35 protein-coding genes and 1 tRNA gene are annotated in these 44,036 nt (G+C 33.1%); 23 read left to right on the plus strand and 13 right to left on the minus strand.

Annotation, left to right across the window (positions count from 1 at the left end):
- From BUB47_RS08370 to BUB47_RS08395, 6 genes are all read right to left on the minus strand, one after another.
- Positions 1–205: transposase family protein (locus BUB47_RS08370; RefSeq protein WP_143270630.1), on the minus strand; the 205-nt coding region annotated here is incomplete at its 3' end.
- 113 nt (positions 206–318) lie between these two features.
- Positions 319–1,473 (minus strand): MFS transporter, encoded by a 1,155-nt coding sequence (locus BUB47_RS08375; protein WP_073185361.1) that lies wholly within the window; start codon positions 1,471–1,473, stop codon positions 319–321.
- A gap of 41 nt (positions 1,474–1,514) precedes the next feature.
- Complete coding sequence (gene allD / locus BUB47_RS08380; RefSeq protein ID WP_200779511.1) at positions 1,515–2,561, minus strand: ureidoglycolate dehydrogenase; 1,047 nt, start codon at positions 2,559–2,561, stop codon at positions 1,515–1,517.
- 15 nt (positions 2,562–2,576) lie between these two features.
- Positions 2,577–3,368: a (S)-ureidoglycine aminohydrolase gene (allE, locus tag BUB47_RS08385; protein WP_073185363.1), complete on the minus strand. Its 792-nt coding sequence runs from the start codon at positions 3,366–3,368 to the stop codon at positions 2,577–2,579.
- Positions 3,369–3,958: 590 nt separating this feature from the next.
- Positions 3,959–6,178 carry a heavy metal translocating P-type ATPase gene (locus tag BUB47_RS08390; RefSeq protein ID WP_456059109.1) on the minus strand — a complete coding sequence of 740 codons (2,220 nt, stop codon included), beginning with the start codon at positions 6,176–6,178 and terminating at the stop codon, positions 3,959–3,961.
- A gap of 219 nt (positions 6,179–6,397) precedes the next feature.
- Positions 6,398–6,486, minus strand: a tRNA-Ser gene (locus tag BUB47_RS08395).
- Between the two features lie 308 nt (positions 6,487–6,794).
- Here BUB47_RS08395 and BUB47_RS08400 point away from each other — a divergent pair.
- The 14 genes from BUB47_RS08400 to BUB47_RS08465 all read left to right on the plus strand — a co-directional run bounded on the left by BUB47_RS08400 (position 6,795) and on the right by BUB47_RS08465 (position 27,991).
- Positions 6,795–7,118, plus strand: coding sequence for an ATP synthase subunit B family protein (locus BUB47_RS08400; protein WP_073185365.1), 324 nt, complete (start codon positions 6,795–6,797; stop codon positions 7,116–7,118).
- The gene (locus tag BUB47_RS08405; RefSeq protein WP_073185367.1) at positions 7,105–9,048 is read left to right on the plus strand and encodes a V-type ATP synthase subunit I; all 1,944 of its coding nucleotides are present in this window, start codon (positions 7,105–7,107) and stop codon (positions 9,046–9,048) included. The genes BUB47_RS08400 and BUB47_RS08405 overlap by 14 nt, the downstream gene beginning before the upstream one ends.
- A gap of 3 nt (positions 9,049–9,051) precedes the next feature.
- Complete coding sequence (locus BUB47_RS08410) at positions 9,052–9,519, plus strand: V-type ATP synthase subunit K (RefSeq protein WP_073185369.1); 468 nt, start codon at positions 9,052–9,054, stop codon at positions 9,517–9,519.
- Between the two features lie 16 nt (positions 9,520–9,535).
- Positions 9,536–10,090: a V-type ATP synthase subunit E gene (locus BUB47_RS08415; protein ID WP_073185371.1), complete on the plus strand. Its 555-nt coding sequence runs from the start codon at positions 9,536–9,538 to the stop codon at positions 10,088–10,090.
- 9 nt (positions 10,091–10,099) lie between these two features.
- Positions 10,100–11,101, plus strand: coding sequence for a V-type ATP synthase subunit C (locus tag BUB47_RS08420; RefSeq protein WP_073185373.1), 1,002 nt, complete (start codon positions 10,100–10,102; stop codon positions 11,099–11,101).
- Entirely contained in the window at positions 11,094–11,402 is a 309-nt protein-coding gene (locus tag BUB47_RS08425; protein WP_073185418.1) for a V-type ATP synthase subunit F, read from the plus strand. Before BUB47_RS08420 ends, BUB47_RS08425 begins: the two co-directional genes overlap by 8 nt.
- Positions 11,403–11,416: 14 nt before the next feature.
- The gene (locus BUB47_RS08430; RefSeq protein WP_073185375.1) at positions 11,417–13,189 is read left to right on the plus strand and encodes a V-type ATP synthase subunit A; all 1,773 of its coding nucleotides are present in this window, start codon (positions 11,417–11,419) and stop codon (positions 13,187–13,189) included.
- Complete coding sequence (locus BUB47_RS08435; RefSeq protein ID WP_073185376.1) at positions 13,182–14,558, plus strand: V-type ATP synthase subunit B; 1,377 nt, start codon at positions 13,182–13,184, stop codon at positions 14,556–14,558. Before BUB47_RS08430 ends, BUB47_RS08435 begins: the two co-directional genes overlap by 8 nt.
- 11 nt (positions 14,559–14,569) lie before the next feature.
- Positions 14,570–15,211 carry a V-type ATP synthase subunit D gene (locus BUB47_RS08440; protein ID WP_073185378.1) on the plus strand — a complete coding sequence of 214 codons (642 nt, stop codon included), beginning with the start codon at positions 14,570–14,572 and terminating at the stop codon, positions 15,209–15,211.
- Positions 15,212–15,501: 290 nt separating this feature from the next.
- Positions 15,502–17,571, plus strand: a complete 2,070-nt coding sequence (locus tag BUB47_RS09835) for an LPXTG cell wall anchor domain-containing protein (RefSeq protein WP_083529179.1) — start codon at positions 15,502–15,504, stop codon at positions 17,569–17,571.
- Positions 17,572–18,330: 759 nt separating this feature from the next.
- A complete protein-coding gene (locus tag BUB47_RS08450) occupies positions 18,331–21,435 on the plus strand; it encodes a Cna B-type domain-containing protein (RefSeq protein WP_073185380.1) in 3,105 nt (1,034 codons plus the stop codon).
- Positions 21,436–22,221: 786 nt separating this feature from the next.
- Entirely contained in the window at positions 22,222–26,235 is a 4,014-nt protein-coding gene (locus BUB47_RS08455) for a Cna B-type domain-containing protein (protein ID WP_073185382.1), read from the plus strand.
- Positions 26,236–26,326: 91 nt separating this feature from the next.
- Positions 26,327–27,010 carry a class A sortase gene (locus tag BUB47_RS08460; protein ID WP_073185384.1) on the plus strand — a complete coding sequence of 228 codons (684 nt, stop codon included), beginning with the start codon at positions 26,327–26,329 and terminating at the stop codon, positions 27,008–27,010.
- 108 nt (positions 27,011–27,118) lie between these two features.
- Complete coding sequence (locus tag BUB47_RS08465) at positions 27,119–27,991, plus strand: D-alanyl-D-alanine carboxypeptidase family protein (RefSeq protein ID WP_073185386.1); 873 nt, start codon at positions 27,119–27,121, stop codon at positions 27,989–27,991.
- A 36-nt stretch (positions 27,992–28,027) separates the two neighbouring features.
- Here the strand turns inward: BUB47_RS08465 and BUB47_RS08470 are convergent, their stop codons facing one another.
- The 7 genes from BUB47_RS08470 to BUB47_RS08500 form a co-directional block, all read right to left on the minus strand.
- Positions 28,028–28,234, minus strand: coding sequence for a DUF1858 domain-containing protein (locus tag BUB47_RS08470; protein WP_073185387.1), 207 nt, complete (start codon positions 28,232–28,234; stop codon positions 28,028–28,030).
- A gap of 33 nt (positions 28,235–28,267) precedes the next feature.
- On the minus strand, positions 28,268–29,185 hold the full coding sequence (locus BUB47_RS08475) for a hypothetical protein (protein WP_073185389.1): 918 nt from the start codon (positions 29,183–29,185) through the stop codon (positions 28,268–28,270).
- A 51-nt stretch (positions 29,186–29,236) separates the two neighbouring features.
- Entirely contained in the window at positions 29,237–30,682 is a 1,446-nt protein-coding gene (locus BUB47_RS08480; protein ID WP_073185391.1) for a bifunctional metallophosphatase/5'-nucleotidase, read from the minus strand.
- A gap of 9 nt (positions 30,683–30,691) precedes the next feature.
- A complete protein-coding gene (gene phnE / locus BUB47_RS08485) occupies positions 30,692–31,504 on the minus strand; it encodes a phosphonate ABC transporter, permease protein PhnE (protein WP_073185392.1) in 813 nt (270 codons plus the stop codon).
- Positions 31,505–31,512: 8 nt separating this feature from the next.
- Complete coding sequence (gene phnE, locus BUB47_RS08490; protein ID WP_073185394.1) at positions 31,513–32,334, minus strand: phosphonate ABC transporter, permease protein PhnE; 822 nt, start codon at positions 32,332–32,334, stop codon at positions 31,513–31,515.
- Positions 32,335–32,336: 2 nt separating this feature from the next.
- Positions 32,337–33,104 carry a phosphonate ABC transporter ATP-binding protein gene (phnC, locus tag BUB47_RS08495; protein ID WP_073185396.1) on the minus strand — a complete coding sequence of 256 codons (768 nt, stop codon included), beginning with the start codon at positions 33,102–33,104 and terminating at the stop codon, positions 32,337–32,339.
- A gap of 61 nt (positions 33,105–33,165) precedes the next feature.
- Positions 33,166–34,209, minus strand: a complete 1,044-nt coding sequence (locus BUB47_RS08500; RefSeq protein WP_073185399.1) for a PhnD/SsuA/transferrin family substrate-binding protein — start codon at positions 34,207–34,209, stop codon at positions 33,166–33,168.
- 345 nt (positions 34,210–34,554) lie between these two features.
- On the opposite strand from BUB47_RS08500, the gene BUB47_RS08505 reads away from it, so the two are divergent.
- The 9 genes from BUB47_RS08505 (at position 34,555) to BUB47_RS08545 (ending at position 43,812) form a co-directional block, all read left to right on the plus strand.
- Positions 34,555–34,860 (plus strand): OadG family protein, encoded by a 306-nt coding sequence (locus BUB47_RS08505; protein WP_234945655.1) that lies wholly within the window; start codon positions 34,555–34,557, stop codon positions 34,858–34,860.
- A gap of 30 nt (positions 34,861–34,890) precedes the next feature.
- Complete coding sequence (locus BUB47_RS08510; RefSeq protein WP_073185400.1) at positions 34,891–35,295, plus strand: biotin/lipoyl-containing protein; 405 nt, start codon at positions 34,891–34,893, stop codon at positions 35,293–35,295.
- A gap of 61 nt (positions 35,296–35,356) precedes the next feature.
- The gene (locus BUB47_RS08515; protein WP_073185402.1) at positions 35,357–36,496 is read left to right on the plus strand and encodes a sodium ion-translocating decarboxylase subunit beta; all 1,140 of its coding nucleotides are present in this window, start codon (positions 35,357–35,359) and stop codon (positions 36,494–36,496) included.
- Between the two features lie 91 nt (positions 36,497–36,587).
- A complete protein-coding gene (gene gctA / locus BUB47_RS08520) occupies positions 36,588–37,550 on the plus strand; it encodes a glutaconate CoA-transferase subunit A (protein ID WP_073185404.1) in 963 nt (320 codons plus the stop codon).
- Positions 37,550–38,344: a glutaconate CoA-transferase subunit B gene (gene gctB, locus BUB47_RS08525; RefSeq protein ID WP_073185405.1), complete on the plus strand. Its 795-nt coding sequence runs from the start codon at positions 37,550–37,552 to the stop codon at positions 38,342–38,344. Before gctA ends, gctB begins: the two co-directional genes overlap by 1 nt.
- 13 nt (positions 38,345–38,357) lie before the next feature.
- Entirely contained in the window at positions 38,358–40,118 is a 1,761-nt protein-coding gene (locus tag BUB47_RS08530) for an acyl-CoA carboxylase subunit beta (RefSeq protein WP_073185407.1), read from the plus strand.
- Between the two features lie 360 nt (positions 40,119–40,478).
- Positions 40,479–41,294, plus strand: a complete 816-nt coding sequence (locus BUB47_RS08535) for an acyl-CoA dehydratase activase (RefSeq protein ID WP_073185409.1) — start codon at positions 40,479–40,481, stop codon at positions 41,292–41,294.
- 30 nt (positions 41,295–41,324) lie between these two features.
- On the plus strand, positions 41,325–42,653 hold the full coding sequence (locus tag BUB47_RS08540; protein WP_073185410.1) for a 2-hydroxyacyl-CoA dehydratase subunit D: 1,329 nt from the start codon (positions 41,325–41,327) through the stop codon (positions 42,651–42,653).
- 10 nt (positions 42,654–42,663) lie between these two features.
- A complete protein-coding gene (locus tag BUB47_RS08545; protein WP_073185412.1) occupies positions 42,664–43,812 on the plus strand; it encodes a 2-hydroxyacyl-CoA dehydratase subunit D in 1,149 nt (382 codons plus the stop codon).
- Positions 43,813–44,036: the final 224 nt, after the last annotated feature.

The following is a 44,036-nucleotide window of genomic DNA, read 5'->3' on the forward strand; positions in this document are numbered from 1 at the left end:
ATACTTGTCTTAATCCGATGTTACTGTGTCTTACACGTTGGAGTCTATAGTCATGAATTCTTGTAGTAGGCTGTTTACAACAAGGACAAATACCTGTATTATTAGTAGACTTAATAGAAACTTCTATGGTTTCACTATTTTCTGTTATATTTGTTACAATAATATCTTTAATATTGAGAAGTTTTTGTATATAATTATCTTGCACGTATTTCACCCTTTCTATTTGGTTTAGTCACTTTATATGGTAAAGGATTTTTGGGATACGTGCATTCTTTTTTTGCAAAAAAATAAATGTTGGAGTACTCACCCCAACATTTATTATAGAACCTTTTTTATATGTCTACTACTTAGTAGATAAATTATAATTATTGCAACAAACCACAAGCTAAGTATTCCAAACATTGAGCTGTATCCAACTCTAGCAGAAATTGAGCCGGCAATTATTGAACCAAAGCCCATTCCCGCATCAAATCCCGTAAAAAATGTTGCATTGGCAGCGCCAGTTCTATTAGGCTCCACAGAAATTACAGACAGGGTTTGAAAACAAGTGTGAAGTGCTCCGTAGCCAATTCCGTAGAGAGTTCCTGACATTAAAAATGCTACATAAGTATTTGCATTAGACAAAATTAAAAGTGCTACAATAGACAATACTGCAGAGGGAACTATAACTACTCCAAATCCTCTTTTGTCAATTATACTTCCCAAGAAAGGTCTTACAACTAGCATTCCAACTGCATAAAGGGTAAAGAACAACCCTATATTTGCGATTCCCTTTTCAGCTGCAAGTAGAGCAACAAAAGTTACAATTGCACCATAGGTTGTAGTCACTAAAAACATTAAAAATGCCGGTAAAATAGATTTTTTTTCATAGGGTGATACTTTTTTAGAACTTTTTTCAGTATTTAAAACTTGTTTTGGATAGTCTATTGCAAAGTTCATTAAAAATGCCACTAATACAAATGCTGAGGCAGTTAAGAACATAGTCTTTGTATTAATTGAAAGAGCTATTGCAGGTGCAACTCCAGATGCAAGACTTACTGAAAGACTGAAGTAGGCCATGCCTTTAGGCATATTGTCTTTTTTTATATTGTCAGTTGCAATTGTGTTACTTGCCGTACTTGCAACTCCCCAAGCTATTCCGTGAATAAACCTTATTGCAAATATAATTCCTATGAAAGGTGAGAAGTAAAAGGCAAGGGAAGAAATTATAAGTAAAATTAAACCAAAGTTAAAAATACCCCTTCTGCCAAATTTATCCATTATACTTCCGGAGAAAGGTCTTATAACTAAAGTTGCAATAGTTGCCACTCCGTTTAGCCAACCCAGTATATTATCTGCTCCACCTAGGGAGCTTACATAGGGTGGAAGTGAAGGAGGAAACATCTGCCAGCAACAATAGATTAAAAAATTTATTATTGAAATTAATATAAAGTTCTTAGTCCAAATACTTTGAGATTTTTTAGAATTATCCATAAAATCATCTCCTTATTAGGATTATTTCAAGTAAAAAGTAATTAGTCATATTTATTAAAGTGAATATCACTGCTTATTAAGTAATTATAAATATCTTGTACTATGGGTATACCCTCTTTTGAATACAACTTATAGATATTTTCACTATTTTCTCCAGGGTAGGAAATTTTATCGTGCCCTTCTACAACTTCCATGCTGTGTATTTCTTCAACCATTTGGTCTATGGAATTTTTAAATACTTCACTTCCAACGAAAAATTCAGGATTTAAAACTATGTATAAAAGTCCAAGTTCTCTACCTTTAGATAGGTCTGAATACATTGAAGAAACGTGTTTTCCAAAAGGTTGACCAAGCAGTACTCCGGCTAAAATATCTACCATCATCATAAGTCCGGAGCCCTTATAGTCAGCAATTGGAAGTAGGGAAACAGCTTCATTTGGATTGGTAGTTACATTTCCATCTTTATCAATTGCAGAATTATTGGGAATGGAAGTTCCCTTAGAGCGTGCATCTAAAACTTTTCCCCATGCTATTACTGTAGTTGCCATATCAAAAATAATGGGACTGCCATTTTTTCTGGGAGCGCAGAATCCTATTGGATTTGTCCCAAAGTAGGGTTCAACACCTCCATACATTACAACCATTGGGTCAGATTGAGCCATTGCAATAGTAATATATCCCTCTTCAGCAGATTTTCTAAGGTAGTAGGAAAGAGCTCCACAGTGCCCTAAATTTTTCATTCCAACTACACCAACGCCTGATTTTTTTGAAAGTGCAATAGCCTTTTTTAGACCTAAGTTTGCAATAAAGTGTCCAACAGCATTGTCGCCATCTAGTATTCCAATGCTGTCACTTTTAAGTTCATAGCTTATATTTGGATTTATGTTGCTTCCACCTTTGGAAATTCTCTCAGCGTAGTATTCCACTCGAACAGCACCATGAGAGTGAATTCCATGAGCATCTGCATATGCCAAGTGATCAGAAACTGCCTCGGCATGTTCTGTAGGAAGTCCGGCAGACATAAGTTTATTTTTAATAAGTTCCTTTAATTCTTCAAAGGACAGTCTTACAACATTTTCTTCTATCATAAAATTCTCCTTTAACTATATAATTACATCACGATTGCAGTCTTTAGAATAGACGTAGCTAAATGGAAGATTGTTTCCTATGGCATAGGCACCTTGTAAAGTATAAGCTCCCATAAATATGTAGTCATCTTTTTTAACTGGAATCCAATTTCCGCCTAAGTTGTACATTCCCTCTCCAGATAGTATGTAGGCACCGTGTTCTTGAATGTGTGTTTCAATGTAGCCATGAGAAGCACTTTGTTCAAAAGACAAAATGTGAAAGTTCATGTCAAAACTCAAATTTTCATTTGCGGGTAGTAAGTTGTAAAATTTTAAATTATCCATACCTTCATAGTAAACAGGCTCCAAGTTTGAAATATTATTATGCACAATTGGAGGTATTTCAAGGTTTGGTGCAGGTATATAGCGCCTCTTGTATAAAAAGCTTTTTGTGATTTCTGAAGAAGTATTTTCAACACTTAAAGTGCTATTGGCAGGGCAGTAGATATAGCTGCCACTTTCTAAAGAAAAATTTTCATCTTGAATAGTTGCTTTTGCACTTCCCTCAATAATAAATAAAAATGACTCAACCCCATATCCACCAAAGTTTTCAAATTTTCCACAAGGTAGAAAATCAACTAAGTAGTCTACAAAACTGGCACCAAGTTTTGGTGAGGAAAGTATAGTTGTATTGCAGTTTGTAAAATTTGGAATAATATTATTTACCATTCCATCAGGGGTTATTAGCGCGTATTCACCTTTTTTAATTATACTTCTTGAATTTAAAAGGTTATTTGGATATCCTACGTTGTTATTTCTAAAGCCCATTTAATCATCTCCTAACAGATTTATTAATACTATTATATCAAATGATAGAGTTAAATTAGTTTAATGTGGAAATAAAGAAAAAGACTTCAATTAAATTGAGGCCTTAGACTGTTGACAAAGTATAAATAAACATAACATTATCTATGTTTTCCATTTGATTTCAAATTTATTTTTTAAATTTTTGGGAGGGCGAAGGAGATTGCGATTTCTCCTCATGCCCTCCCAAATCCTTCCATTACACCTCTGAAACGCTTTTGGGTTGTTTAATAAGTTTAGTTGTTTTTTAATTTGAAAGTTTATTAAAATTCCAAAGTTAATTATTTTTATAGGAAAGATACAATAAAAATAATTTGCAGTATTTATCTTCACTCTTAGGCTTCAATTAAATTATATTTTAACTAAACTAAATTTAAAATTTGCAGTAAATTCTACCCACTCGCTAATGCTCGTGGAGAATTCTTGCATAAAATCTATGACGAAATCGTAGATTTCTATAGATTGTTAGGTTAGGTCTCTGTCGTAGTTTTCAACCAAGCCTTCCAGTCTTGGGAAAACCTGACATAGGACCTACCAGTAATTTACTTCGTAAATTAGGTTAGGTCTCTAATTTTGAGAGTAAGTGCATTTATAGCTACAATTACTGTAGATAAGCTCATTAAAATTGCACCAACTGCAGGGCTAAGGGTAATTCCTATAGGAGATAGTACTCCGGCTGCCAGTGGAATTGCCACTATATTATATCCTGCACCCCACCAAAGATTTTGTACCATTTTTCTAGTGGTATCTCGTCCAAGAGATAAGAAGTGAATTATATCTGAGGGGTCGCTTTTTACCAATACTACATCTGCAGAATCTATGGCAACGTCAGTTCCGGCTCCAATGGCCACACCTATGTCAGCTTGAGCAAGGCTTGGTGCATCATTTACTCCGTCTCCAACCATCATTACTACTTTACCTGAGTTTTGATATTCTTCTACTACTTTTTCTTTGTCCTCTGGAAGCAGTGAGGATTTAAAAACGTCTATTCCCAAGAAATTTGCTGTTTTTTCAGCTGCAGCAGAATTGTCGCCAGTTAACATTATTGGAGTAATATTCCAGCTTTTCAACTGTGAAATAAATGATTTTGCCTGAGGTTTTATCTCATCTCCCTGTGCTACAACGCCTACAACACTACCTTCTAAGAGAAGGAAACTTATTGAATAGCCCTTTTTAGATAAATCATCATACTCTTTAAAATCATGGGAAATATTATTTTTATTTAAATAGTTTGCAGTGACAATTCTTGCATCTTTATTATTTAACTTACCTTCAATTCCAACTCCGGGTAAACTTTGAATTTCATTTGCGCTTAAAATTTCCAATTTACGGCTGGTTGCTTCACTTACAATTCCAACTGCAAGAGGGTGGGAAGAACCTACTTCAAGAGACGCCATCATTGAAAGTATACTTTCCTCTGAGTAGTTGTTATTAAGAGAAATTACTTCTGTGACTTTAAAATTTCCCTCTGTAAGTGTTCCTGTCTTATCCATCATTACAACATTTACCTTAGGTGCAGTTTCAAGAGCTTGTCGCTTTCTGACCAATAGACCATTTTGTGCACCTAGAGATGTGGAGCGAGCAGTGACAAGTGGAATTGCAAGGCCAAGTGCATGAGGACACGCAATAACAAGAACAGTCACCATTCTAGTTACGGCTACGTCAAGTTTTTTCGTTACTGCAAACCAAACTACTAAAGTAATAATACCTGTAGCAGTTGCAATGTAAAAGAGCCAGCGAGCTACTTTATCGGACATAGTTTCAGCTCTGGACTTTGCCTGTTGAGCATCACTTACAAGTTGCATAACTTGTGCAAGATAACCTGAATCGCCAGTGCCTGTAACTTTTACTAAAACACTTCCCGATCCATTTTGAGAACCACCTATTACAGTATCTCCCTTATTTTTTGAAACTTTGCTTGCTTCTCCGGTTAACATGGATTCGTTAATATCAGTGCTACCCTCCAGTATAATTCCGTCGGCAGGTACTTTTTCTCCTGCTTTGACCATTATAACTTGATCAGTTGCAAGACTTGAAAGAGGGGTTTGCTTAAAACTTCCGTCAGGTTGTTGAACACTTGCCTCTGAAGGAAGAAGTTTTGCAAGGGATTGAAGTGCATCTCCTGCTCCTGCAACTGCTCTCATTTCAATCCAGTGGCCCAACAACATAATTACTATTAAAGTTGCCAGTTCCCAGAAAAAATCCATAACGTGTCCATTTGGATTGATAAAGGTATTTGATATAAATGCGTATAGACTATATAAATAAGAAGTTGTAATTCCAAGGGAAATTAAAGTCATCATGGCAGGGCTCTTGTCCTTTAATTCTTGACGAGCTCCACTTAGAAAAGGCATGCCGCCATAAAAAAATAAAATTGTAGATAAAATCAGTACAATCCACTGACTTCCAGGAAATGTAAATTGGAAAGGTAATTTGATACCCATCATAGGTGAAAGGATTAAAATTGGAATAGATATTACCAGAGAGACGAAAAACTTTTGCTTTAAGTTTCCCATGTGACCCATATGTCCCATACTGCTGTGGTCCATGTCACCGTGATTTGTATGGTCCATGTTATCGTGACTCATATCACTCATGTTGCTATGGTCCATATGCATATGTTCATCACTACTAGAGTGTTCACTGTGCATTTGTATATTTTCGCCCTTAACCTGTTCTTTGTTATCTTGGTCTTTAAAATACTTAGTTTCATCTAAATTTTCTTCGTGGTGCTTAGAGTGGTTATGATTTTGATTGCCTTTTATATTTTTCAAAAAAACACTCCTTTGTCTACACTGAGTTTCAATACAAAAATATTTAAACTCCAGTAAGCCTAACTTCAGTGCAAAACAGTATTAGTTGTGCACTGTGGATTAAAATTCTCTATTAAATTTTATTACAATAGTAAATTAATTGTCAAGTTTGTAAAATAATTAGGATATGTAAATAAAGAGGTATTAGCAAAGTTTTAAATATGTAAAGGAGAATATCAGTGGCGGAAGCGGTGGGATTCGAACCCACGTGCCCAAATAGGCTACTGCATTTCGAGTGCAGCTCGTTATGACCTCTTCGATACACTTCCTAAAAAACCACATTTTAATTATATTATACTCTGTAAAATTTGACTACTTTAATTGTAAAAAATAGGACATGTGAAAAAGGAACTTGTATTGGAAGAGAAAAAGACTATAATATTCACAAGCCGTAAGAAAAAAGCTATATAAATAATAGAAAATAGTATATAGTGAAAGTATCGTAAACAAATTTTTACATTAGTTATTTAAGAGGAGCTTACAAGGGTATATTTAATATAAATGCACTTCACTTATATTAAATATATTTTTTACATAAATAAATTTAACTAGGTGAAATTACATTGGAGGTGAGGTTATGTCCGGTACAATTGAAAAAATAAAAGACATTGAATTAAAATCTAAAGAGAGGTTGGACAATGCAAAAGTAGAAGCAAGTACTATCCTATTAAATGCGAAAAAAGAAGGTCAATTAAAATATGAAGACATTGTAAATAAAGCACAAGCTGAGGGTAAAGTTTTAATAGATGAGGCAACAAAAAGGGGAAATGATAGAGCAAAGCCCATTTTAGACAAGGCAAAACATGAATCTGACAAAATACTTGCATTAAATGAAAAGGACTTATCAAAATTTGTAGATTTAATAGTAAAAAAGGTAGTGATGGTTAATGGCAATAGTTAAAATGAGTAAATTTAACTTATTTTCCTTTGATTCAGACAGAAAAAATTTACTTAAATCACTTCAGAAATTTAATGATGTGCACTTTAATCGCCTTGAAAGTGAAGAAGATAACTACTTAACTGAAATAAATGTTTCAGATGCACTAATGGAATTGGACAACGAGATAACAAAGGCAAAGTGGAGCATTGATTTATTGAGTAAGTTTTCCGAAAAGAAGAAAGGCTTAGATGCTTTAAAAGAGGGAAATAAAAATTTAACATTAGAAGAGCTTATAAAAAGAGCGAAGAGTTTTGATTTTAATACAAACTATGAAAAGCTTCATAATTTGGCAGATGAAAAAAGTACTATGGAGCAGAGAATTTTAAGTTTGGAGTCCAATATATCTACACTGAGTCCATGGCAAAGTATTGGCGTTCCCATAGAGGAATTAAAGAGCTTTGGAAATGTAGTAGTTAGAATAGGAACTATTTCTGCAAAATATGAAGAAAAATTAATAAGTGAAATAAAGAGTTTTGAGTTTACATCTGTAGAAAAAGTGAGTAGCGATAAAAATTTTCTGTACTTAGTTATATACAATGATATTTCTGAAGATGAAGAAATTTATGAATTTCTTAAAGAAAGTGGATTTACATCTGTGGAAATTAAAACAAAGGGAATTTTAAGTGAAAATATAAAATCAATGGAAGGTGAAATATCAGAACTTAAAGTTAAAATAATAGAAATTGAAGAAGAAATAAAAAGCTATAGAGAACTATTGGAAGACTTTCAAGTATATTATGAATATTTGAGAAACAGTAAAGTTAGAATAGAGTCCAGTGAGAATTTTATAAAGACTAAGAGTGTGGATATTATTGAAGGATACGTTCCCACTTCTGATAGTGATGAGCTAATTAAATTACTGGACAGTGTTTTAAAAGATAATTATTACATTCAAATTGAAGATGCAGATAAAGATGATCCAAAAGTTCCAATAAAGCTTAAGAACAATAAATTTGTAACAGCTTTTGAATCTATAACGGCTATGTATGCTATGCCTAAGTACAATGAAATAGATCCTACACCGCTATTTGCACCCTTTTATTTTGTATTTGCAGGAATAATGGTAGGAGACATAGGATTTGGGCTGTTGATGGTATTAGGCGCCTCTATTGCGTTAAAGTTTTTCAATTTAAACAAGGCAATGAAGGGTATGGTTACATTTTTTAGATACTTGGGAGTTTCCACAGTAATGTGGGGTTTTGTATTTGGTTCCTTTTTTGGAGATTTATTGCCACTTAAAGCTATAATTGACCCGGCAGTAGATTACATGGAAATGATTATGATGTCCTTAATATTTGGAGGAATTCACATATTCTTTTCTCTGGGAATAAAAGGCTATATGGATATAAGAGATAAAAAGCCCTTTGATGCACTATTTGATGTGGGATTTTGGTATATGGCACTAGTTGGAGTAATTGTGGCATTAATAAGTTACTTAATGAACATTAATCCGATGATTTTTAAAATGGCAATAATAGTAATGGCACTTGGAATGATTGGAATTGTTTTAACTGGTGGAAGACATGAGAAGTCAATAGCGGCAAAAATAGGATGGGGAATTTATTCCCTATATGGAATAACATCTTACTTAAGTGACTTTGTATCTTATTTAAGACTTATGGCACTTGCACTTGCAGGAAGTTTTATTTCTGTAGCTATTAATATTATAGTTAGAATGCTAGTTGGAAAGGGCATATTTGGAATTGTAGCAGGAGTTTTAATATTTGTTGGATTCCAATTATTTAATATGTTTTTATCATTTTTGTCAGCATATGTTCACACTGCAAGGTTGACCTATGTGGAGATGTTTAATAAATTTTACGAAGGTGGAGGAATACCTTTTAAAAATATGATTGCAAAATCAAAGTACTTTAATATTGAGGAGGAATAAGTAATGCAAGGTTTTTTTATTGAAAATGGTGGAATAATGTTGGGAGTTTTAGGAATTGCTATAGCCACATTATTTGCAGGAATAGGTTCAGCAAAGGGAGTAGGTATAGCAGGAGAGGCAGCAGCAGGAGTAGTTATTGAAGAACCGGAAAAATTTGGTAAAGCTTTAATACTACAGTTGTTGCCGGGAACTCAAGGACTATATGGATTTGTAATTGGAATGTTAATATTATCTAAACTATCACCTACAATGAGTGTAGTAGACGGATTTACACTATTGGGAGCATCACTACCAGTAGGACTTGTTGGATGTTTTTCTGCAATAGCTCAAGGAAAGGTTTCAGTAGCGGGAATTAATATACTTGCAAAAAATGAAGAACAACAAACAAAGGGTATGATTTTAGCTGTAATGGTTGAATTATATGCAATTCTTGCGTTAGCTATGTCATTCTTAGTTTGGGCAAGAGTTTAATCTAGGAGTTGATAAAGTGTCAAGTGTAGATAATCTTACGAATAAAATAGAAGAAGATGCAACGAGAGAAGTTCGGAAAATAATGGTAACTACTGAAAATGAAGCATATGCAATTGTAACATCCAAGGAAGAAGAGGCAAGGGCAGATGCAAAGAGGCTAATGGACAGAAAAAAACTAGAGGCAGTGGAAACAGAAGAGAAAATAGTTTCTTCAGCAACACTTGAAGCTAGAGATTTAATAATCAAATCTAAGGAAGAAGTTGTAGATAGAGTTTTTAAATCTGCACTGTCTAAGTTGGAAAATCTTTCAGAAGAAGAGTATGTGGAGTTTTTAAAAAAATCCTTAGAAACAATAGGGCCAAGTGAAGATTGCATACTAATGGTTCCAGAAAAATATATAGAAGCTGTAAAGAGAGAAAACTTAAAAGTTCAGTTGTCAGATGAATTTGTAAGTGATGGATTTTCGCTAATTAATGGAACTGTATTGTATAACAATAAATTTTCAAGCTTAATAGATGATATTAAAGTTAATATGGAAAGTGAAATATTTGATAAAATATTTCAAAATTAGGAGGTATGTATGGATAGAAGTGCATTTATCCAATTATCTGCATCAACTAGAGTTTTAGAGAAAAAACTTTTAAACACACGTGCCTTTGACAGACTCATAGAGTCAAACAATTTAAGTGATGCACTTAGAAATTTAAGTGATTCTGTGTATCAGCAGTTCATATCTAAATTAGAAGATCCTAAAGACTATGAAGAAGCTTTAAGAGCAGAAGAGCTGAGAACTTATGCTGAGTACTATAAGCTGTGTCCCGATGAGAAAGTAGTGGACTTATTGACCTTAAAGTACTGCTATCACAATTTAAAAGTGCTAGCTAAGGAAAAAATACTTGGAGAAGATTTTAGCAATTTAATTATAGATATAGAAAGGTTTAACATTGAAAAACTCAGAGAGGAAATTGAATCTTCAAGAAAAAAATTTACAGACAATGAGTACTTAGATGCTTTAAATAAAGCGGAAGATATTTATGAGAAGACAAAAAACCCTCAATATATAGATATAATTTTAGACAAGTTATACTTTGAAAAGTTAAAAGAAACAGCTCTTGAATTGGAAGTAGATTTTTTCAAAAAGTATGTAGAAGATTTAATAGATTTTTCTAATATAAATATATTGTTAAGGTGTCAAAGACAGGGAAGAGATATCAGTTTTTTAAAAAATGTTTTAATAGATGGCGGAAATATTGAGAAGTATCAAATAGAACAATTTTTTTCTAAAAAAATAGATGAAGAAAGCCCGTTATTTAAAAATAGTAATATTTACAAACCTGTAAAAAGAGGAATTGAAGAGTACAATCGCTCCGGTTCGCTTTTCATATTTGAAAGGGAAAAGGACAATTACTTTACTGAACAAATGAAAGACACAAGGACAATATCCTATGGTCCGGAGGTTATTTTTGCATATCTCTTGGCAAAAGACAGTGAAATAAAAAATTTGCGATTTGTCTTAATTTCCAAACAAAATGGTTTAGATACATCTTTTATTAAAGAGAGGTTGCGTGATACTTATGTATAAAATAGCAGTAATTGGAGATAAGGATTCAGTTTCTATTTTTAAAGTACTGGGAATAGACGTAGTTATATCTTATGAAGCAGATGATGCGAGAAATAAAATAGATAAACTTGCAAAAGATGATTATGGAGTAATTTTCATAACAGAAGAATTGGCAAGTAAAGTTGAAGAGACAATTGAAAGATATAATAGACAAGTAATACCTGCAATAATACTAATCCCTTCTAATCAAGGGACTTTAAATATGGCAATGGACAAGATCAACGAAAATGTAGAAAAAGCAGTTGGATCTAATATTTTATAAGGGGGGAACTTTTTTTGAAATCAGGGAAAATAATAAAAGTTTCTGGACCGCTTGTTGTGGCAAGTGGAATGGAGGATGCCAACGTATATGACGTAGTAGAGGTATCTGAGAATAAACTAATCGGAGAAATCATAGAGATGAGAGGCGATAGGGCTTCAATTCAAGTTTATGAGGAGACAACAGGTATAGGGCCTGGAGATATAGTGAGTACAACAGGAGAACCTCTTGTAGTTGAACTTGGTCCGGGACTTATAGAGCAGATGTTTGATGGAATACAGAGACCTTTGGAGATATTAAGAGCTCAATCGGGAGACTTTCTCTTAAAGGGCAGATCAGTAAAGAGTTTAAATAGAGAAAAGAAGTGGAAGTTTAAGCCTACAATAAGTGTGGGAGATGAAGTTGTTGAAGGAGATATTATAGGGACAGTTGACGAAACTCCTGTAGTAGTTCACAAAATAATGGTGCCTGTGGGGATTTCCGGAAAAGTAGTGGAAATATTTTCAGGAGACTACACAATAGATGAAACAGTGTGTATTTTAGAGACAGACAAAGGCAAAAAAGAACTTACAATGATGCAAAAATGGCCTGTGCGTAAGGGAAGAAGATATAAGAAAAAAATAGATCCAAATACTCCCCTAATAACAGGACAAAGAGTAATAGACACTTTTTTTCCAATAACTAAAGGTGGAACAGCAGCAATACCGGGACCCTTTGGAAGTGGAAAGACTGTAGTTCAACATCAGCTTGCAAAGTGGGCAGATGCTGAGATCGTGGTGTATGTAGGCTGTGGAGAACGTGGCAATGAAATGACAGACGTACTTATGGAGTTTCCACAACTAATAGATGCGAAAACCGGACAGTCAATTATGAAGCGTACAGTTTTAATTGCAAACACTTCAAATATGCCGGTGGCAGCTCGTGAGGCTTCTATTTATACGGGAATTACAATTTCTGAATACTATAGAGATATGGGTTATTCTGTGGCAATGATGGCAGACTCCACATCTCGTTGGGCAGAGGCTCTTCGTGAGATGAGTGGACGTTTAGAAGAAATGCCGGGAGACGAGGGATATCCTGCTTACTTGGCATCTAGAATAGCTGACTTCTATGAGAGAACAGGACGTGTAAAGTGCTACGGAAGTGACGATAGAGAAGGTGCACTATCTGTAATAGGAGCAGTTTCTCCACCTGGAGGAGATATATCTGAGCCTGTAAGCCAATCAACTCTTCGTATAGTAAAAGTCTTTTGGAAATTGGACTATGACCTTTCCTATGCAAGACACTTTCCTGCAATAAACTGGATAGATTCCTATTCTCTATATCAAGATAAAATGGATTCATATTTTGATGAAAATGTAGATGTGGATTTTTCCAAAAATAGAAAGAGGGCAATAGCTCTCTTGCAAGAAGAGACAGGCCTTCAAGAAATAGTAAGACTTGTTGGAATGGACTCTCTATCAGAAAAAGATCAACTTAAACTGGTAGTTACAAAGTCAATTCGTGAAGACTTTTTGCAACAAAATGCCTTTAATGATATTGATACCTACTGCTCATTGGAAAAGCAAAGTAAGATGATGAAAGTAATACTTAAATTTTATGATTCTTCAATAAGTGCTATAGACAGTGGAGTTTATCTTTCTGAAATAGAGGAAATGCCAATAAGAGAGAGAATTACCAGAACGAAAAATATATCTGAAGAGTCGTTATTTGAATTAGATGAACTAATAGAAGATATAGAGATGGAAATGAAAAAATTAGAAGAAAAAAGGGGGACTATAAATGCTTAAAGAATACAAATCAGTAGCTGAAGTTGTAGGACCTCTTATGATAGTAGAAGGAGTAGAGGGAGTAACTTACGAAGAACTTGTGGACATTGAACTTCAAACAGGTGAGAGAAGACGTGGACAAGTTATTGAAATAGAAGAAGACAAGGCAATGGTTCAAATATTTGAGGGCTCCAGTGGAATAAACTTAAAAGACACATCTGTGAGATTTTTGGGAAGACCCTTGGAACTTGGAGTTAGTCCGGACATGATAGGTAGAGTATTTGACGGCTTGGGAAATCCTATAGATGATGGGCCTAGAATAATTGCAAAGGAAAAAGTCGACATAAACGGCTCGCCAATAAACCCTGCAAGTAGAGACTACCCTTCAGAATTTATTCAAACGGGAATTTCTACAATTGACGGATTAAATACACTGGTAAGAGGTCAAAAGTTGCCTATATTCTCAGGAGCAGGACTTCCTCACAACAACGTAGCAGCTCAAATTGCCAGACAGGCAAAAGTTATAGGCTCTGGAGAAAAATTTGCAGTAGTATTTGCAGCAATGGGAATAACTTTTGAAGAAGCACAGTTTTTTATAGATGACTTTAACAAAACAGGTGCGATAGACAGGGCAGTACTATTTATGAACCTTGCAGACAACCCTGCAATAGAAAGACTTGCAACTCCAAAAGTTGCACTTACCTGTGCTGAATACTTGGCCTTTGAACTTGGAATGCAAGTGCTTGTAATTATGACTGATATGACAAACTATGCAGAAGCTCTTAGAGAAATTTCAGCAGCTCGTAAAGAAGTTCCGGGACGTCGTGGATATCCTGGATATTTATACACCGACCTTGCGGGAATTTATGAAAGAGCCGGCAGAATAAAGGGGAGAGAGGGTTCTATAACTCAAATACCGATATTGACAATGCCCGAAGATGATATTACCCATCCCATTCCCGATTTGACGGGATATATAACAGAAGGGCAAATTATACTTTCAAGAGATCTATACAAACAGGGAATTGAACCGCCAATAAACGTAATTCCATCTCTTTCCCGTCTTAAAGACAAAGGAATTGGAGAGGGCAAGACCAGAGAAGACCACGCTGACACTATGAACCAAATATATGCAGGATATACATCAGGAAAAAACGCAAAAGAACTATCTGTAATACTTGGAGAGTCGGCACTTTCACCGGCAGATAAGGCGTTTGCCAAATTTGCAGATGAATTTGAAGGAAAATATGTAAATCAAGGATACTATACTAATAGAACCATAGAAGAGACATTGGACTTAGGGTGGGATTTACTAAGCATAATACCTAGAACAGAACTAAAGAGAATTAGAGATGAATACCTTGATAAATACCTTGTAAATAGAGAATAGGGAGTGATATTATGGCTAAGCTAAATGTCAGTCCAACGCGAATGAACTTAACAACACTTAAAAAACGTCTTGAGACCTCTACTAGAGGACATAAACTTTTAAAAGACAAGCAAGATGAGTTGATGAGAAGATTTATAAGTATAATAAAGGAAAATAAAAGACTTAGAGAAGAAGTTGAAGAAGAACTTTCCGGCTCATTTAAAGATTTTTTATTGGCATCAGCTTTTACAAGCCCTGAAATACTTGAAGAGGCAATAATGTTTCCAACTCAAAAAATTAACTTGGAAATAAAGACAAAAAATGTAATGAGTGTAGAAATACCTGAAATGGAATTTAAAGTTGAAAAAACTTCTGAAGAGGGTTCAATATACCCCTATGGATATGCTCAAACTACAGCAGATGTAGATGATGCAATAGACAAGTTAAATAAAATAATGCAAAAATTATTGGAACTTGCACAAATTGAAAAATCAGTTCAACTAATGGCAAGTGAAATAGAAAGCACGAGACGTAGAGTAAATGCTCTGGAATATAAAACCATACCGGATTTACAAGATACCATTAGATATATTGTAAGTAAACTGGATGAAAATGAGAGAGCAAATATAACAAGACTAATGAAAGTAAAAGATATAATAACAGCAAAAGAATAGTATAGAATATAAAAAGCTAATAATAGAGAAAATATCTCTTTTATTAGCTTTTTTAATTTTCATTGATTTAAATAAATAATTTGATATAATTGTACTACATTATAAACAAAAATTGAGTGGGAGGTATAATAGAAAAGAAGAAACACTATTAAATATAGTAATTATAGTAGAATTTATATATTAAATTTTTTGTAATTATGAAAATTATATTAATAGTTGAAGGTTTAATGAACATAAATATTTCAGGCAAATATTGTAAATTTAATAATAGAGTAAGTAGGAGGAAGACAGTGAAATTAAAAAATAGAATATGTAGTATTCTACTAGCAGTTTCAATAATATTTTCATCGTTAGGAGTTCAAAATATTGTTTATGCTGAATCAGTAGAAGACTCAAGTACTGATACTGTAGTATCAACGAGTGCAGAAAAGATATCAGAATCAGAAGGAAAAGAAATATTTAATGAAGTAGAAAACGCAGACAAAGAAACAAGTGACACAGAAAAAGAAACAAACGACACAGAAAAAGGAACAAACGACACAGAAAAAGAAACAAACGACACAGAAAAAGAAACAAACGACACAGAAAAAGAAACAAACGACACAGATAAAGAAACAAGTGATACAGAGAAAGAAACAAAGGATACAGAGAAAGAAACAAAGGATACAGAGAAAGAAACAGAAGACACAGAAAAAGAAACAGAAGACACAGAAAAAGAAACAGAAGACACAGATAAAGAAACAAGTGACACAGACAAAGAAACTGTTGAAAATTATATTTTAGCAGATGAAGAAAATCAAAATTCTGAAATAGAAGAAGATAAAGAAATTGAAAAATTTGAAGAAGAGAAAACAATTGTAATAGATTCTAATGGTAAGCCAAAAAGAGAAATTAAAGATGGAGATTTTTTAATACAAATTGAAGAAGCTATAAAGGATGCTGCTGGAAACATTGTTGGTTGGATAGACGGTGTTCTTAATGGAGAGAATGCTAAAGCTGATATAGTAGATGGCAAACCTGTAAAACGTCCTGATTTGGATATTGAAGAGAAATATATAGATTTTGAAGAGGGCGAAGATGGATATGGTAAAGGATCGGTTACCATAATTCCGGATGCTGAAGGTACAACTTACTATAAAGTTACAGAAGTACAAAAATATCAAAAGAAGGAAATATTAGGTGAAGTATTAAATGATGATGGTACAGTTTCTTATATAGAAGGAGATCTTCTATATCTTGATGGAGATGGAAATGAAACGAAGGAGCCTACAAGATGGGTATTGGATGACCCTGATGACGAAGATAGTGAATTAATAGAAGTAGAAAATAAACCGTATTTAAGTGAAGAAAAACTTCCAGGAGTAACTTATGATGAAAGAATATACTATTTGAAATTTGAAGGGACAAAATTAGTAGAAGTAAGAATGGTTATGCCTGGTGATGATGATCCTTTTAAAGATTTAATAGCTTATTCTAAAGATGACATAAAAAAAATAACAGATGTTGATATGGGTTTCCAAGATGATCCTATGCAAAAATTTATTGATTCATTAATTGAAGTTACCGGAGTTCACGAAAGTAAATTTGCTGATGCAGGGGAAAAATATAATGATACATCATTAGAGTTCTGGAATAAATTTGATGAACTACCAACAGGAGAAGCTGGTTTAGGAGGAAACAAGGAAGTAATAGGAAGACCGGGGCAAAAACCAAAAGATAAAGAATTTGAATTTGTACTTACAGATGAAGAAGGAAATGTTTTATTTGATAAAGATGGTAATGAAATAAAAGTAACGAATGATGCTAATGGGGATTTTGTATTTAAGATACCAGTAGATCATGAAGGTGAATTTGAATTTTATTTAAAAGAAGTAAAAGGAAATAATCCTGATATAATATATGATGGAACTATTTATAAGGCAGTTGTAAAAGTTAGATTTGATAGACTTACAAATACGTTAATATCAGAAGTGGTATATATGGATGCAGCTGGAAATAAATTAGACCCAGATAAAATTCAGTTTAGTAATGAATATAAACCACCGACACCAATAATACCTCCAATAGTAACTCCACCAACTACAACTAATCCAGGTCCAGATCCAGAAAAGCCACCGACACCAATAATACCTCCAGCTGAAGAAATAATAGAAGAACCTAAAATAGTGGAGGAAGTAGAAGAAGTAGAAATAATAGAGAAAGTAGAAATAACGGAAGAACCTGAAGCAGTGGAGGAAGTAGTAGAAGAGTCAATAATTCCAATGCTACCAAAAACAGGAATAGCTGATATAAGCTTGTTTATTGGCGGTGGAATATCCTCTCTTGCTATAGGAGCTTATTTACTGAGGAAAAAGGATTAACAAATAAAAATTTAATAGAGCATATTAAGTAAAAAGTAGAGATTAATCAGAGTAGAAAAACACTTCTACTCTGATTTTATTTAAAATTTTATTAAAAAATAAATAGATTATAATTATATTCAATTAAAAACGTAGATTTAGAAAAGTTAATATTTACATATATTAAAAAGCATTGAAAAATAGAAGAAATTAAAGAGTTGTGAAATTAAAAAAGACACTTAAAAGATAGACAATGAAGTGTAATAAAGTCACTTAACATGTAATATATGCAATAATTTCCATTGATTTAAATAAGCAATTTGATATAATTGTACTATATTATAAACAAAAATTGAGAGGGAGGTATAATATAAAATAAGAGATACTATTAAATATAGTAATTGTAATAGAATTTGGATGTTTAATTTTTTCGTAATTGTGAAGATTATATTAATAGTTGAAAATTTAGTGAACCTAAATATTCGGTTTAATATTTTAGGAAAAGTATGGCGATTAAGAAAATATGGATGATAGAAATAAGTTAAATGCAAATAAATTTAAGTGAAGAGACAGTATATAAGTAAAGGATTAATGTAAAATGAGTTTAATAAGGCAATTATTTTAATTTAATGACTTGCGTTAAAGATAAATTATATAAGAAAGTATTATTTCATCAGATGAAGATACTAAAAATTAAATAATTTAAATTATCATTACATTTATTTATATTTACATTTATTTATATTTGGTTGAAAAAATTAGAAAAGGTGATAGATAGGTATGAGTAAAAAAAGACAGATAAGTTGGCTATTAATAATAGCTATGCTATTAGATTTAATAGTAGCAACAGGAATGACATTTGCAGAAGAAACAGGGATAGATATAGGGGGACATGCAATAATAAATGCTGAAGAAACAAGTGTTATAAAATCAGGAACTTCAGAAAAGTTACGTATATTTGATGATTCAGGAATACAAGTGCAAGAAATTAATGTGGGAGATTCTTTATTTCTTCGATATACATTTAAGATAGATGATTCTTATGCTCCCAATGTAAAAGCTGGAGATTATTTTAAAATTAAGGCACCTGCAACTAAGTATTTTGATACAAAACATTTTAAGGGGTCTTTATTAGATGGCGATATTAAAGTAGGAGAATATGAACTTATTAATTCTAACCCAGATCAATATTATATTAAAATTACCTTTAATGAAAATGCAGAAGGAAAGACTACAATAGATAATGGGTTCTTCGAATTTAAGGCATCAGTCTATTCTACAGGAGATGATCTTGTAATTGGAGAAGATGCTGAGGGAGAGGTTAAAGTAGATGTTACTGTTGATTCAAATGAACCGGGAGTTGATCCAGGTGAACCAGAAGTTGATCCAGAGAATCCAAGCCTTGGAGGAATTGATGAGAAACCTATAATTGATAAAACGGGAAGCCAACATGGCAATGCTAATGAAATAGCATGGGGATTAAAGATAAATTATGACCAAATTTATAATTTAGTAACTTATAACCCGCAAATGGCAATAGAACAAAGAAAGAATATGCTATTAATAGATGAACTTCCGGAAAATGTATTAGTTGATAGGAATAGGAAACTTGAAGATCAGATTGATATAAAAATACCGGTATATGCACCTACTCCTACTGGAGAGATGAGTGGATACAGTCTTGTTTCGCTAAAAGTAATACCAACGCTTAAAATGCCAGAAGAAGGACAATCTTATGAAGATTATAAGAAAACAATGAGAAACTCTGCTGAACCAACTGTAGGATGGTATTTTAATGAAAAGACCAATAGAGAAACAGTAATATTAGCTTTTGGTGATTTACCTGGAAATGGACAAACATATCATAATTTTGCTGGCGGTAAAACTGGCTTTGAAGCATTAATAGATGCAGACAAAAATTTAAATGATGAACAAAAATCACAAACAAAGATAATATATGGTGAAACTGGTCCTACGCAAGGTCAAGTTATAGGATATGATTTATCAATAGTAACAATGGTAGTTGGACCAGATGGACCATATAAGAATACAGCTAGATTAGAATGGAATGAAGGAGTCGGAGAAGAAGCTGGTGGAGAAGTAGAATTTATAGGAGTAGATGGTGGAATTAATACTAGTAATAAAGTTCTAATCAGAGCAGAAAAATTATGGGAAGATGAAGATAATGCTGGAAATACCAGACCTAATAGTATTCAAGTACAATTAAAAGCAGATGAAGAAAACATAAAAGATACTGAAGAATTAAAAGGCTTGGTAACTTTGGATAAAGAAAATAATTGGGAAACTTCTTGGGAAGAACTACCAAAATATAAAATTACAAAAGAAGGAGCATCTGCAATAGATTATACTTTAGAAGAGGTTAATAAACCAGAAGGTTATACTTCTGTGATAGATAAGATAGAGGGAAAAAAAGGCGATAAGTTTACCATAGATTTCAAAGTGACAAATACCTATACTCCAGGAGAACAGCCGGCTCCTGAAACAACAAAAGTTGAGGGAGAAAAAACTTGGGATCATGGAAATAATCCAGAAGAAAATAGGCCTAAAGAGATAGTAGTTGAACTATGGAAGACAGTAGGTGGAGAATTCACACAAGTTACGGATAAAACAATTACAGTAACTCCAGATGAAAATGGTGACTGGAAATATAGTTTTGAAAATCTTCCTAAATACGAAAATGGAGAAGAAGTAATATATTCAGTAAAAGAACAGCCAGTGCCGGATTACACAAATGAAATAAAGGGATATGATATTGAAAATACTTACAATCCTTTAAAAACAACTGTACATGTTACAAAGAGTTGGGACGATAAAAACAATCAAGATGGAATACGTCCAAAGAGTATAAAAGTTCAACTCTATGCAGATGGCGAAAAGCATGGTGAAGAAGTAGAATTAAATGAATCCAATAATTGGAGTCATTCATGGACTAACCTAGATAAAAAAGCTAAAGGGGCAGAAATAAAGTACACAGTAAAAGAAGTATCTGTTCCAAATGACTATGATGTAACAATAAATGACAGCAATTTAGGTGTTATAGTGATTGTAAATAAGCATACTCCAACAACACCGCCAACAATACCTCCAACGAATCCTACACCTGAAATAGACATAGATGGGGAAAAAACTTGGGAGGATTACAACAATGAAGGTAAGCGACCAAGTAGTATAGTGGTAAATTTATTAGCAGACAATGTAATAGTTAGAACAAAAACAGTTACACCTGATAGCAATGGAAACTGGAAATACAGTTTTACAAATCTTCCAAAGTATAAAAATGACAAATTAATAAAATACACAGTTGAAGAAGTAGTGCCTGAAAACTATGAGGCAAGTTATAGTGGATACAACATAAAAAATAGATACACAGAAGAAGATAGAAACATTACAGTAAAAAAAGTGTGGAATGATGAAAACAATAAAGACAATCTTCGTACAGACAGTATAAAAGTGCAACTCTATGGCAATGGTGAAAAGTATGGAGAAGTAATAGAACTAAATGAAAGCAACAACTGGAGTCATAATTGGACAGGACTTAAAAAAGTTGTAGATGGAAGAGAAGTAACCTATACAGTAAGAGAAGTTGAAGTTCCAAGTGGATATGAAGTAAATTATGACGAAAGTGTAAGAGGAAGTGTTACAATAACCAACACTTATAAACCAATAACTACAACAGAGAAATCAAACGAGGAACCAACTGAAGAATCAAAAGCAAAAGAAGAATCAAAACCGGAAGAAGCAGTAAAGGCTTTAAAACTTTCAAATATACTTCCAAAAACTGGAGTAGGAGCAATGACATCATTGGCAACTTCGGGAATATCACTTTTGGCAGTGGGAATGTATTTGTTAAAGAAAAAGAAATAAAAATAAGTAAAAATTGCGCTAAGAATTAAAGTTTTTTATAAGAGTAGAAATATATTTCTACTCTTATTTTTTTAATATATCTTAAAAAGACATGTTTTTAGTATTGTATAAATATACATAAAAATATACATAAGAGTCCTATACTAAAGTAGAACAGTACTTAAATGAGGAATTGAAATAATTAAAGTTAAAATTTACATATAATGTACCAAAAGACAGTACACTTAAAGTAAATATTAAAGTGGTTACACATTAGTAAAATAGAGATTCGCATTGATTATAATACTATTAGTGTTTATAATGGATATATGAATTAAACAATACAAGTGGAATTTTTACAATTATATTGTAGAAAAATATAAAAATAGTTTTATAGTCTTAGTATAATATTTAACGGCAGTGATTTTAAAGGGATTAGTCAAAATCTAAATAGTATATAAACTGACTTCGTTAGAAATGTATTGTAGATTTTTAAGAATTTAAAGTCAAAAATTAGTAAAATAGTGCTATAAGATTAAATTGAGTAAAGCATTTATTAAAAGTATTTATAATAAAAAGAGAAGGAACATGAAGGGACTGGTAGTGCAAAAACAGTTATTAAGTGTGAAACATAGATATATTTTATAAGATTTATAAATGAAGTAAGTGTAATAATAAATATTTATGTGGCCGATAAAAACAGAAATAATCTATATTAAAAAATAGGTATGGATTGTAGTTAAATATTTGATATTAAAACAATAGAAATATTTAACTAATTATAATTAATAAAAGGAAGGACAAAAAATGAAAAAATTTAAAAGACAGATAACAATTGTTTTACTGCTAGCTATGGTTTTTTCGAACATTCAACCATTAATTTCTTATGCAAATTCAAATGCAAATTCAAATAATTTTGAAGCGGGCAGCTTAATAGGTAGTGAAGTTGGAAATGTAGAGAGCCAAAAAAATGTAGAGTCTAAAAATTCACTAGAATCAGAAAGGGATGTAATTTTAGAAGAAAGTAAGTTTTCATATGATGAAAATAAAAATGAAGACGAAGAAGTAAAAGACATAGAGGAAAGTGAAATAGATCCGGAAATAAATCCAGAGGAAACGAATCCTGAAACAGAAAATCCGGAAGAAAATATGGATAAACCACAAAGTGGAGAAACTGTAGACTTTTTAGTTACGAAAGAATGGGAAGAAGGTCTATTTCAAAATAAACCACTTTTTATAGCAGTGAATTTACTTGCTGATGGGAAAAAAATAGATGAAGTACGTATTTCTGAAGAAGACAATTGGAAATATACATTTGAAAATCTTCCTAAGTATAAAAATGGCGAACTAATAAAATACACAGTTGAAGAAGAACCGATACCTTATTATAAAAGTAGTATAGACTATGTAAGTGATGCTAATGCAGTTATTACAAATACATACATGTTAGGTTTATTTAATGATGAAGTGAGCTCAAAAAGAGAAGCTAAAAATATAGGAGTAAAGCTTAAGGGAAAAGATGGGAATGAAGCAGTAGACCAAATTTCTGTTATATTTGCTAAGTTTAATGAAAATCATGAGTGGGAAATAATTGAACCAGGAGAAGATGGAAAAATTCCGGATATATCATTAAAAGTAGGAGAAAGTTTGGAATTTACAATTAATTGGGAAATTACTGATATTTTAAAAAAAGGTCTAGTAACTGGAGATTGGTTTGAATTCGATTTACCAAGTGATTATTTTAAATTTAATGAAACAACAAAACCTGTTGATATAAAAGCGGAAAATGAAGTCACTGGTGTAGAGGAAGTTATCGGAACCTATGAAATAGTAGCAGCAGAAGGAGAAAATCTGGCTAAATTTAAAATTGTATTAAATAAAAATGCTACGGGAAAAAGCGCTATAACAGGTGGATATCTTAAGGTTACAGGAGAAGCAAAAGAAATAACAAAGGAAGATACAATAATACATGTTGGAGAACAGGCTTTTCCGGGAATTGACATTGGTGAAAAACCTATGGAAGAATTAGGAGATACTAAACCAATTAAAAAAAATGGTTGGCAAAATAGAGATAAAGAAACAGTAACATGGGAAATACTTGTAAACTATGAAGATTATAGAAAAATATATAATAATGAAGAGCAAAACATTGGCACAAAAGAAAATCTTATAGTAATAGATGAATTACCGGCTGGAGTAGAATTTAGAAAAGACATTAGTGATATAGATTTAGCTATGCCAATTTACGCTGCTATGCCTGAAGGTAGTACAGATAAAGATGGAAACAATATTGAAGGAAATGTGTCATCTACTATTGTAGAAGGTGGTTGGAATAACTACGGTGTGCTAGGAAATGACTCTTTCCCGAAAATGGACCAAAAGGAAGGAGAAATATGGGACGATTTTAAAATAAGATTTGAAAAAGATTCATCACCAATATCTTATGGAATTTTTATAGATAAGGATGATTATAATAGAAATAAGGTTATATTTAATTTTGGAAATTTGCCAGGAGATTTAAAAAGTCCGAAAAAACTAGAAGGTCTTGAAGGAATAAATTCTCTTATAGAGGGTGATAATAAGTTAACCGCTACTCAAAAAACTAAGACTAAAGAAGCCTATAAGAGAATATTTGATGCAACAAAAACAGCAGAATCACCTGAAGGAACTGGTGTAATTGGTTTTAGATTGGTATTTAAAGACCTATGTGTGCTAGAAAGTGTTCCAAGTGGAGAGAAGCTTGAGAATTCAGCTACTATAAAATGGACTGGCGAAGACCTTACAGATGATGCGGAACCTGTTACCTATAAGAAACTAGAAGCAGGAGGTGGTTTTAAAGATGCACAGTCTGTAACTATTAAAAAATTAGAAGACGGTACTGAAAAAACACTGGCAGGAGCTAAATTTAAACTAGAGAAAAAAAATGATAAATCTGGAGACTGGACAGAGTATACGCCAGATGATGGCGGAGAACCTGAAAGAATCACTGATGAAAAAGGGGAAGTTATATTTAGAGACTTGTCGAATGGTGAATATAAGGTAGTAGAAGTAACGCCACCATTTGGATATACTGATGAAATTGTATTTTTAGATGGTAAGGACACATTTACTATAGATGGTACAGAAACGGAAACTATACTTATTACGGCTTATAATGAACCGGAATATATAGACGTTGAAGGTGAAAAGACTTGGGATGATGGAGATGACAAAGATGGTATTCGTCCAAATGAAATAATAGTTAAACTATTACAGAATGGTACAGAAATAGACCATATGAATGTAAATGAATTAGATAATTGGAAATACATTTTTTATAACTTGAGAAAATATGATGAAAATGGAAATAAATATCAGTATTCTATTGAAGAAGTAAAAGTTCCAGGATATGAAACTATAATTGATGGATATAATATAACAAATAAATTAAATGTTGTTTCTTTAGAAGGACAAAAGACTTGGGTTGATGGAAATAACCAAGATGGAAATAGACCTGAAAGCATAGTTGTAGAACTATATAAAACAGTAGCTGGAAAAACTGACAAAGTAAAAGATATTACAGTAACTTCAGATGGAAATGGTGACTGGAAATATAGCTTTGATAATCTTCCTAAATATGAAAATGGAGAAGAGATAACATACTCAGTAAAAGAAAAACTTGTGCCAGGATATACAAGTGAAGAAACAACTGGATATGGTATTAAAAACAGCTATACACCTGGTAAGACGCAAGTTGAAGTAACGAAAAGCTGGGATGATGCTAATGATAAAGATGGTATTCGTCCAATAAGTATTGAAGTAAAACTATATAAAACTGCAGATGGAATAAAGACCCTTGTAGATACACAGACACTAAATAAAGAGAACAACTGGAGTTACAAGTGGACTAACTTACCTGAAAAAGAAAACGGGAAAGATATAGTCTATACTGTTGAAGAAAGTGGAGTTCCATCAGGCTATGTAAGTAGTCAAAAAGAAAGCTCAAAGGGCAATATAGTAATAACTAATACACATACCCCAGAAAAACCACCAATAACACCTCCAACGAATCCAACACCTGAGATAGATATAGATGGAGAAAAAACTTGGGATGATTATAACAATGAAGGTAAACGACCAAGTAGTATAGTGGTAAACTTATTGGCAGACAATGTAATAGTTAGAACGAAAACAGTAACACCTGATAGCAATGGAAATTGGAAATACAGTTTTACAGACCTTCCAAAGTATAAAAATGACAAACTAATAAAATACACAGTAGAAGAAGTAGTGCCTGAAAACTATGAGGCAAGTTACAGTGGATACAACATAAAAAATAGATACACAGAAGAAGATAGAAATATTACAGTAAAAAAAGTGTGGGACGATGAAAACAACAAAGACAATCTTCGCCCAGACAGTATAAAAGTACAACTCTATTGCAATGGTGAAAAATATGGAGAAGTAATAGAACTAAACGAAACCAACAACTGGAGTCATAATTGGACAGGACTTAAAAAAATTGTAGATGGAAGAGAAGTAACCTATACAGTAAGAGAAGTTGAAGTTCCAAGTGGATATGAAGTAAATTATGATGAAAGTGTAAGGGGTAGTGTTACAATAACCAACACTTATAAAAGGATAACTACAACAGAGAAATCAAACGAGGAACCAACCGAAGAACTAAAAGCAAAAGAAGAATCAAAGCAGGAAGAAGCAGTAAAATCTTCAACACTTTCAAAGATACTTCCAAAAACTGGAGTAGGAGCAATGACATCACTTACAGTTTCAGGAATATCACTTTTGGCAGTGGGAATGTATTTGTTAAAGAAAAAGAAATAAAAATAAGTAATAGGTTAAATAGCTGAGGTAATTTACTCAGCTATTTTTAATGGTATAATAGAAAAGATAAAAATTAATTGTAGGAGATAATATGAACAAGAAAAAAATACTGGGAGTAGTTTTATTAATAGCGGGAGTATTGTTAATAAGCATGCCCTATTTAACTATAAGAAGTTTAAACAGCAATTCGCAGCAAGGCGTAGATTATTTTAACAAGTTAAATGCAGAAGATATTTTAAAGAACAACAGAGAAGTAGTTGAAGATGAAAACTTTAATTTTGAAAGTGTAGAGGAAATTTCTCCGATGAGAGTTTTATTAGACCCCAGTAAAATTAATCCAAAGTTAATTGTAGGTCAAATTACAATTAAAAGTATAGATTTAGATTTAACTGTATTTAAGGGAGTTAGTGAAACTAATTTACTTGCCGGTGCGGGAACTATGAAGCCAAGTCAAATTATGGGTGAGGGAAATTATGCAGTAGCCGGTCACAACTCCAGAAAAGGTGCACTTTTTTATAAGTTAGACCAAGCTAAAATAAATGATATTATAAAAATTACAGATAAAGAAAATATCTATGAATATAAAATTTACGACAGAAAAATTGTTTCACCAACGGCTCTTTACATGATTGAAAATGCAGAGGCAGATAAAAGAGGTGGTCCAATAATATCTCTTATGAACTGTTACTACGAAAATGGGAAAAACACAGGCAATAGATATTTTGTACTGGGAGATTTAGTAAATATCTATGATTATGATGAAAGTAAAATGTAGTGGAAATGTGGAAATATTAATTTAACTAATATTTAATAGTTTTATCATAAATTCTTATGTTTTTTAAGTTAATATAACTATAAGAATAAAATGTAAAGGACAAATTATATGAAAAAAGTATTTAAAATAATTATAGCTTTAGTTTTAATATTAGCTGTGGCAGTAGTTGGAATTAAAGTGATAGGTGGCAACAATTTAAAAAAACTGGACTACCACTCAAAAAACATTTACGTATATGACAGAACCAATGAAAAGGAACTACTTTCTATAAAGGCAGATGAAAGAGTATATCCTGCATCTCTAGTGAAAATTATGACGACCTTAGTTGCAGTTGAGAATATAAGTGATCTTTCTGAAATAGCGCCTGTAGATGTGGAAACTTATAAGAGAATGAACAGCAGTAACGCATCAATGGCGGGATTTTATGGAAGAGAGAGGGTAACTTATAGAGATTTGTTATATGGGACAATGCTGGCCTCTGGTGGAGAGGCGGCTAACTCTTTGGCAATAAATATTTCAGGCTCTGTAGATAAATATGTAGAGATGATGAATGATAAGGCTAAGGAATTAGAGTTAAAAAATACTGCCTATAAAAATCCGGAGGGCCTTGATGTAGAGGGGCAATATTCTTCTGCAAAAGACATTGCAATGATTGTAAATTCAGCTTTAAATAATAATGACTTTAGAGCAGTATTTACTAAGAAGTCCTACACAACTACGAAGACACTAGACCATCCAAGTGGAATTGTTTTAAAGTCCACTGTTTTAAGTAAGCTAGATGAATATGAGCAAGATGGATTTGAAGTTTTAGGTGGAAAGTCAGGAACTACGCTTGAAGCGGGAGAGTGCTGGGCAACGCTATCTAAAAAAGGTGAGAATGAATATATTATAGTTGTCATGGGTTCGGAACTTGATAATATAAAAGACCTACACTACTACCAAGTTGAAGATACATTAAATATTTTAAACAATATAAAATAAAAATAACCTAGTTGAAATTTCAACTAGGTTATTTTTTTAAGCTTCTTCTGTAACTTCTGACTTGTTAAGTGAATCTACAAGTAAGTTAACATCTAATCCATGAACCATTGATGCTTCTTCAAGAGTTTCCATTTGGCTTGCAGGACACATTACACATCCCATTCCAAAACTCATAAGAGTTCCAATAGATTCCGGTTTATTAGCAAGGATTTCTCCTATAATTGTATCTTTAGTTACTTTCATATACATCCCTCCAAGTATATTATACCACTATTTTCAGTTTTTAAATTCTAAAATTGAAAAACTTCTGAAGTTTTCAGGACTTTCATCTCCAACATAATATCCTAATACAATTTTATGTTCTTTAGAAGGGTCAATCTTAGATGTAAGTGAACTTAAATTTAAGTTGCTCTGTGCACTTTCAAAGTGTGTCTCTTCGCCTTGTTCTACTTTTATAACAGGTGTAAAGTTAAGTGAACCCTTGATTTTAAAAAGTAGAGGAACTATTTTCACACTGTTGCTGGACTCATCATATTCTACTTTTGCAGAAAATTGTCTTTCGTCTGTAGAAAGTAATACTACAGATTTTATATTTGATGTGAAGTCATCCATTGAAATGCTTTTTTTCTCGCCGATTTTAAATTCTTGCATATTAGTTAAAGTGTCAACAGCAAAACTTTTAAAGCTAACATCTTCTCTTTCAATTAAGTCGGTTGCATCAACTTTTTCAGATTTAATTACTATTGTCTTAGTATCTTCTTTATAGTCTACATAAAATCCAATTGTCTTACCTAAGTCTCTAAGTTTGTAGTAGTTATTTCCGTTGATAAAATAGGCGCTGTAGTTTACTACTTCTCCATCAATATAGACTTTTTGAGAAGATTTTTTAGATTCTATTTCGCTATTTTGGGATATAGTTAAGTCTGTTGGAAGTTTAGTGTAGCTTTTATTTCTAGTGATTTCAATAGAGTTTTTACTGTCGTTGTAATCAACGCCAAATGCCACATCTGTTCCACTTAATATTGCAGCAATATCTCTTAGTTTAAAGTAGTTGTTGCCATCAATGCTATATCCTTCAAGTTCAATTTTTTGACCGTCAAGAGTTACATCTTGGTCTGTTGGTACTACTTTTGCACTAACTGTAGTTCCCAGTAAGAGTACAAATAATAGTGATAATAATAGTGTTTTTTTCATTTGCATACCTCCAATTTGATTATATATAATATACAGATTTAAGTAAAGGAGTTACTTCAGGTTTGACAGGTAGTTAATTAAAAGTTCAGAAACTTCAATGTTTACTTCTTTAACTTTTTTTAAGTTTTTGTACATTGTAAAGTTCCCGGCACCAGTAGACCTGTAGTTATTCATTACCAGTTTAAAAGTATCTGTATCAGAAATAAGTTTTTTATTATAGTAAATATCTCCTATTTTATTGTAGTTTTCATTTTTTAAGTTAAGTTCAAATTCTATTCCATAAAAGAAGTCAAAGTTATAGTGTTCTACTTTAGGTAGTAGAAATTTTTTAGCAATTTCAAATTTTCCATTAACATATTCAATGTAAGTGTAATTTTGTTCCAGAGCAGCTCTTAAATTTTTGCCGTCAATTTCTAAAACTACAAGAGTATTTGGAAATCTATAGGTTAAGAGTACGTCTCGAATAGTTACATTTTTATTAAATCCCTTTATTTCATTGGCAAAGGAGGTAATTGAAATGTCTGCATCTGCAATTTCAATTTGTGCTCTATTAATAAAATCGGCAAGATCTGAACCCTTCATAGCCATAGTTAACTTATCTTCAGGTAGATAATCTCTATCTAAAGTGGTAAGTGGACTGTCTAAGAAGTCTTGAGTTTTAAGGTCCAGTTCTCTAAATTTATTGTAAATATTTTTATCAGGTTTAGAAGTTGGCGCTTTTGATGTGGAGTTAACTGTGTTGTCTTCTAAATTTATACCAATTTCAATATATTTTTCTCCATTTGCAGGGCACTGAACAAGGTGAGTGTTCTCAATTTTAAGTGAGGGAACATCCATATGCTGATGAGCAGTTAAAATTAAATCAAAGTTTAATTCTCTGGCCATTTTTGCAGCTATATTCTCGTCAGTGTCAGACAACTTTTCAAAGGTGTGTATATCTTCTTCTATGCCGCCGTGGTAGATACAAATTTTAAAATCTGCGTCTTTAATTTCTTCAAGGACTTTTTTGGCAGTTTCAAATGTATTTGAAATTTTAAAGTTTTTTAAATACTCAGGTTTTTCCCAAAGTGAAACCCAATCAGTTACAAGCCCTGTAATGGCAACTTTTTTACCTTCAATGTTTAAAATTACATAGGGCTTAATTTTAATATTTCCAAGAGTATCTTCAACATTGGCACAAATACACTGAGCATTAAAATTATTAGTGTAGTTTAAAAGGTACTCATATCCATAGTTAAAGTCATGGTTTCCAAGTGTGTAGAAGTCGTATTTTACTTCTGACATAATATTTCCAATTGACTTGGAATTATTTTTAGTTTTCATATAGTAGTCAAAGGCAGAGCCCTGAAGAGTATCTCCGCCGTCGATTACAATAGTATTTTCATCTCTTGCAAATGAATTTGCCTCACAGAGTAGTCCTGTGTTTTTATAGTTTCTATCAAGATAGTCAGTTGGGAAAAAATATCCGTGAATATCTGATGTAAAGTAAATTTTCATAGTTACTCCTTAATGACCTTTTACAAGTTTAGATCTTACTCTAGTGGAAAACAGTTCAATGACTAACACTAGAATAATAAGTCCCAGCAGTATTGCTCCAACTTGGTTCCACTTATATGCGTTCATTGCAAATATTAATGGTGCTCCGATTCCTCCGGCGCCAACAAGTCCAAGAACTGTTGCATCTCTTAAATTTATATCAAATCTATAGATAGTTGTAGATATAAAGTTGGCACTTAGCTGTGGGAATACACCGTATCTAATTTGTTCAAAGGTGTTACAGCCAAGGGCTAGTAGAGATTCTAAAATTGACTTATCTAAGTCTAAAATTGTATCGGAAAATAATTTTGTAAGCATTCCAACGGATATAAAACTCATAGTTAAAAGTCCTGCAAATGCTCCGGGACCTGTAACTCTTATAAACATAAGTCCGTATATTAGTGATGGAATAGTTCTAACCATCATTATAAAAAAACGTGTAATAGCACTTACAGGTTTGGGAACTATATTTGAAGAAGATAAAAATGCCAGGGGAATTGAAATAATTGCCCCTATAATAGTTCCTAAAAAAGCTATACATATAGTTTCAAGGAGCATATATAATACACCTTGCTTTGTAAAGTTAAAGAGCAAGTTAAAGTCAGGATGTAGTATTCCTGAAAATATATTTTTAGCTATACTCATTCCTGAGCCGGAAGATAAGTCGTAGCCTCCTGCAGCTCCCAGCGACCAAATAAAAAGTCCTAGAACAATTAATGTAATTGTAATTATTCTTCCTTTTCTATTGGGTTCTTCTTTTAATTTTAAATTTATATTATCCATATTGTACCTCAATTTAATTTGTTTCTAAAATAAGAGCTGATGTTTTCAATTACAAATACAGTGACAAGTAGACAAAGTAGTATTGTACCTGTGCTGTTGTAATCTCTCCAACCTATATTTTCATTTAGAAGAAGTCCCAGTCCACCTGCTCCAACGTATCCAAGTATGGCGGCATATCTTACATTTCCCTCAAAGTTATATAGGGAAGTTGAAATGTATATTGGAAGAATTTGTGGAACTACTCCCTTTATAAATGCCATTACTTTAGTAAATCCCATTGAAATCATGGCCTCGAAAGCTCCCATGTCCACAGTTTCTATTTGCTCATAGGTGAGTTTACCCACATATGAAAATGAAAATATAAATATTGCAATAGTGCCGGCTAGAGTTCCAAGTCCAAATATATAAGTTGCAATAAGTGCATTTACCAGTGTTGGAATTGTTCTAAGCACAGAGAATAAAAGTCTTATAATCCAATTTACAACCTTATTATCTACCATATTAGTAGAGGCTAAAAATGCGAAGGGCATTGCCACAATTGCTCCTAAAAAAGAACCTAGAAAACTCATTTTAATAGTATCTTTTAAGGGGTTTATCACTTGGGGCAAATAATCTAAATTGGGTTTAAATATTTGAGCCAGTATTACAAAAAACTGATTTGCATTTGTAAATAAAGTATTTAAGTTAAAACCTGTTATTTTAATTGCAAGTATGGAAAACAAAATAAATATTGGAAGTATTACAATGAGGTGTGAACGATTTTCGTATACAGTAGCTCCTGATTTAAGAGTTAGTTTTTTAGGGGGAAGTACTTTATTAAAGAGTTTCATATTTATTCCTCCTCATTAAAGTGTAGTTCACCGGCATCTTCGCCGTAAATTGTCTTTAAGACAGATTCATTAACTCCCTCAGATGGGCCGTCATATACAATTTTTCCCTCGCTTATTCCAACGACTCTTGTGGCGTATTCCAAAGCCAAGTCAACGTGGTGAATATTTATTAGGATTGCAATATTTTTTTTAGTATTTATTTTTTTAAAGTAGTCCATTACTTGCTTTGCATTAATTGGGTCTAAGCTGGCAACAGGTTCATCAGCAAGAATTATCTTGGGATTTTGTGCAAGAGTTCTGGCTAGTGCAACTCTTTGCTTTTGACCACCTGACAGTTGGTCGGCTCTTGCATAGGCCTTGTCCAATATATCTACCTGTTCTAAAGCATCTAGCGCTTTTAACTTATATTCTTTGGGAAATATTCCAAAAAATGAGCGAAGAGGATTTAAATCGGGAACAAAGGCAGTCAATACATTTTTAATTACTGTAGTTCTCTCTACAAGGTTAAAAGATTGAAATATCATACCAATGCTACGCCTAAACTTTCTAAGTTCTCTGCCCTTTAAGGTAGAGACATTTAAGCCATCTACTGTAAGTTCTCCACTTTGAATATCGTGCATTTTATTTATAGTTCTAATAAGTGTGCTCTTTCCTGCACCGGAACGACCTATAATAGCTACAAATTCGCCATCGTCAATAGTTAAATTAATATTGTCAAGGGCTTTAAATCCGCCTGGATAAATTTTATCTACATTTTTAAATTTAATCATATTAAACCTTTCTAAAATAAAATAAGGACCGAGAAACTAGAATTTCTCAGTCCTTAAAAGATTAATTGCTCTTAAGACTTTTTAAGAGTTCCTGTGCTTCTCTTTCAGAATCATAGTTTTTGGAATCTGCTTTTTCATATCCTGTGTGACTGTATATAGATATGATTTCTTTTCCCTCTTCAGTATTTCCTATTTCAATAAAAGCTTTTATTAGAGCTTCTTTAAATTCGTCAGTCATAATCTTTGAATTCTTTGATACAGAAATAGTGTCATTATATATTTTATCAGTAACTCCAATTACATTTGTCTCATCCCAAATTGTACTTGCTCTATTCCAATCACTTTGCCAGTTTTCAGCGTAGTCGTTTCTAACGTCTGCAAAGCCCACTAACACATCAACTTGACCTGAAGCAAGTCTGGCCATAGCTGAGCCGTAAGAATCAGACTGAACAGTAGTTGTAAGGTCTGTGATTGACTTCTCGTAGTTGTCTTGAAGCCAAAGAGTAGGATATATATATCCTGCAGGAGATGAAGAACTCATTACAGACCACTTAGCAGAGTTTAGATCATCCCAAGTGAGCTTTTCGCCATTGTTAATTTTAGCTGACAGCTCTTGTCCCTTTTCAGAAGGGCCTGCTAAAATAAGTGCTCTATAAAAAGTAACTTGATTGTTTTCATCTAAAGTAGTCGGCTTATTTTTATTCCACTCTATGGGCTCATCAGAATCAACTGAAAGTCCATCACGAGTTGCAGTTAAAATTACTTCTGCTGCATCGTCATATAGCACATAAGTGCCACCTGGAATAAATCCAATATCTACAGAGCCTGCACTTAGTGCTTCGCCAGTAGCTTCGTAGTTTGTGCCAACTGAAATATCTATATTTTGAACAGTATATCCCTCATCAGCTAATTTTTTAGTTAAAATTTCCTTTAATGGTTCAGTTTGAGTTACTATGTCGTCAGGATTTCTAGATGGGACAAATTGAATAGATAGAGTTTCAATAGTTTTTGAATCGCCAGTAGATTGTTCTGCATTTTTACCAGAACATCCAGTAAGTACAGAGAACATTAAAATTAAACTCAGTAGTGTTGCAGTTTTTTTCATAGATAATACCTCCGTTATTTTTTAAAATTTGTAAAATTAAAACTAAAATAATTATATCAGATTGCAATATAAATTTGTGAAGTGAATTAATATAATCTATTATTAAAGGTGAAGTAAATATATTATGTATAGGAAGGAAAAAATAATGTAATTTTAATAGTTGAAAAATGAGAAAAAGCAAGCTGGTGAACATATGAAAAAAACAGTTGTAAATTTCTAAATAGCTTATTAAAAGAAATAAAACTTCCCAAAGTATTGTTGATATTAAAAGTTTATTTTGCTATAATGAGTTTAAAGATGAAATTAGTTTTACAATATGGAATTACATATGAGGAGGTGTAAATTTTGAGTGGTGCAATAATGACAATTGGAACAGTAGGAGATGCTTTAAAAATTTCTGCGTCAGGTCTTACTATAGTATTTTTAACATTAGTAGCGTTGGGAATTTTTGTTACTATTATTTCTAAAGTAGTAGGTTCAATTGATAAATCAGCAAAAAAGGACACTAAAGAAGCGACACAACCATCAAAAGCAGTGGTGGAAGATAAACAGGATGGAGCATTAATAGCTGCAATTATAGGAGCTGTAAGTGCTGAAACAAAATTATCTGTAGATAAATTCACTATAACTTCAATAGAAGAAAAAAAATAAAATTAAAAAATTAGAGAGGATGTTAAAAAAATGAAATATCAAGTAAAAGTAGATGGAAGAGTGTATGAAGTAGAAGTGGAGAAAGTGACTGGAGGATCTAAGTCTTTAACAATGGCAGACTTTGGAGCACCTCAGGCAGCACCAGCACCACAAGCGGCACCACAAGTAGCTCCTCAAGCAGCACCGGCACCAGCTCAAGAAGCTCCTAAAGCAGCATCAACAGGTGGAGAACAAGTTCTTTCACCAATGCCAGGAAATATATGGAAACTTGTTGCAACTGAAGGTTCACAAGTACAAGCTGGAGATGTAATTCTTATCTTAGAAGCAATGAAGATGGAAAATGAAATCGTAGCACCAGTTGCAGGAACAATTTCATTGAAGGTAACTCAAGGAGAAACTGTAGACACTGACCAACTTCTAGCTGAAATTAAATAATTTATATAAGTTATTTAATTTTTAAAAGAGAAGAATACAAAATGTGAAAAGGGAGTAAAAAATGAGTTTTTTTAGTATATTATCTGAGATATTGTCTCAGTCAGGCTTTGCACATCTGGAATGGAGAAACTGTGTAATGTTTCTAATAGCTTTTATACTTATATATTTAGCTATTAGAAAGGGATTTGAACCATTACTACTTCTTCCGATTGCTTTCGGTATGCTACTTGCAAATTTACCTGAAGCTGGACTTATGACAGAAGCAGAACCTTGGTATGATTCAGGTGTTCTGAGAATTATATATAGTGGGGTAAAGTCAAATTTATTCCCATGTTTAATATTTATGGGTGTAGGAGCAATGACTGACTTTGGTCCGTTAATTGCAAATCCAATATCACTACTATTGGGATCAGCAGCACAATTTGGTATTTATACTGCGTTTATTATTGCAGTGGCTTCAGGACTGTTTACAATGGAAGAAGCTGCTTCAATTGCAATAATCGGTGGAGCTGATGGACCTACAGCTATTTACACAACAAATACACTTGCACCACACTTACTTGCACCTATTGCCGTAGCGGCATATTCCTACATGGCTTTAATTCCGCTAATTCAACCGCCAATCATGAAAGCACTTACCACTAAAAAAGAACGTGAAACAAAAATGGTTGAACTTAGAAAGGTTTCTAAGACAGAAAAGATTGTATTCCCAGTGGTTGTAGTACTATTTACAGCACTATTATTACCATCTGTAGCACCACTACTAGGATTACTAATGTTAGGAAACTTATTTAAAGAGTCAGGAGTAGTTGACAGATTGTCAGACACAGCTCAAAATGCTCTTATGAATATAGTTACAATTATGCTTGGACTTACTGTTGGAGCAACTGCAAATGGAGAAATTTTCTTAAGTGTACAAACAATAGCAATTATTGCACTAGGACTATTTGCCTTCGCATGTTCAACAGCAGGTGGAGTTCTATTTGGAAAAGTACTATACTATGCAACTGGTGGAAAGATAAATCCACTTATAGGAGCAGCAGGAGTTTCTGCAGTACCTATGGCAGCACGTGTAGCTCAAGTTGAGGGAAGAAAATACAACCCTACTAACTTCTTGTTGATGCACGCAATGGGACCAAACGTTGCAGGAGTTATAGGCTCTGCTGTAGCAGCAGGGGTATTTCTAATAATGTTTGGCTAATAAAAATACGATTGAGAATCTAAGGGTTCTCAATTGTTCCATGTTTAGATATAATAAAGGAAGTTATGAAAAAATATGAGGAGGAATTACTTTGAGTAAAATTTATAGTTTAAAAGATGCTATAAGTAAATTCGTAGAAGATGGAGACGTAATGTCTTTTGGTGGATTTACAACTAACAGAAAACCTTATGCAGCAGTTTATGAAATTCTTAGACAAGGTAAAAAAGATTTCATAGGTGAAGCAGGCCCAGCAGGTGGAGATTGGGATATGTTAATTGGAGAAGGAAGAGTTAAGGCTTATATAAACTGCTATACTGCAAACTCCGGATACACTAACGTATCAAGAAGATTTAGAGCAGCTGTTGAAAAGGGAGAACTTCTTATGGAAGACTACTCTCAAGACGTTGAAATGTTAAGACTTCACGCAGCATCACTTGGACTTCCATACCTACCAGTAAAACTTATGATGGGTACTGACGTTGCAGAAAAATGGGGTATTTCAAAAGAGCAAAGAGAAACTGTTGAAAAATTACCTAAAGATAAATTCTTTTATGTAGATAATCCTTTTGTTGAAGGAGATAAAGTTATAGCGGTTCCAGTTCCAAAGATTGACACTGCAGTTATTCACGTTCAAATGGCTTCTCCAGACGGAACATGTAGAATTCTTGGAGATGAGTTCCATGATGTTGACATTGCAGTTGCTGCAAGAAAGACAATTGTAACTTGTGAAGAACTGGTAAGTAATGAAGAAATTAGAAAAGAACCTAATTTAAACAGTATTCCAGGATTCTGTGTTGATGCTATAGTTCATACACCTTACGGTGCACATCCTTCACAATGTTATGACTACTATGACTACGATGCTGACTTCTACAAGATGTACAACGTTGTAAGTAAGACAGATGAAGATTTCGCTGCTTACATGAAAGAATGGGTTTATGACATAGAAGATCACAGAGATTATTTAAATAAATTAGGAGCAAATAGAATTATTGATTTACACATTGTTCCAGGCTTTGGATATGCTACAAATGTTCTAAAGGAGGAAAAATAATGGCAAGATACGATAATTATACAAATAAAGAAATGCAAGCGGTTACTATTGGAAGACAAATTCAAGAAGGTCAAATAGTAATAGTTGGAACAGGACTTCCTCTAATTGGAGCGGCACTTGCTAAGAGAGTTTTTGCACCAAGCTGTACACTAATTGTGGAAAGTGGACTAATGGACTGTGCACCAATTGAAGTTCCAAGATCAGTTGGAGACAACAGACTAATGGCTCACTGTGCAGTTCAATGGCCAAACGTAAGATTTATTGGATTTGAAGCTTGTGAGTGGCAACATGATAAACAAAGAATGGTGGCATTTATCGGTGGAGCTCAAATTGACCCTTACGGAAATGTAAACTCAACAGTTATTGGAGATTACAACAATCCTAAAACTAGATTTACAGGATCAGGTGGAGCTAATGGGATTGCAACATATACTAACACTATAATAATGATGCAACATGAAAAAAGAAGATTTATGGAAAAAATAGATTACATCACATCTCCAGGTTGGATGGACGGTCCTGGAGGACGTACAAAAGCTGGTATTCCAGAAAATGTTGGTCCACAAATGGTAGTAACAGACAGAGGAATTATGAAGTTTGATGAAAAGACTAAAAAGATGTATCTTGCTGGATACTATCCAACATCAAGCCCTGAAGATATAATTGAAAATACAGGATTTGATATAGATGTTTCAAAGGCTGTTTTACTTGAAGAACCTGAAGAGAGTGTAATAAAACTTATCCGTGAAGAAATAGACCCAGGACAAGCTTTCATTCAAGTTCCAAGAGACTAATAAGGAGGATATAATGGGACAATATTCAATGAACTCTTATTTTAAAAATATGAGTACGATTGGTGCACCACTAAAGGCTAATGATGAAGAAAATATAGAACTAGTTAGAAAAGTTGAACAAGAAATTTATGAGCACATCGTTACAGCTCAAAAAGCTGGTAAATCTGATGAAGCTCTTAATGAATCAGGACAGTGGACAGCATTACAGCGTGTTGCTGAACTAATAGATGAGGGAACTTGGTGTCCACTAAACTCATTATTTAACCCAGAAGAAAATGACAATGGCTCAACAGGAATTGTAAAGGGTCTTGGCAGAATCAACGGAAAATGGGCAGTAATAGTTGCTTCAGATAATAAAAAACTTGCAGGAGCATGGGTTCCAGGACAAGCTGAAAATTTAATCAGAGCTAGTGATACAGCTAAGCGCTTGAGAATTCCTCTAGTGTATATACTAAACTGTTCTGGCGTTAAATTTGACGTTCAAGAAAAAGTTTATCCAAATAGACGTGGTGGAGGAACTCCATTCTACAGAAACTCTGAATTAAACCAATTGGGAATTCCAGTTATTGTTGGAATTTATGGAACAAACCCAGCAGGTGGTGGATATCACTCAATTTCACCTACAATATTAATTGCTCACAAAGATGCTAACATGGCAGTTGGAGGAGCAGGAATACTTGGCGGAATGAACCCTAAGGGATATATTGACGAAGAAGGAGCTAACCAGATAGCAGATGCAACAATGAATGCTAAAAAGACAACTCCTCCAGGATCAGTAAGTGTACACTTTGCTCAAACTGGATTCTTTAGAGAAGTATACGTAGAAGAAGAGGGAATGCTTGAAGGTATTAGAAAATATATAGATATGATTCCATCATATGACTTAGATTTCTTTAGAGTAGATGATCCGAAAACTCCGGCATATAACCCAACTGACTTATATTCTCTAGTTCCTATGAACCCTAAAAAAACTTATAATATCTATGAAGTAATGTCTAGATTATTTGACGGTTCTGAATTTATGGAATACAAAAAGGGATATGGCCCTGAAATGGTAACAGGACTTGCAAAAGTTGGCGGACTTCTAGTAGGAGTTGTAGCTAACACTCAAGGACTATTAGTAAACTATCCTGAATACATTGAAAAAGGTGTAGGTATAGGTGGAAAACTCTATAGACAAGGTCTAATAAAGATGAATGAATTTGTTACTCTTTGTGCTAGAGATAAACTTCCTATAGTTTGGATTCAAGATACATCTGGAATAGATGTTGGTGATGATGCAGAGAGAGCTGAATTACTTGGACTTGGACAATCACTAATCTATTCAATCCAACAATCAGACCTTCCTCAACTAGAAATTACACTTAGAAAAGGTACAGCTGCAGCACACTATGTACTAGGTGGACCTCAAGGAAATGATACAAATGCATTTAGTTTAGGTACAGCTGCTACAGAAATAAACGTAATGAATGGTGAAACAGCTGCAACTGCAATGTATTCAAGAAGACTTGCAAAAGACAAAAAAGCTGGAAAAGACTTACAACCAACTATTGATAAAATGAACAAATTAATTCAAGAGTATGTTGAAAAATCTAAACCGCTATATTGTGCAGAAGCAGGACTTGTTGATGAAGTTGTAAATATGAACTTATTGAGAAACTATATAGTTGCATTTACAGAAAGTGCATATCAAAATCCAGAATCAATCTGTCCAGTACACCAAATGTTACTACCAAGAATAATAAGAGATTTTGACAATTTATATTCAAAATAAATTGGAAAGAGACTTTAAATAGCTGAATTTATAAAAAATAGGTCTTAGTTTTTAAAACTAGGACCTGTTGTTTTTAAAAGTTATATTTAAACTAATAAAAAGAAAAGGTTTTTAAAAGTATAACAAAAATATTGAATATTTAAAATTCCCATTTTAAAATTGTTGTTATCTTGACTATAGATTAAATAAAAGAAAAAAGTGGAGTACATATTTTGTAATAGAGTAAAATAGCACATTACACAAGGAAACCTGCAAACGTTCTATTTGACAAAGATGTAAATAAATAGTACAATATAATCGCCAAAATATTGGAAGATTATTGTAATTTTTATTAATTATGTATAGTTGAGAGGGGATTAAATGGTAGATAATATTTACACAATGGGCGTTGACATTGGTTCAACAGCTTCAAAGGGTGTAATACTAGAAGATGGTAAAAAGGTTATAGCAACTGCTGTAGTTGATGTAGGTGCGGGAACTTCAGGTCCATCAAGAGTTATTAAAATGGTTTTAGAAAATGCAAACCTTAAAATAGAAGACATAAAATTTATAATGGCTACAGGCTATGGAAGAAATTCTTTAGAAGAAGCCGATTTTCAAATGTCTGAACTTTCATGCCATGCTAAGGGAGCTTATTTCCTATTTCCCAATGTTCACACAATTATTGATATTGGTGGACAAGATGCCAAGGCTCTTAAAATTGGAGATGGGGGAATACTTGAAAATTTCGTAATGAATGACAAGTGTGCTGCCGGAACAGGAAGGTTTTTAGACGTTATTGCACGTGTTTTAGAAGTTGGAGTTGGAGACTTAGAAGCACTAGATGCCAAGGCTACAAAAGATGTAACTATTAGTTCGACTTGTACAGTTTTTGCTGAGTCAGAAGTTATTTCTCAGTTGGCAAAGGGAACTAAGATAGAAGATATAGTAAAGGGAATTCACTACTCTATTGCAAGTAGAGTTGGGAGTTTAGCAAAGAGAGTTGGATTAAAAGACGATGTAGTTTTCACTGGGGGAGTAGCTCTAAACAAGGGAATGGTTAGAGCACTGGAAGCAAACTTGGGCTACAAAGTTCACACTAGTCCAATGTGCCAATTAAATGGAGCGCTAGGCGCTGCTTTATTTGGATATCAAAAATATAAAACTGCACTTAGAAAAGAAAAAGTAGCAAATTAATTGTATAACTTTTATATTTAGGAGGAAAATATGAATAAGAAAGTATTAGAAAAGATACCTGGTATAAAACCAAGACCAGTAGAAGGCCGTAAACCTGCTGCAGCTATGTTAAGAGATGTAGTAGATATGGTATATGGCAATGCATGGGATGCTAAAGAAAGAGGAGAACTAGTTGGATGGAGTTCTTCAAAATTCCCAATTGAACTGGCAAAAGCTTTTGACTTAAACGTAGTTTATCCTGAAAACTGGGCAGCTACAACTGCTGCAAAAAAAGATGGACTTAGAATGTGTCAAGCTGCAGAAGATATGGGATATGACAATGATATCTGTGGGTATGCTAGAATTAACTTGGCATATGCTGCGGGAGAGCCTACAGACTCAAGAAAGATGCCTATGCCGGACTTTGTTCTATGTTGTAACAACATCTGTAACATGATGACTAAATGGTATGAAAACCTTGCTAGAATGCATAATATACCAATGATTATGATAGATATTCCATTTTCAAACACAGTGGAAGTTCCAGAAGAAAAAGTAGACTACATGGTTGGACAGTTTGAACATGCAATAAAACAACTAGAAGAATTAACAGGCAAAAAATTTGACGAGAAAAAATTTGAAGATGCTTGTGCTGTTGCAAACAGAACTGCGTCTGCATGGTTAAAAGCTTGTTCTTATATGCAATATAAACCATCACCACTAAGTGGATTTGACTTATTTAACCACATGGCAGACATTGTAGCTGCTAGATGTGAAGTTAAAGCAGCTGAGGGATTTGAACTTTTAGCAGAAGAGTTTGAACAATCAGTTAGAGAGGGAACTTCAACTTGGGAATATCCAGAAGAACACAGAATATTATTTGAGGGAATTCCTTGCTGGCCAGGACTTAGAGCTCTATATGAACCATTAAAAAATAGCGGAGTTAACGTAACAGCAGTAGTATATGCTCCGGCATTTGGATTTAGATATGACGGAATTAGAGAAATGGCTGCAGCTTACAGTAAAGCACCATGTTCAGTATGTATTGAAACTGGAGTTGAATGGCGTGAAACTATGGCTAAGGAAAATGGAATAAGTGGAGCACTAGTTAACTACAACCGTAGTTGTAAACCATGGAGTGGTGCTATGCCTGAAATCGAAAGAAGATGGAAGGAAGACTTAGATATTCCAGTAGTGCATTTTGATGGAGATCAAGCCGATGAGAGAAACTTCTCTACTGAGCAGTACAACACTAGAGTTCAAGGACTAGTAGAGATAATGGACGAGAGAAAAGCTGAAAGAGAAGCTAGAGGCGAAGATGTTTATACAAACTTTGACAATACAAAAGAAACTGATTGGTCAAAATCAACTATAGATTAAGGAGTTAGCCATGAGTGAGATAAAAAATTTATTAGAACAATTTGAATTTTATGCAAAAAATCCAAGAAAACAACTTGACAAATATCTTGGTGAAGGCAAAAAAGCAGTAGGTGTATTTCCATACTACGCTCCTGAAGAAATAATATATGCAGGCGGAATGGTGCCAATGGGAGTTTGGGGTGGAACAGGTCCAATTGAAAAGGCAAAGGAATACTTTCCAACATTTTACTATTCAATGGCTTTGAGATGTTTAGAGATGGCATTAGATGGAACACTTGATGGACTATCTGCAGCTATGCTTACAACATTAGATGACACATTAAGACCACTATCTCAAAACTACAAAGTAAGTGCCGGAAGAAAAATTCCAATGGTATTTTTAAATCATGGACAACACAGAAAAGAAGAATTTGGAAAAGTGTACAATGCTAAAATTTTCACTAAAGCTAAAGAAGAATTAGAAAGCATTTGTGACGTAAAAATAACAGATGAAAATCTAAAAAAAGCTTTTGAAGTTTACAATGAAAATAGAGCATTAAAAAGAGAATTTATAAAACTTGCTGCAACACATCCGCAAACTATAAAAGCTTCAGATAGATCTAATGTATTAAAAAGTGCTTACTTTATGTTAAAAGATGAACACAATGTAATACTAAAACAACTAAATGAAGAATTAAAGGCGATTCCTGAAGAAGATTGGGATGGAAGTAGAGTTGTTACAAGTGGTATTATCACTGATAACCCGGCACTACTAGAAGTATTTGATAACTATAAAATTGCCATAGTTGCAGATGACGTTGCTCATGAGTCAAGAGGACTTAAAATAGATATAGATATGTCTATAGAAGATCCAATGCTTGCTCTAGCAGATCAATTTGCTCGTATGGACGAAGATCCAATACTTTATGACCCTGATATTTGGAAGAGACCTGAGTATGTAGTTAATTTAGCTATAGATAATGACGCAGATGGATGTCTATTATTTATGATGAACTTTAACGACACTGAGGAAATGGAATATCCATCTTTAAAACAAGCATTTGAAAAAGAGGGAATACCTTTAATAAAAATGGGATATGACCAACAAATGGAAGACTTTGGACAAGTTAAAACTCAACTTGAGACATTTAACGAAATGGTTCAATTAAATAGAATGTAATATAAAAACAGCTACTTAAAATTATTAAGTAGCTGTTTTTTGGTGAAAGAAAACCCTCAGTTAAACTGAGGGTTTAATATTTAAGGTTCTATAATAAATGTTGGGGTAACCACTCCAACATTTATTTTTTTGCAAAAAAAGAATGCACGTATTCCAAAAATCCTTTACCATATAAAGTGACTAAACCAAATAGAAAGGGTGAAATACGTGCAAGATAATTATAT

The sequence above is a fragment of the Anaerosphaera aminiphila DSM 21120 genome, assembly GCF_900129925.1.
GTDB classification, from domain to species: Bacteria; Bacillota; Clostridia; order Tissierellales; family Peptoniphilaceae; genus Anaerosphaera; species Anaerosphaera aminiphila.

What these genes read in the sequence shown, in the direction of transcription:
- BUB47_RS08455 (WP_073185382.1), top strand. Translation starts at nt 22,222, where the DNA reads ATGAAAAAATTTAAAAGACAGATAACAATTGTTTTACTGCTAGCTATG.
- BUB47_RS08530 (WP_073185407.1), top strand. Translation starts at nt 38,358, where the DNA reads ATGGGACAATATTCAATGAACTCTTATTTTAAAAATATGAGTACGATT.
- phnE (WP_073185394.1), bottom strand. Translation starts at nt 32,334, where the DNA reads ATGAAACTCTTTAATAAAGTACTTCCCCCTAAAAAACTAACTCTTAAA.
- BUB47_RS08515 (WP_073185402.1), top strand. Translation starts at nt 35,357, where the DNA reads ATGAGTTTTTTTAGTATATTATCTGAGATATTGTCTCAGTCAGGCTTT.
- BUB47_RS08375 (WP_073185361.1), bottom strand. Translation starts at nt 1,473, where the DNA reads ATGGATAATTCTAAAAAATCTCAAAGTATTTGGACTAAGAACTTTATA.
- BUB47_RS08435 (WP_073185376.1), top strand. Translation starts at nt 13,182, where the DNA reads ATGCTTAAAGAATACAAATCAGTAGCTGAAGTTGTAGGACCTCTTATG.
- BUB47_RS08420 (WP_073185373.1), top strand. Translation starts at nt 10,100, where the DNA reads ATGGATAGAAGTGCATTTATCCAATTATCTGCATCAACTAGAGTTTTA.
- BUB47_RS08425 (WP_073185418.1), top strand. Translation starts at nt 11,094, where the DNA reads ATGTATAAAATAGCAGTAATTGGAGATAAGGATTCAGTTTCTATTTTT.
- BUB47_RS08410 (WP_073185369.1), top strand. Translation starts at nt 9,052, where the DNA reads ATGCAAGGTTTTTTTATTGAAAATGGTGGAATAATGTTGGGAGTTTTA.
- BUB47_RS08460 (WP_073185384.1), top strand. Translation starts at nt 26,327, where the DNA reads ATGAACAAGAAAAAAATACTGGGAGTAGTTTTATTAATAGCGGGAGTA.
- BUB47_RS08475 (WP_073185389.1), bottom strand. Translation starts at nt 29,185, where the DNA reads ATGAAAAAAACACTATTATTATCACTATTATTTGTACTCTTACTGGGA.
- BUB47_RS08535 (WP_073185409.1), top strand. Translation starts at nt 40,479, where the DNA reads ATGGTAGATAATATTTACACAATGGGCGTTGACATTGGTTCAACAGCT.
- BUB47_RS08480 (WP_073185391.1), bottom strand. Translation starts at nt 30,682, where the DNA reads ATGAAAATTTACTTTACATCAGATATTCACGGATATTTTTTCCCAACT.
- BUB47_RS08540 (WP_073185410.1), top strand. Translation starts at nt 41,325, where the DNA reads ATGAATAAGAAAGTATTAGAAAAGATACCTGGTATAAAACCAAGACCA.
- BUB47_RS08510 (WP_073185400.1), top strand. Translation starts at nt 34,891, where the DNA reads ATGAAATATCAAGTAAAAGTAGATGGAAGAGTGTATGAAGTAGAAGTG.
- phnC (WP_073185396.1), bottom strand. Translation starts at nt 33,104, where the DNA reads ATGATTAAATTTAAAAATGTAGATAAAATTTATCCAGGCGGATTTAAA.
- phnE (WP_073185392.1), bottom strand. Translation starts at nt 31,504, where the DNA reads ATGGATAATATAAATTTAAAATTAAAAGAAGAACCCAATAGAAAAGGA.
- BUB47_RS08545 (WP_073185412.1), top strand. Translation starts at nt 42,664, where the DNA reads ATGAGTGAGATAAAAAATTTATTAGAACAATTTGAATTTTATGCAAAA.
- BUB47_RS08400 (WP_073185365.1), top strand. Translation starts at nt 6,795, where the DNA reads ATGTCCGGTACAATTGAAAAAATAAAAGACATTGAATTAAAATCTAAA.
- BUB47_RS08465 (WP_073185386.1), top strand. Translation starts at nt 27,119, where the DNA reads ATGAAAAAAGTATTTAAAATAATTATAGCTTTAGTTTTAATATTAGCT.
- BUB47_RS08405 (WP_073185367.1), top strand. Translation starts at nt 7,105, where the DNA reads ATGGCAATAGTTAAAATGAGTAAATTTAACTTATTTTCCTTTGATTCA.
- BUB47_RS08450 (WP_073185380.1), top strand. Translation starts at nt 18,331, where the DNA reads ATGAGTAAAAAAAGACAGATAAGTTGGCTATTAATAATAGCTATGCTA.
- allD (WP_200779511.1), bottom strand. Translation starts at nt 2,561, where the DNA reads ATGATAGAAGAAAATGTTGTAAGACTGTCCTTTGAAGAATTAAAGGAA.
- BUB47_RS08470 (WP_073185387.1), bottom strand. Translation starts at nt 28,234, where the DNA reads ATGAAAGTAACTAAAGATACAATTATAGGAGAAATCCTTGCTAATAAA.
- BUB47_RS08500 (WP_073185399.1), bottom strand. Translation starts at nt 34,209, where the DNA reads ATGAAAAAAACTGCAACACTACTGAGTTTAATTTTAATGTTCTCTGTA.
- gctB (WP_073185405.1), top strand. Translation starts at nt 37,550, where the DNA reads ATGGCAAGATACGATAATTATACAAATAAAGAAATGCAAGCGGTTACT.
- allE (WP_073185363.1), bottom strand. Translation starts at nt 3,368, where the DNA reads ATGGGCTTTAGAAATAACAACGTAGGATATCCAAATAACCTTTTAAAT.
- BUB47_RS08440 (WP_073185378.1), top strand. Translation starts at nt 14,570, where the DNA reads ATGGCTAAGCTAAATGTCAGTCCAACGCGAATGAACTTAACAACACTT.